The 45951-nt window shown below is 72.6% G+C and carries 44 protein-coding genes and 3 pseudogenes; 19 read left to right on the top strand and 28 right to left on the bottom strand.

Annotation, left to right across the window (positions count from 1 at the left end):
- Window positions 1–90: 90 nt before the first annotated feature.
- The 4 genes from ABD401_RS24085 (at window position 91) to ABD401_RS24070 (ending at window position 2267) form a co-directional block, all read left to right on the top strand.
- Complete coding sequence (locus ABD401_RS24085) at window positions 91–960, top strand: aldo/keto reductase (RefSeq protein WP_344609600.1); 870 nt, start codon at window positions 91–93, stop codon at window positions 958–960.
- Window positions 961–1038: 78 nt separating this feature from the next.
- Entirely contained in the window at window positions 1039–1194 is a 156-nt protein-coding gene (locus tag ABD401_RS24080) for a hypothetical protein (protein ID WP_344609598.1), read from the top strand.
- Window positions 1195–1217: 23 nt separating this feature from the next.
- Entirely contained in the window at window positions 1218–1706 is a 489-nt protein-coding gene (locus ABD401_RS24075; RefSeq protein WP_344609596.1) for a DUF456 domain-containing protein, read from the top strand.
- A gap of 153 nt (window positions 1707–1859) precedes the next feature.
- The gene (locus ABD401_RS24070; RefSeq protein WP_344609594.1) at window positions 1860–2267 is read left to right on the top strand and encodes a VOC family protein; all 408 of its coding nucleotides are present in this window, start codon (window positions 1860–1862) and stop codon (window positions 2265–2267) included.
- 117 nt (window positions 2268–2384) lie between these two features.
- Here the strand turns inward: ABD401_RS24070 and ABD401_RS24065 are convergent.
- From ABD401_RS24065 to ABD401_RS24050, 4 genes and pseudogenes are all read right to left on the bottom strand, one after another.
- Window positions 2385–3707, bottom strand: a pseudogene (locus ABD401_RS24065) (RNA polymerase sigma factor); the annotation flags it as partial.
- 230 nt (window positions 3708–3937) lie between these two features.
- A complete protein-coding gene (locus ABD401_RS24060) occupies window positions 3938–4588 on the bottom strand; it encodes an HhH-GPD-type base excision DNA repair protein (RefSeq protein WP_344609590.1) in 651 nt (216 codons plus the stop codon).
- Window positions 4589–4734: 146 nt separating this feature from the next.
- On the bottom strand, window positions 4735–5544 hold the full coding sequence (locus ABD401_RS24055) for a hypothetical protein (protein ID WP_344609588.1): 810 nt from the start codon (window positions 5542–5544) through the stop codon (window positions 4735–4737).
- Between the two features lie 3 nt (window positions 5545–5547).
- A complete protein-coding gene (locus ABD401_RS24050; RefSeq protein ID WP_344609586.1) occupies window positions 5548–6639 on the bottom strand; it encodes an ABC transporter ATP-binding protein in 1092 nt (363 codons plus the stop codon).
- A gap of 94 nt (window positions 6640–6733) precedes the next feature.
- Between ABD401_RS24050 and ABD401_RS25140 the strand changes: the two are divergent.
- The 3 genes and pseudogenes from ABD401_RS25140 to ABD401_RS24040 form a co-directional block, all read left to right on the top strand.
- Window positions 6734–8716: pseudogene (locus ABD401_RS25140) on the top strand (hydantoinase/oxoprolinase family protein); the annotation flags it as partial.
- Between the two features lie 201 nt (window positions 8717–8917).
- A pseudogene (locus ABD401_RS25135) lies at window positions 8918–10443 on the top strand (hydantoinase B/oxoprolinase family protein).
- Between the two features lie 74 nt (window positions 10444–10517).
- Window positions 10518–10949 carry a hypothetical protein gene (locus ABD401_RS24040; RefSeq protein ID WP_344609584.1) on the top strand — a complete coding sequence of 144 codons (432 nt, stop codon included), beginning with the start codon at window positions 10518–10520 and terminating at the stop codon, window positions 10947–10949.
- Between the two features lie 139 nt (window positions 10950–11088).
- Here ABD401_RS24040 and ABD401_RS24035 read toward each other — a convergent pair whose 3' ends face one another.
- The 3 genes from ABD401_RS24035 to ABD401_RS24025 form a co-directional block, all read right to left on the bottom strand.
- Window positions 11089–12288, bottom strand: coding sequence for an IS110 family RNA-guided transposase (locus ABD401_RS24035; protein WP_344609582.1), 1200 nt, complete (start codon window positions 12286–12288; stop codon window positions 11089–11091).
- Between the two features lie 259 nt (window positions 12289–12547).
- Complete coding sequence (locus ABD401_RS24030; protein ID WP_344609580.1) at window positions 12548–13711, bottom strand: hemerythrin domain-containing protein; 1164 nt, start codon at window positions 13709–13711, stop codon at window positions 12548–12550.
- 1 nt (window position 13712) lies between these two features.
- Entirely contained in the window at window positions 13713–14369 is a 657-nt protein-coding gene (locus ABD401_RS24025) for a TetR/AcrR family transcriptional regulator (protein ID WP_344609578.1), read from the bottom strand.
- Window positions 14370–14447: 78 nt separating this feature from the next.
- On the opposite strand from ABD401_RS24025, the gene ABD401_RS24020 reads away from it, so the two are divergent.
- The 5 genes from ABD401_RS24020 to ABD401_RS24000 all read left to right on the top strand — a co-directional run bounded on the left by ABD401_RS24020 (window position 14448) and on the right by ABD401_RS24000 (window position 21602).
- Window positions 14448–15779 (top strand): DNA polymerase IV, encoded by a 1332-nt coding sequence (locus tag ABD401_RS24020; RefSeq protein ID WP_425566245.1) that lies wholly within the window; start codon window positions 14448–14450, stop codon window positions 15777–15779.
- Window positions 15780–15784: 5 nt separating this feature from the next.
- Window positions 15785–16477: a response regulator transcription factor gene (locus tag ABD401_RS24015; RefSeq protein ID WP_344609574.1), complete on the top strand. Its 693-nt coding sequence runs from the start codon at window positions 15785–15787 to the stop codon at window positions 16475–16477.
- Window positions 16478–16491: 14 nt separating this feature from the next.
- Window positions 16492–17967, top strand: a complete 1476-nt coding sequence (locus ABD401_RS24010) for a sensor histidine kinase (protein WP_344609573.1) — start codon at window positions 16492–16494, stop codon at window positions 17965–17967.
- 82 nt (window positions 17968–18049) lie between these two features.
- The gene (locus tag ABD401_RS24005) at window positions 18050–19462 is read left to right on the top strand and encodes a S1C family serine protease (protein WP_344609571.1); all 1413 of its coding nucleotides are present in this window, start codon (window positions 18050–18052) and stop codon (window positions 19460–19462) included.
- A gap of 106 nt (window positions 19463–19568) precedes the next feature.
- Window positions 19569–21602, top strand: a complete 2034-nt coding sequence (locus ABD401_RS24000) for a penicillin-binding transpeptidase domain-containing protein (RefSeq protein ID WP_344609569.1) — start codon at window positions 19569–19571, stop codon at window positions 21600–21602.
- 27 nt (window positions 21603–21629) lie between these two features.
- Here ABD401_RS24000 and ABD401_RS23995 read toward each other — a convergent pair whose 3' ends face one another.
- From ABD401_RS23995 to ABD401_RS23985, 3 genes are all read right to left on the bottom strand, one after another.
- Window positions 21630–22412 carry an ROK family protein gene (locus tag ABD401_RS23995; protein WP_344609567.1) on the bottom strand — a complete coding sequence of 261 codons (783 nt, stop codon included), beginning with the start codon at window positions 22410–22412 and terminating at the stop codon, window positions 21630–21632.
- Between the two features lie 42 nt (window positions 22413–22454).
- A complete protein-coding gene (locus tag ABD401_RS23990) occupies window positions 22455–22760 on the bottom strand; it encodes a hypothetical protein (RefSeq protein WP_344609565.1) in 306 nt (101 codons plus the stop codon).
- 99 nt (window positions 22761–22859) lie between these two features.
- Window positions 22860–24344, bottom strand: a complete 1485-nt coding sequence (locus tag ABD401_RS23985) for a CoA-acylating methylmalonate-semialdehyde dehydrogenase (protein ID WP_344609563.1) — start codon at window positions 24342–24344, stop codon at window positions 22860–22862.
- 212 nt (window positions 24345–24556) lie between these two features.
- Between ABD401_RS23985 and ABD401_RS23980 the strand changes: the two genes are divergently transcribed.
- The 4 genes from ABD401_RS23980 (at window position 24557) to ABD401_RS23965 (ending at window position 27865) form a co-directional block, all read left to right on the top strand.
- Window positions 24557–25021, top strand: coding sequence for a hypothetical protein (locus ABD401_RS23980; RefSeq protein ID WP_344609561.1), 465 nt, complete (start codon window positions 24557–24559; stop codon window positions 25019–25021).
- 107 nt (window positions 25022–25128) lie between these two features.
- The gene (locus ABD401_RS23975) at window positions 25129–25935 is read left to right on the top strand and encodes a hypothetical protein (protein WP_344609559.1); all 807 of its coding nucleotides are present in this window, start codon (window positions 25129–25131) and stop codon (window positions 25933–25935) included.
- Entirely contained in the window at window positions 25932–26426 is a 495-nt protein-coding gene (locus tag ABD401_RS23970; RefSeq protein WP_344609557.1) for a hypothetical protein, read from the top strand. Before ABD401_RS23975 ends, ABD401_RS23970 begins: the two co-directional genes overlap by 4 nt.
- A gap of 2 nt (window positions 26427–26428) precedes the next feature.
- Window positions 26429–27865 (top strand): hypothetical protein, encoded by a 1437-nt coding sequence (locus ABD401_RS23965; RefSeq protein WP_344609555.1) that lies wholly within the window; start codon window positions 26429–26431, stop codon window positions 27863–27865.
- Between the two features lie 87 nt (window positions 27866–27952).
- Here the strand turns inward: ABD401_RS23965 and iolD are convergent, their stop codons facing one another.
- From iolD to ABD401_RS23925, 8 genes are all read right to left on the bottom strand, one after another.
- Window positions 27953–29833, bottom strand: a complete 1881-nt coding sequence (iolD, locus tag ABD401_RS23960; protein WP_344609553.1) for a 3D-(3,5/4)-trihydroxycyclohexane-1,2-dione acylhydrolase (decyclizing) — start codon at window positions 29831–29833, stop codon at window positions 27953–27955.
- 74 nt (window positions 29834–29907) lie between these two features.
- Window positions 29908–30777, bottom strand: coding sequence for a 5-deoxy-glucuronate isomerase (gene iolB / locus ABD401_RS23955; protein ID WP_344609551.1), 870 nt, complete (start codon window positions 30775–30777; stop codon window positions 29908–29910).
- Window positions 30774–31718: a 5-dehydro-2-deoxygluconokinase gene (gene iolC / locus ABD401_RS23950; protein WP_344609549.1), complete on the bottom strand. Its 945-nt coding sequence runs from the start codon at window positions 31716–31718 to the stop codon at window positions 30774–30776. Before iolC ends, iolB begins: the two co-directional genes overlap by 4 nt.
- A gap of 5 nt (window positions 31719–31723) precedes the next feature.
- Window positions 31724–32638, bottom strand: a complete 915-nt coding sequence (locus ABD401_RS23945) for a TIM barrel protein (RefSeq protein ID WP_344609547.1) — start codon at window positions 32636–32638, stop codon at window positions 31724–31726.
- Entirely contained in the window at window positions 32635–33696 is a 1062-nt protein-coding gene (locus ABD401_RS23940; protein WP_344609620.1) for a Gfo/Idh/MocA family protein, read from the bottom strand. Before ABD401_RS23940 ends, ABD401_RS23945 begins: the two co-directional genes overlap by 4 nt.
- Before the next feature lie 221 nt (window positions 33697–33917).
- Complete coding sequence (locus ABD401_RS23935; RefSeq protein WP_344609545.1) at window positions 33918–34472, bottom strand: rhodanese-like domain-containing protein; 555 nt, start codon at window positions 34470–34472, stop codon at window positions 33918–33920.
- A 100-nt stretch (window positions 34473–34572) separates the two neighbouring features.
- Window positions 34573–35163, bottom strand: a complete 591-nt coding sequence (locus ABD401_RS23930) for a nucleotidyltransferase family protein (RefSeq protein ID WP_344609543.1) — start codon at window positions 35161–35163, stop codon at window positions 34573–34575.
- Entirely contained in the window at window positions 35164–35877 is a 714-nt protein-coding gene (locus ABD401_RS23925) for a histidine phosphatase family protein (RefSeq protein ID WP_344609541.1), read from the bottom strand. It abuts the gene before it with no gap.
- A gap of 112 nt (window positions 35878–35989) precedes the next feature.
- Between ABD401_RS23925 and ABD401_RS23920 the strand changes: the two genes are divergently transcribed.
- Entirely contained in the window at window positions 35990–37192 is a 1203-nt protein-coding gene (locus ABD401_RS23920; RefSeq protein WP_344609539.1) for an acyl-CoA dehydrogenase family protein, read from the top strand.
- 99 nt (window positions 37193–37291) lie between these two features.
- Here the strand turns inward: ABD401_RS23920 and ABD401_RS23915 are convergent, their stop codons facing one another.
- Window positions 37292–37813, bottom strand: coding sequence for a hypothetical protein (locus ABD401_RS23915; protein ID WP_344609537.1), 522 nt, complete (start codon window positions 37811–37813; stop codon window positions 37292–37294).
- A gap of 68 nt (window positions 37814–37881) precedes the next feature.
- Between ABD401_RS23915 and ABD401_RS23910 the strand changes: the two genes are divergently transcribed.
- Window positions 37882–38673 (top strand): GNAT family N-acetyltransferase, encoded by a 792-nt coding sequence (locus tag ABD401_RS23910; RefSeq protein ID WP_344609535.1) that lies wholly within the window; start codon window positions 37882–37884, stop codon window positions 38671–38673.
- A 16-nt stretch (window positions 38674–38689) separates the two neighbouring features.
- On the opposite strand, the gene ABD401_RS23905 is transcribed toward ABD401_RS23910, so the two are convergent.
- The 9 genes from ABD401_RS23905 to paaA form a co-directional block, all read right to left on the bottom strand.
- Window positions 38690–39283, bottom strand: coding sequence for a TetR/AcrR family transcriptional regulator (locus ABD401_RS23905; protein ID WP_344609533.1), 594 nt, complete (start codon window positions 39281–39283; stop codon window positions 38690–38692).
- A 75-nt stretch (window positions 39284–39358) separates the two neighbouring features.
- Window positions 39359–39973, bottom strand: coding sequence for a TetR/AcrR family transcriptional regulator (locus ABD401_RS23900; protein ID WP_344609531.1), 615 nt, complete (start codon window positions 39971–39973; stop codon window positions 39359–39361).
- Window positions 39970–41262, bottom strand: a complete 1293-nt coding sequence (locus tag ABD401_RS23895; protein ID WP_344609529.1) for an AMP-binding protein — start codon at window positions 41260–41262, stop codon at window positions 39970–39972. The genes ABD401_RS23900 and ABD401_RS23895 overlap by 4 nt, the downstream gene beginning before the upstream one ends.
- The gene (gene paaI / locus ABD401_RS23890; protein WP_344609527.1) at window positions 41259–41723 is read right to left on the bottom strand and encodes a hydroxyphenylacetyl-CoA thioesterase PaaI; all 465 of its coding nucleotides are present in this window, start codon (window positions 41721–41723) and stop codon (window positions 41259–41261) included. The genes ABD401_RS23895 and paaI overlap by 4 nt, the downstream gene beginning before the upstream one ends.
- Entirely contained in the window at window positions 41720–42811 is a 1092-nt protein-coding gene (gene paaE, locus ABD401_RS23885; protein ID WP_344609525.1) for a 1,2-phenylacetyl-CoA epoxidase subunit PaaE, read from the bottom strand. Before paaE ends, paaI begins: the two co-directional genes overlap by 4 nt.
- Window positions 42811–43314, bottom strand: coding sequence for a 1,2-phenylacetyl-CoA epoxidase subunit PaaD (paaD, locus tag ABD401_RS23880; RefSeq protein ID WP_344609523.1), 504 nt, complete (start codon window positions 43312–43314; stop codon window positions 42811–42813). Before paaD ends, paaE begins: the two co-directional genes overlap by 1 nt.
- Window positions 43308–44060 carry a 1,2-phenylacetyl-CoA epoxidase subunit PaaC gene (gene paaC, locus ABD401_RS23875; protein ID WP_344609521.1) on the bottom strand — a complete coding sequence of 251 codons (753 nt, stop codon included), beginning with the start codon at window positions 44058–44060 and terminating at the stop codon, window positions 43308–43310. The genes paaD and paaC overlap by 7 nt, the downstream gene beginning before the upstream one ends.
- On the bottom strand, window positions 44057–44341 hold the full coding sequence (gene paaB / locus ABD401_RS23870; RefSeq protein ID WP_344609518.1) for a 1,2-phenylacetyl-CoA epoxidase subunit PaaB: 285 nt from the start codon (window positions 44339–44341) through the stop codon (window positions 44057–44059). The genes paaC and paaB overlap by 4 nt, the downstream gene beginning before the upstream one ends.
- A complete protein-coding gene (gene paaA, locus ABD401_RS23865; protein ID WP_344609516.1) occupies window positions 44338–45270 on the bottom strand; it encodes a 1,2-phenylacetyl-CoA epoxidase subunit PaaA in 933 nt (310 codons plus the stop codon). The genes paaB and paaA overlap by 4 nt, the downstream gene beginning before the upstream one ends.
- Window positions 45271–45426: 156 nt before the next feature.
- On the opposite strand from paaA, the gene ABD401_RS23860 reads away from it, so the two are divergent.
- Window positions 45427–45894, top strand: coding sequence for a MaoC/PaaZ C-terminal domain-containing protein (locus ABD401_RS23860; RefSeq protein ID WP_344609514.1), 468 nt, complete (start codon window positions 45427–45429; stop codon window positions 45892–45894).
- Window positions 45895–45951: the final 57 nt, after the last annotated feature.

Here is a 45951-nt window from a genome sequence, read left to right as displayed (position 1 = left end):
CCGGGCCGTGTTGCGGGCAGATGTCCGGCGTGCGACCGGCCCCGCCCAGCCGGGGAATGGTCTGCTCCGTTCGGGTAGTTGCCACCTGACATGAGCGCACACGGAGTCGCCGGCCGCGCCGGCACAGTTCGCCTGGGATCCGGTCCCGGGTCCCCCACCGTCAACCGCCTGGGCTACGGCGCCATGCAGATCACCGGCGACGGGGTCTGGGGCCCGCCCGCGGACCGGGACGGGGCGATCGCCGTCCTGCGCCGGGCCGTCGAACTCGGCGTCGACTTCGTCGACACGGCGGACTCCTACGGCCCGTACGTCAGCGAGGAGCTGATCCGCGAGGCGCTGCACCCGTACGACGGCGTCACGATCGCGACCAAGGGCGGGCTGCTGCGCACCGGCCCCCGCGAGTGGCATCCGTGCGGGCGCCCTGAGTACCTCCGTCAGGAGGTCGAGATGTCGCTGCGCCGGCTCGGCCTGGAGCAGATTCCGCTCTACCAACTGCACCGCGTCGACCCGCTGGTCCCGCTCGAGGACTCCGTCGGCGAGCTCGCCGCGCTCCAGAAGGAGGGCAAGATCGCGGCCATCGGCCTCTCCGAGGTCGACGTCCCGCAGATTCAGGCCGCCCAGGCGATCGCGGAGATCGTCAGCGTGCAGAACCGCTTCAACCTCGCCGACCGCGTCCACGAGGCCGTGCTGAACCACTGCGAGGCCGCGGGGATCGCGTTCATCCCCTGGTACCCGGTCGCCACCGGCGCCCTGGCGCGTCCGGGCGGCGTCCTGGACGAGTTCGCCCGGAGCCACGGTGCGACGCCCGCTCAGCTCGCGCTGGCCTGGTTGCTGCGCCGCTCCCCGGTGATGCTCCCGATCCCGGGGACGAAGTCGGTCGCCCACCTCGAGGAGAACGTCGCCGCCGTCGACGTCACCCTCAGCGACGAGGAGTTCACCCGGCTCAGCGCCGCGGCCTGATGCCCGAGCCGACCGACGCGCCCTAACACGGACGAAGATCGTTCGGATCCAAACGGACACTTCGGACGTCCAAGGCCCATGTCGGTGGTCGAGTTCACGTACACCCTCGCGGTGCGCTTCGCGCTGCTGATGGTGCTGCTGGGCGTCGTCGGCGGCCTGAGCTACGGCGCGACCCACTGGGAGCCGCGCGTGGACGCCGGCAACTCGGAGACCCGGAACTTCCAGGACCCCTGACCGGTCTGGGCTAGGTTCGGCGCGTGGACACCCTCGCGCTGAACCTGCTGGTCGGCGCGGTCATCCTGGTCGGCCTGATCGGGGTCGTGCTCCCGGTGCTGCCGGGCGTGCTCCTGATCTGGGGCGCGGTGCTCGTCTGGGCGCTGGCCTCGGACGGCGACGGCCGGTGGGTCGTCCTCGCGCTGGTCAGCGCGGTCGCGGCCGCCTCCCAAGTGATCAAGTTCCTGATCCCGGGCCGGCAGATGCAGGCCGCCGGGATCCCCGGCCGGACGCTGCTGCTCGGCGCCGGGCTCGGCGTCGTCGGGTTCTTCGTCGTCCCCGTGGTGGGTGCGCTGGTCGGCTTCGTCCTCGGGGTCTACCTGGCTGAACGCTCCCGCCTGGGGGCGCACGACCCGGCGTGGGAGGCGACGCGGACGGCGCTGCGCGGCGCCCTGCTCTCCATCGTCATCGAGTTCGCCGCCGGCGTCGTGTGCGCCGGGATCTGGCTGGTCGGCGCGATCGCCACCGCCTGAGCCTGCGGACAAGAAAGGGTGACACCCCTTACTGCGCAGTAAGGGGTGTCACCCTTTCTTGACCGGGCGGCGGCGAATCCGCGGGCCTCGACCGATGAGTTCTGTCGGTGCGGGCCGTCAGGATCGGTGACAACCATCGATGCGGAGGAACCGATGAGCTTCGACCCGTACCTGTTCTTCACCGGCACCTGCCGGGAGGCGATGACCCGCTACCAGGAGATCTTCGGCGGCGAGCTGTCGATCATGGCGAACGGCGACGCCCCCGCGGGCGGCGAGATGCCCGGCGCGGGCCCCGACGCCGTCCTGCACGCCGGGCTGAAGATCGGCGACCGCTACCTCATGGCCTCCGACGACCCGACCGGCACCGGCGGGCCCAAGGTCGGCGTCGCGATCTGCCACACGGCTCCCGACGCCGGCGAGGCGAAGCGCATCTTCGACGCGCTCGCCGAGGGCGGCGAGGTCCAGATGCCGATGGGCGAGACGTTCTTCTCCCCCGCCTTCGGCGCCTGCCTCGACCGCTTCGGCGTCAGCTGGATGGTGATGGTGGAGCAGGCGCAGTGACACCGGCGCGTTAAACCCCGAAAGCGCAGTACGGCACCCGGATTTTGCGTCCGGAGGTGCTGTACTGCGCTTTCGGGAGTCTGCGGCGCTGGTGGGCGCGCGGACGGATCAGTCGAGTCAGTCGAGGTAGTCGCGCAGGACCTGGGAGCGCGACGGGTGACGCAGCTTCGACATCGTCTTCGACTCGATCTGGCGGATCCGCTCACGGGTGACGCCGTAGACCTTGCCGATCTCGTCGAGGGTCTTCGGCTGCCCGTCGGTGAGGCCGAAGCGCATCGAGACGACGCCGGCCTCGCGCTCGGAGAGGGTGTCGAGGACGGAATGCAGCTGCTCCTGCAGGAGCGTGAAGGAGACCGCGTCCGCGGGGACGATCGCCTCGGAGTCCTCGATCAGGTCGCCGAACTCGGAGTCGCCGTCCTCACCGAGCGGGGTGTGCAGCGAGATCGGCTCGCGGCCGTACTTCTGGACCTCGATGACCTTCTCGGGGGTCATGTCGAGTTCCTTGGCCAGCTCCTCCGGGGTGGGTTCGCGACCCAGGTCCTGGAGCATCTGGCGCTGCACGCGGGCGAGCTTGTTGATGACCTCGACCATGTGCACCGGGATACGGATGGTGCGGGCCTGGTCGGCCATCGCGCGGGTGATCGCCTGGCGGATCCACCACGTGGCGTAGGTCGAGAACTTGTAGCCCTTGGTGTAGTCGAACTTCTCGACGGCGCGGATCAGACCGAGGTTGCCCTCCTGGATCAGGTCCAGGAAGAGCATGCCGCGGCCGGTGTAGCGCTTGGCGAGTGAGACGACGAGGCGGAGGTTCGCCTCGAGCAGGTGGTTCTTCGCCCGGCGGCCGTCCTCGGCGATGATCTGCAGCTCGCGCTGCAACTTCGCGTTGAGCTTCTCCTCGCCGTTGAGCTTCTCCTCGGCGAACAGGCCGGCCTCGATGCGCTTGGCGAGCTCGACCTCCTGCTCCGCGTTGAGGAGCGGGACCTTGCCGATCTGCTTGAGGTAGTCCTTGACCGGGTCGGCCGTGGCACCGGCCTGCGCGACCTGGGCCGCGGGCTCGTCGGCGTCGTCCTCGTCGGAGATGACGAACTCTTCGGCCTCGAGCTCCTCGCCCGCGGGCTCCTCGGCCAACGGCTCGGCCGCCAGCTCGCCCTCGGCCAGCGCCTCGCCGGGCGCCCCGGCCTCGGCCTCGGTACCCGGGCCGGCCTTCTTGGTCGCCGCCTTCTTGGCGGCGGCCTTGTCGGCGGGGGCCTTGGCCGCCGCCTTCTTCGCCGGGGCCTTCTCGGCGGCCTTCTTGGCGGCCGGGGCCTTGGCTGCGGTCTTCTTCGCCGGGGCAGCCTTCGCAGGCGCCTTCTTCGCCACGCTCGCCGAAGCGGCGGTGCGCGCGGTCGCCGCGCGGGCGGCAACGGTGCGCGCAGTTCCGTCTGCGGCGGACAAAGCGGACTCAGGTGGCATGGGGGTGGCCGACACGAACTACCTTCCGACGATCGAGGCGCGTCCGGAGGGAGCGCCGGTCGAGCTTGGCGCGGTCACGTTCCGGCGCACGGCATTTTGACACGTGATCCGTGTTCGTGTCGGAGCGGGTCCTGCCGGACGGCCCCGGACACTCGCCGAACCCGGGCCGCATCCCTGTATAGCGCGCGGACGGGCGACACGCCGGGAGGCCGCTCCGGCTATTTCGTCCCGGTCTTGGCGGCTTTGCGGGCGGGAGCCTTGGGCGCCGCCTTCGTCGCCGCCGGGGCGGGGGCCGTGGATGTGACCTTCGCTGCCTTCGCGGCGGCCTTGGCCGCCTGCTTGAAGTCCCGGACCTTCACGGCGGACTCGGCGTCGACGATGTCCGCGGCGGAGCGGTAGCCGTCCAGCGCGTAGTCCCCCGCCGCCTTCTCCCAGCCCTTCGGCCGGACGCCCATCTGCTTGGCGATCAGCGCGACGAGGATCCTCGCCGTCTGCGCTCCGACGCCGGGGAGCTCCTGGAAGCGCTTGAGCAGGTCCGCGCCGTCCTTCGCCTCGGTCCAGAGGCGGGTGACGTCACCGTCGTACTTCTCGACGACGAGCGCGGCGAGCTCCTGGATGACCTTCGCCTTCGCCCCGGGGAACCGGTGGATCGCCGGCGGGGTGCTGCACAGGTTCTTGAACGCCTCCGGGTCGGCGGCGGCGATGTCGGCCGGGTCGAGCGAGCCGAACCGGGTCAGCAACTTCCAGCCACCCTTGAACGCGTCCTCGACCCGGTACTGCTGGTCGAGCTGCATCCCGATGACCACCGCCAGCGGGTACTGGTCGAGAACCGCGTCAGCCTCCGGCACACCGGCGATCTGAAATCCCATGAGCGCGATCCTGCCACGCGCAACGGCCCCGCTTCACCCGTCGGATCCGCGCTCCACCGGACGGGTGGGACCGGTGAAGCGCGGATCCGACGGGTGAAGCGGGGCCGTGCTCGTGCAGCGGGTGTTGCAGCGGGTGGAATCCGAGGTCAGGCGTCCCGGCGGGCGAAGACCGCGGTCGAGACGAGGGTGGTCGCGGCCACGAAGGCCAGGAACGTCAGGCCTCCGGCGAGCGCGCCCAGGGCGACGAGGTCGAAACCGGGCCCGTCGCCGCCGGGCAGGTTCACCATCTGCGCGCCGGCCGTGAACGGCAGGTGCGCGGCGATGTCCTCGCCGAGGCCCGACTTCGGACCGGTGAGGGCCCAGATCGCCAGCGGCTCGACCAGCGCCGGCAGCGCCACGAGGACGACGCCCGCCGCGGTCGCGCTGCGCAGCAGGGCACCGAGGCCCACACCGAGGAGCGCGGTCAGGACGACGAGGGCGACGAAGCCGGCCAGCGCCCGCTCCGTGTCCCCCGCGGTGAGCAGGCTGGTCCCGAAGCCCGAGCCGATCTCCGCGCGGCCGACCGCGAACGCGGCGCCGATCGACAGGACCGCCGTCAGGGCCGCGAACGCCCCGACCACGATCAGCTTCGCGAACAGCAGCACCCCGCGCCGCGGGACCGCGGTGAGCGTGGAGTGCATCAGGCCGTGGCGGTACTCGGTCCCGAGGGCCGCGACGCCGATCAGACCGGCGAACAGCGCCGGGAACGACAGCGGGCCGACACCGGAGGAGCCGGTCAGCAGGCTCACGATCGTCTCCGGCTCGGACAGGAACTCCTCGCCGCGCAGGATCTCGCGGGCGACGATCTCAGCCACGAGGGCGGCCGAGGCGATCGCCGCGAGCACGAGCACCCACGTCGACCGGATCGACCGGAGGCGGATCGACTCGTAGCGCAGAGCGCCGAAGAACGTACGCATGGCTCAGCCCTTCCCGGCGACGGAACCGGCGGCGGCGCCGTCGGCCTCGATGGAGTCGGAAGCGGAGTCGGCGTCGGAGCCGGCCTGCTCGAACTCGCTCACGACGTCGAAGGTCTGCGTGTCCCAGTCGGCCGCACCGCTCGAGGTCGCCTGGGCCGGGATCCGGGGCCCGCCGCTCGGGACCGCGACGACCGGCCGCGCGGTGAACTCCGACCGCGGGGCGGTGAGCTCGAGGAACGCGTCCTCCAGCGGAGCGGACCGCAGCGTCAGCTCGTGCAGGACGATGCCGTTGCGGAACGCGAGCTCGCCGATGATCGCGCGGTCGACGCCGCCGACGGCCAGCTCGGAGTTCTCGCCGCGCTCGACGTCGGCACCGACCTCGGCGAGCAGGCGGCGCAGCCGCTCGACGTGTGGGGTGCGGACCAGCACCCGGCCGGCGGTGGAGCTGCGGCCGGCGAAGACGTCCGCGGGTTCGTCGGCGATGAGGCGGCCCTGGCCGATGACCACGAGGTGGTCGGCCATCTGCGACATCTCGGCGAGCTGGTGGCTGGAGACGAAGACCGTGCGGCCCTCGGCGGCGTAGGCGCGGAGGAAGCCGCGCAACCACTGGATGCCCGCCGGGTCGAGGCCGTTGGCCGGCTCGTCGAGGATCAGGACGCGAGGGTCGCCGAGCAGCGCGGCGGCGAGGCCGAGGCGCTGCACCATGCCGAGCGAGTAGGCCCGGGGACGCTTCTTGGCGACCGTGGTCAGGCCGACCCAGTCGAGCACCTCGTCGACGCGCTTGCGACTGATGCCCTGCGAGGCGGCGAGCATGCGCAGGTGCGTGCGGGCCTTGCGCCCCGGGTGCAGGGCGCGGACGTCGGAGACGTACCCGACCTCGCGCAGTGGCTGGCGCAGCTTGCGGTAGGGCACGCCGTCGAAGAGGGTCTCGCCCTCGCCGCGGTCGAGGCCCAGCATCAGGCGGATCGTCGTGGACTTGCCGGCGCCGTTCGGGCCGAGGAAGCCGGTGACCACACCGGGACGGACATCGAAGGACAGGTCGTCGACGGCGGCCACGCCGCCGTACTTCTTGCGCAGGTTCCGCGCCTGGATCATTGCGGGGCCCTCTCTGGTCCGGTCACGCGTGGTACTGAAGTTACCTAGGGAGACAGGAGAAACCTCGGAGGCTCGCGGTACCGCGATTTGCCTGATGCGAGAACCTGTTTCCGTGAGCGTGCGCGACGAGGGCTGGCGGTTCTGGATCGACCGCGGCGGGACCTTCACCGACGTCGTCGCGCGCCGGCCCGGCGGACGGGTCGTCACGCACAAGCTGCTCTCGTCGAACCCGGAGCGGTACGCCGACGCCGCGGTGGCGGGGATCCGGTTCCTGCTCGGCCTGGGCCCCGACGAGGCGATCCCGCCCGGTGCCGTGGCCGAGGTCCGCCTCGGGACGACGGTGGCGACCAACGCGCTGCTCGAGCGCCGCGGGGCGCGCACGGCCCTGGTCGTCACCGAGGGATTCACCGACGCCCTGACGATCGGCTACCAGAACCGGCCGCACATCTTCGCGCGGAAGATCGAACGCCCGACCCCGCCCGCGGAACGCGTGATCGCCTTCGCCGAGCGGATCGCGGCGGACGGCACCGTGGTGCGCGAGCCCGACCTGGCCGCACTGCGGTCCGAGCTCGAGGCGGCCCGCGCCGACGGCGTCGAGGCCGTCGCCGTCGTGACGCTGCACGCCCCGTTGTTCCCGCAGCACGAGGCCGCGGCCGCGGAACTCGCGCGGGAGCTCGGCTTCGCCGAGGTCGCGGCCTCCGCGGAGGTCAGCCCGCTGCGCAAGCTCGTCCCGCGCGGGGACACGACCCTGCTGGATGCGTACCTGTCCCCCGGGCTGCGCCGCTACGTCGACGCCCTCGCGGCCGAGCTGCCCGGCGTCCGGTTGCTGTTCATGCGCTCGACCGGCGGGCTGACCGACTCCGCGACCGTCCGGGGCAAGGACGCCGTGCTCTCCGGCCCGGCCGGCGGCATCGTCGGCATGGCGCGGTCCTCGGCGGCGGCGGGGTTCTCGTCGGTGATCGGCTTCGACATGGGCGGGACGTCGACCGACGTCTCGCACTACGCCGGCGCGTACGAGCGGGTGGTCGAGTCCGAGGTCGCGGGGATCCGCCTGCAGGTGCCGATGCTCGACATCTCGACCGTCGCCGCCGGCGGTGGGTCGGTCCTGCGCGTCGTCGACGGGCGGTTCCGCGTCGGTCCCGAGTCGGCGGGCGCGCACCCGGGCCCGGCCTGCTACCGCCGCGGCGGCCCCGCGACCGTCACCGACGCGAACGTCGTGCTCGGCCGGATCGACCCCGCGCACTTCCCCGCCGTCTTCGGCCCCGCCGGCGACCAACCCCTCGACCCCGACGCCGCCCGCGCCGCGATCGCCGCCCTCGCCCCCGCACTGGAGATGACATCTCCAACGAAATCGGCGATGTCCGTGGAGATGTCATCTCCAGTGGAGGGCGGGGTCGAGGAACTCGCGGCCGGGTTCCTCGCGGTCGCGGTCGACAACATGGCGAACGCGATCCGCCGGATCACTGTCGCGAAGGGACGGGACCTGTCGCGATACGCGCTGGTCTCGTTCGGCGGCGCGGGCGGACAGCACGCGTGCGCGGTCGCCGACGCGCTCGGGGTGACGACGGTCCTCGTGCCCCCGCTCGCGGGCCTGCTTTCCGCCGTCGGCATCGGGCTCGCGGACCTGACGGCCCGTCGGACGCAGGCCGTCGAGCGCGCGCTGGACCCCGCCGTGGAGACGAACCTGGAGTCCCTGGCCGCCTCTCTCGCCACCGAGGCGGCCGGTGAGCTCACCGAGCACGGAGTGTCGTCCGACGGCATCCGCGTCGACCGGATCGCGCACCTGCGTTACGACGGGACCGACACCCTGATCGAGGTCCCGTTGACCGACGCCGCCACGATGACGAAGGCGTTCGTCGCGGCCCACGAGAAGACCTACGCCTTCCGCCTCGACCGCCCGCTGGTCGTCGGATCGCTGACGGTGGAGGCGATCGCCGCCGGCCCGGTGGAGATGTCATCTCCACCGCCCGCGGCCGAACCGGTGGAGATGACATCTCCAGCGACGGTGCCGCTCTACGCCGGAGGCGCCTGGCACGAGGCCCCGCTGCTGGAACGGGCCGCGGTCGTCGAGCCCGTCACCGGGCCGGCGCTGATCGTCGAGGACGGGGCGACGACCGTCGTCGAGCCGGGCTGGGCGGCGGAGTCGGTGCCGAGCGGGCACCTCGTGCTGCGCCGCACCGAACGCCGGGCGGAGCGGGTCGAGTCGCGCGACGCCACCGTCGTGCACCCGGTGCGACTGGAGATCTTCGCGAACCTGTTCGCCTCGATCGCCGAGCAGATGGGTGCGCGACTGCGCGCGACGGCGCAGTCGGTGAACATCGCCGAGCGGCTCGACTTCTCCTGCGCGGTCTTCGACGCGGCGGGTCACCTGATCGCCAACGCCCGCACATGCCGGTGCACCTCGGGTCGATGGGCGCGAGCGTCGGCGCGGTGCTCGCCAAGCACGGGTCGGCGATACGCGCGGGGGACGTGTACGTCGTCAACGACCCGTACCGGGGCGGCACGCACCTGCCGGACGTCACGGTCGTGACCCCGGTCTTCCCCGCCGACCTGGGCCCGGCGCCGGCGCCGCACGTGCCCGAGGTGCCGCTGTTCTTCGTCGCCTCCCGCGGCCACCACGCGGAGATCGGCGGGATCTCCCCCGGCTCGATGCCGGCCGACAGCCGCACCCTCGACGAGGAGGGCATCCGCTTCGACGCCGACCTGCTCGTCCGCGACGGGGAGTTCCGGGAACTGAGCATCCGTCAGCTGCTGACGTCCGGGCCGTACCCGTCCCGGAACCCGGACCTCAACCTCGCCGACCTCCGCGCCCAGGTCGCCGCCAACGCCAAGGGCGTCAGCGAGCTCGCGCGCGCAGTGCACGAGCACGGGCTCGACGTCGTCACCGCGTACATGGGGCACGTCCAGGACAACGCGGCCGACGCCGTACGCCGCGTCATCGACGCCCTCGACGACGGCGAGTACCGCTACGAGATGGACAGCGGAGCCGTCATCGCGGTGCGGGTCACCGTCGACCGCGCGGAACGGACCGCGACGCTGGACTTCACCGGCAGTTCCCCCCAGCGCGAGGACAACTTCAACGCACCGTCCTCGGTGGTGACGGCCGCCGCGCTCTACGTGTTCCGGACCCTGGTCGGCGAGGACATCCCGATCAACGACGGCTGTCTGCGCCCGCTGCGCCTGGTCATCCCGGCGGGGAGCATGCTCGCGCCGACGTACCCGGCGGCGGTCGTCGCCGGCAACGTCGAGACCTCCCAGGCGATCACCGGCGCCCTGTACGCCGCGCTCGGCGTCGCGGCCGAGGGCAGCGGGACGATGAACAACGTCAGCTTCGGCAACGCCCGGGCCCAGTACTACGAGACGGTCGCCTCGGGCTCCGGCGCGGGCCCGGACTTCGACGGCACCGACGTCGTCCAGACCCACATGACGAACTCCCGCCTCACCGACCCGGAGGTCCTCGAGGCCCGGTTCCCCGTCCTGGTCGAGGAGTTCTCGATCCGGCGCGGCAGCGGCGGCGACGGCGCCCACCGCGGCGGGAACGGTGCCGTACGCCGACTCCGGTTCACCGAGCCCGTCAGCGTCAGTCTGCTGAGCAACCACCGCCGCATCCCGCCCTACGGCCTGGCCGGGGGCGAACCGGGTGAACTCGGACGAAACACCCTCGTCCGCGCGGACGGAACCGAGGTGCCGCTGGCGGGCTGCGACCGCGTCGACGCGGGCCCGGGCGACGTGCTGATCGTCACAACTCCCGGTGGCGGTGGTTACGGCCCACGCTCCGGCGTGGCGGCCGAACGTAACGGGTAAGCAGCACCACGTTTCCGTCGTGCTTTCTGCTGCTTATCCTCGGCCAGTCCCCTCGGAAGTTGCAGGAGTTCCCCATGTCCCTCCAGCCGCGTCACGCCGTCGCCGCCCTCGCATGCGCGTTCATCGTCGGCACGGTCGGAGGCGGCATCCTCCTCGGCGGTGGCGGCGACTCCGCGAACGGGACGACGATCCCGTTCAACCCCGCCTCGGACGAGGAGACCACCACCCCGAGCCCCACCCCGAAGGCGAAGGGCAAGGGCGGCTTCACGGCCGAGGCGATCAAGGAAGGCAAGCGGATCGTCATCACCGGCACCGGCGCCGAACCCGGCGCCAAGCTCGTCGTCCAGCGCAAGGAGTCCGGCGGCTGGCAGGACTTCCCCGCCAACGCCACGGTCGCGAGCGACGGCAGCTATTCGACGTACATCATCACGTCCCGCGCCGGCACCTACCGGCTCAAGGACACCGGCTCCGACGCCACCTCCGCCCCGGTCCAGATCGACCCCTGACACCCGGCCCCTGACGCCCGGCCCCGGACACCCGACCCCGGCCGCCGCCGGCCTCGACGTGAAAAAAGGGTGACACCCCTTACTGCGCAGTAAGGGGTGTCACCCCTTTTTGACACGGGGGGTGTCCCTATGACCGACGTCAAGCGGCGGCGGGCTTGGGAGGGTTGTAGTGGGCGCCGGTCCTGAGCATGGCGTGCAGGACGTCGCAGCGGCGGCGGGCCAGGCAGATCAGGGCCGCGTTGTGCTTCTTGCCTTCGGCTCGTTTGCGGTCGTAGTAGGCCCGGGAAACGGGGTCGCGCAGGGCGGCGAAGGCGGCGAGGAACATCGCGCGCTTGAGTTGCTTGTTCCCGGCGCGAGACGGGTGCTCACCGCGGATGGAGCTGCCGGAGCGGGTGGTGACCGGGGCGAGGCCGGCGTAGGCGGCGAGGTGACCGCTGGTCGGGAAGCCCGAGGCGTCGCCGACTTCGAGCTGGATGCGGGCCGCGGTCCTGACCCCAACGCCGGGCATCGAGATCAGGACCCCGGCAAGAGGGTGGGCATCAAGGACCTTCTCGACCTGGGCCGCGATCGCCTTGCGTTGGTCCAGGACCTCGGCCAACGACTTGGCCAGTCGCGGGAGGACCTGCTGGGCGGCATCGGTGCCGGGGACGACGACGGTCTGCTCGTCGAGTGCGGCGAGCAATTCGTCGATGACCGCTGTGTTGAACCGCGGCGAGCCTTTCGTGGCGACGGAGAGCAGCTTGCGGCGCCCCGCGGTCCTCAGCCCGACCGGGCCGCCGAAGGTCATCAGCAGCGCCAGGGCGCCGGCCTGCTGGACGCGTGGGCCCAGAACCCGTTCCAGAGCAGGGTGAATCCCGCCGAGCAGACCACGGATGCGGTTGACCAGACGCGTCGCCTCGGACGCGAGATCGTCATCGAACCCGACCAGCACGTCGAGCTCCGCGAGGGCTGCTTCACCGATATCGACGCGGCGCAGGGTGTGCGGCATCGAGCGGGCAGCCTCGGCGATGACGTAGGCGTCGCGTGCGTCGGTCTTGGCCTGGCCGGGGTGCAGGTCGGCGATCCGGCGCATTGCCAATCCAGGCAGGTAGGCGACCTGGCAACCGCTGTCGCGGGCAACCGCGATCGCCAGCGCTCCGATGTTGTTCGGCTGGTCCACGACCACCAGCACTGGGCCGTGGACGAGCCGCCGCTGGAACATCGCGCGCAGCGCGGCCTCGTCCTGCGGCAGCTCCTTGTCGTGCAGCCGCTTCCCGGCGACGTCGAGCGCCACCGCGTGATGCGCACCCTTGCCGACGTCAATCCCGCAGAAGACCGCGTACTCCGGCCTCTCACTCACTGCGACCGTTCCTCTCGTCAACCGTGGCGGTCGCCGATCAGGCGTCAGCTGCCGGCACCCACGTTACGAAGAGACCACTACAAGCAGCGGCCAGGTCCCTATCAGCGGTCCACCGACGCCACCGAACCCGGTGACAACACCCCCCGGATCATCAACGACAGGGGCAGAGAGTCATGCCGGGCTCGGCGACCGCAGTCCCGCTGGTGCAGGACCGGCGAGGAAGGTAACGGGCGCGCGAGGCCGAGCGCACCGCCGCCGATCAGACGCGGGCGGCGAGGGCGCCGAGGCGCTCGAGGTCGCCGGCGAGGGCGGCGGTGCGGTCGCGATGCGGGGGCAGGGTCAACCAGATCAGCCGCTCGACGGGGACAGGCAGGCGCAGGACCCGGAACGTCTGCGTGATGCGGGTTCCGCCGCCGGGCACCGGCTCGAGGGCGAACGTCCACTCCGAGCAGTCGTTCACCAGCCGCGGACCCCGGGTCCGGAAGGCGAAGAGCCGGCCGGGTTCCCAGGCGGTGACGGTGCACGGCCGGCTCCAGCGCGACCAGCCCGCGCGATTCGCGCCGACGAAGCGCGCGCCCACCCCACCGGGTTCGGAGAGCCAGCGGGCACGGTGGCACTCGTGACTCCACTCGCCGACGCGGGTGACGTCGGTGAGCACGGCCCAGACCTGCTCCGGTGTCGCCGCGACGGTGACGGTGTTGGTGCCACCGCACGGAACCTTCCACGGCGAGTACTCCGGGGTCCACCAGCGGGCGAAGGCGCGCTTGCGGTGGGCACGGCCGAAGACGTTCAGCAGGATCCAGCGCACCGGTCCGGGGACGAGGACGAGCATCAGGTCGAACTCGTCCGGCGTCGCGCCGTCGAGGATCCAGTGCCCCTCCGTAGCCAGCTCGCCCAGCGAGCGGCCCTTCGCGATGCCCTTCTCCCAGGCGTCCCACTCCGCCTTGCTGACGGTGCGTTCGACGACCGGCATGAGCAGCTGCTCCTCCCGGTCCAGATGGGGCATCAGCACGGGGTTCAGCAGGTCGAGCGCCGCGATGACGTCCTCCCGCGCGCCCGCGTCGAGCCGGTAGGCCCGGGCGGCGGTCTCGACCGCGGCGATGCCGGGATCGAGAGCGTCGTGGTCGGACTCCATCTCGTCGAGCAACGCGGCGGCCGCCGGGTCGCGCCGGACCAGCGGGTAGAGGCCGGTCTCCTCGGCGTCGTGGTGCTTGTGCAGGAACGCCATCATCATCAGGACGTGGTCGGCGAGCGCCACGCGCTGACGGTCGTGCGGGTACGGGACGGAATCGAGCACGGCCCGGGCGCGCGGCAGGTCGCGCCGCAGCGCGTTGTGGACGATGCCCATCGTCCGCGTCTCGGCCGGGACGAAGCCGGCCGGCGGGCGGTACGGGGTCTCGGCGAGGGTGGGGGCGCCGGTCATGTCAGGAGTCTCCAGAGTGCGACGAATCGTCGAGGTCGTACAGACGGAGCACGCTCTCGGCGATCCAGGTCCGGTAGGTGTCGAGGCTCCAGCCCGCTCGTTCGGTGAGCTGGAGGAAGGCGCTGTTGCTGAACAGGGCGTGCGCGCCGTCGGCCTCGGCGTCGGTCGGAGCGCGTCCGAGCACGAGGGCCAGGGCCTGCGCCGCCGTCTCGCGCTGGTTCCGGTACGCCCAGTCGCACAGGTCGACCAGGGCGGGATCGGCCGCGGCGCCGTGCTCGAGCGCGCGCTCCAGCGGGGCGGTGCGCGGGTAGATCCCGGCGAGCAGGTCGGCGACCGCCCGGGCGCGCTCGGCGGGGCTCCCGGCGGCGAGGGCCCGGAACTCCGGACGGTCCGCCAGCGGCACCGGCTCGTCGTCGCCGACGACGCTGACGTCCAGCGCCGCCCGCAGGATCTCGGCCTTGGACCCGACCGCGGAGTACACGGTCTCGACCGAGACCCGGGCCTCCTTGGCGATGTCCCGGACCGAGGTGCGCGCCCAGCCCCGCGCGGTGAACAGCCGGGTGGCCGCGGCGATCACGTCGCGCCGGGTCTCGGCCGCCGACTCCCGCCGACGACGGGAGTCGTAGGTCCGGGTCGCGGAGTGCACGGGTGGGGTCACGGCGGGAACACTAGAACAGACCCGTATTGGATACAAGCCTGTTCCAGTCAATTTCCTCGGTCGGCCCCGGCGGCCACAATGGCGGCCGTGCGCAGCGAACCGTCCGTCCTCCACCTGGACCTGGACGCGTTCTTCGCGGCGGTCGAGCAGCGCGACAAGCCCTCCTTGCGCGGCAAGCCGGTCGTCGTCGGCGGGATCGGGCCGCGCGGGGTGGTGGCGACCGCGTCCTACGAGGCCCGCGCGTTCGGCATCGGCTCGGCGATGCCGGCGACCCAGGCCCGCGCGCTGTGCCCGAACGCGGCCTTCCTCGGCGGGCGCTTCGAGGCCTACCGCGCCGTCAGCGAGATCGTCATGGGCCTGCTGCGCGAGCTCTCCCCCGCCGTCGAGCCGCTCTCGCTCGACGAGGCGTTCGCCGACCTGGCGGTGACCGACTCCGGCTGGGACGTCGAGCGCGTCCGCACCGTCGCCGCCGACCTGAAGGCCGCGGTCCACGACGCCACCGGCCTCACCGCGTCCGTGGGGGCGGGGACGTCGAAGCTGATCGCCAAGATCGCCTCCGACCTCGACAAGCCCGACGGCCTCGTCGTCGTCGAGCCCGGCACCGAGCTCGACCTGCTGCATCCGATGCCGGTCCGCAAGCTCTGGACGGTCGGCCCCGCGACCGCCGAGCGCCTGCGCCGGGCGGGGGTGCACACGGTCGCGGACCTCGCCGCCGTCGACGAGACCGAACTCGTCGGCCTGCTCGGTCAGGCCCACGGCAAGCTGCTCGCCCGCCTGAGCCGGGGCGAGGACGACCGGCCGGTCTCACCGCACCGCGAGTCGAAGTCGGTCAGCGTCGAGGACACCTTCGAGCGCGACGTCGTCGAACGTGCCCTGCTGACCGAGAACTGCGACCGCATGGCGGCGACGGTCTCGCGCCGCCTGCGCGCGGCGTCCCTGTCCGGACGGACCGTCACGGTGAAGATCCGCCGCCACGACTTCCAGTCGCACACGCGCTCGACGACCCTGCCCGGCCCGACCGACGACGCCCGCACGATCGCCGCCACCGCACGCCGGCTGCTCGCCGAGATCGACACCTCCGACGGCATCCGGCTGCTCGGGGTCGGCGTCTCCGGCCTGGTCGACTGGGCCCAGGAGGACCTGTTCGCCGAGGACGCCGACGACGAGGTTCCCGAGCCGGCGCCGGAGCCCGCCGAGCCGGCCGTCCGGCGCTGGACGCCGGGTCAGGACGTGCGCCACGCCGTCCACGGCGACGGGTGGGTCCAGGGCAGCGGGGTCGGCCGGGTGACGGTCCGGTTCGAGACCCGCTGGACCCCGCCGGGCCGGATCCGGACGTTCGCGATCGACGACCCGGACCTCACGGAACGGCCCGCGGTGGTGCCGGAGAGCGGCGCTGCTGGGGCAGGATGAGCGCCATGCGCATCCTTGTGGTCGACGACGACCGGTCCGTGCGGGAGTCGCTGCGCCGGTCGCTGACCTTCAACGGGTACGAGGTCGACGTCGCGGCGGACGGCGAGGAGGCCCTCAGTCAGGTCGCCACGGTCCGCCCGGACGCCCTCGTGCTCGACGTGATGATGCCCCGTATGGGCGGGCTGGACGCGTGCCGCCAACTGCGGGCGGGCGGCGACGACGTCCCGATCCTCGTGCTCACCGCGCGGGACTCGGTCGAGGACCGCGTCGCCGGGCTCGACGCCGGCGCCGACGACTACCTGCCCAAGCCGTTCGCCCTCGAGGAACTGCTCGCCCGGTTGCGCGCCCTGCTCCGGCGCAGCTCCACCGCGACCGACGGTGCCGCAACCAACGCGCCGCTGGTGTTCTCCGACCTGTCGCTGAACGCGGTCACCCGCGAGGTCCGCCGGGGCGAGCACCACGTCCGACTGACTCGCACCGAGTTCGCCCTGCTCGAGCTGTTCATGCGTCACCCCCGCGAGGTTCTCAGCCGCGAGCGGATTCTCGAGGAGGTCTGGGGCTTCGACTTCCCCACGACCGCCAACTCCCTCGAGGTCTACGTCGGCTATTTGCGCCGCAAGACCGAGGCCGACGGCGGGGCCCGGCTGGTCCACACCGTGCGCGGCGTCGGGTACGTGCTGCGCGAGTCGCCCCCCTGAGGCCGGGCCTGACGATGCGTCAGAACGGCTTCTCGCCGGAGAAATCGCCGGCACCGGAGCCGGGTCACCGCCGCCACCGCCGCGCCGCGGGGCAGGCCGTCCAACGGACGTGGGGGCGGCTGACCCTCCGGGTCCGGGTCGCCGCGTTCATCTCGCTCGTCGTCGGCCTCACGGTTGCCTCGACCTCGCTCGCGGTCTGGCTCACCGCGCGCGTGCAGTACTACGACAACTTCGACGACACGCTCGTCGGCCGCGCCCGGGCGCTGCTGCAGACACCCGCCGCCGACCCGACGCAGGTCGTCCGCTTCCCCGAGGGCACGTTCGCCGCGGCCGGCACCCGGCTCGCGATCGTCTACGCCGACGGGACGCCGTTCTCCTCCAAGGGCCCCGACGACCAGCCCCCGGTCGGCCAACCCGAGATCGCGGTGGCCCTGGGAGCGTCGGACTTCTCCCTGCGCACGGCGCGGACGATCGACGGCGAGCAGTTCCGCGTCGTCGCGATCCCGTCGGAGCGGGGGTCGGAGCCCCGCACGGCGTTCGTCCTCGCCCAGACCACCCGGGACATCGACCGGACGCTGCGCTCGCTCGCCACCGCCCTGCTCGTCATCGGCGGCGTCGGGATCGGGCTCGCGGCCTACGCCGGGGTCTACGTCGCCCGGCAGGGCCTGCGCCCGGTCAGCCAGCTCACCGAGGCCGCCGAACACGTCGCCCGGACCGGCGACCTGCGGCGCATCGAGATCCACGGCAACGACGAGCTCGCCCGCCTCGGGTCGAGCTTCAACGAGATGCTGACCGCCGTCGAACGCTCGCGCGAGCTCCAGCGCCGCCTGGTCGGCGACGCCGGCCACGAGCTGCGGACCCCGCTGACCAGCCTGCGCACCAACCTCGACCTGCTGGCCCAGGCCGAGGGCCGCGCCGGCCTGTCCGACCAGGACCGCTCCGAGCTGCTCGACGACGTCCGCGCCCAGGTCGAGGAGCTCACCGGCCTGGTCGGCGACCTCGTCGAGCTCTCCCGGGACGACGTCGACCGGTTCGAGGGCCGCGAGCTCGACATGGCCGAGATCCTCGGCACGGCCGTCGAGCGGGCGCGGCGCCGCGCCCCGACGGTGGAGTTCGACGTCACGCTGCGGCCCTGGACCGTCTTCGGCGACGCCCGCGCGCTCGAGCGCGCCGTGCTGAACCTGCTGGACAACGCGGGCAAATGGAGCCCGCCGGGCGGCACGGTCACCGTCCGCCTGACCGACGGCGTCATCACCGTCGCCGACCAGGGCCCCGGCATCGCCGACGAGGACCTGCCGTTCATCTTCGACCGCTTCTACCGGGCCGAGGAGTCCCGCAACATGCCCGGCTCCGGGCTCGGCCTGGCGATCGTGCGCCAGGCGGCCGAGCGCCACGGAGGTTCCGTGACCGCGGATCGGGCCCCCGGGGGCGGGGCGCTGCTGACCTTGCGGCTGCCACACTCTTCCTCGGTGACGCACACGGAGCTTTAAGCCGACGCATAGTGAAGGTCGGCACCGTGATCACATGACACGAACAGGACCCGGGTGGGGCCGTGAGGGAGACAGGGCGACGGTGAGCGACGAACGCGGGGGGACCTTTCCGCCGAACGACCCGTACAACGACCCGCCGAGCTCGGACCCCTGGGCCTCGGGCGCGGTGTACGGGCAGTCCTCCCACGGGCAGTCCTCCCACGGGCAGTCCTACGGCCAGCCGGCCGGGACCGACGAGACCGCGGCGGGGCCCTACGGCACCCAGCCCGTCTACGGCGCGTACACGCCGCCGGCCTCGACTCCCCCGCCCCCGTCGTCGTGGGACTACGGCTACTCCCAGCCCGCGGCCCAGCCCGGCGTCCAGCCCGGCACCGACGCGAGCGGCGGCTGGCCGTCGCAGCCGGCGCCCTACGCCCCGGCCCCGGAGGCGCGCCGTCCCTACGCGGCGATGGCCGCGATCGCGGTCGTCGCGGCCCTGATCGGGGGTGCCGTCGGCGGCACGATCGCCTCCAACAACGACGGCCCGCGCCCGGCGATGAGCTCGTTGAGCACGAACGCCAACGGCGAGGTCAAGCCGGTCGCCGCCGCGCCGCAGGGCACGATCGAGCAGGTCGCGGCGAAGGTCCTGCCCAGCGTCGTCTCGATCGACGTCTTCCAGGGCGCGGGCCTCGGCTCCGGCAGTGGTGTGGTCATCAGCTCCGACGGCCTGATCCTGACCAACAACCACGTCGCCGGCCGCGGCCAGCTCTCGGTGGTGTTCTCCGACGGCCGCTCCGTGCGGGCGCGCCTGGTCAAGGCCGACCCGAGCACCGACCTCGCCGTCATCAAGGCCGAGGGCGTCACCGACGCGGTGCCGATCACCTTCGGCCGCTCCAGCGACCTGCGGGTGGGTCAGGAGGTCGTCGCGATCGGCGCGCCCCTCGGCCTGGCCGGCACCGTCACGACCGGCATCGTCAGCGCCCTGAACCGGCCGGTCATCCCCCAGGAGGGCCAGGGCGGCGACGACAGCGTCATCGACGGGATCCAGACCGACGCCCCGATCAACCCGGGCAACTCCGGCGGCGCGCTGGTCGACCTCAACGGGAACCTGATCGGCATCACGTCCGCGATCGCCTCGCTCGGCAGCGCGTTCGGCGGCCAGTCCGGCTCGATCGGCCTCGGCTTCGCGATCCCGATCGACCAGGCGAAGGTCATCGCCGAGCAACTGGCCAAGGGTCAGACCGTGAAGCACGCGCTGCTCGGCGTCCAGGTCACCAGCTCGACCGACGCGAACCAGCGCGGCGCGCTGATCCGCGCGGTCACCCCCGGCGGGGCGGCCGAGAAGGCCGGGCTGCGCAGCGGCGACGTCGTCACCCGCATGGACAGCCGGGTCATCTCCGACGAGGCCGCGCTCGTCGCGGGCGTCCGGTCCCAGCAGCCGGGCACCAAGGTCAAACTGACCTACGTCCGGGACGGGGAGACGCGCACGGCCGACGTCACGCTCGGAAGTGACTGACCGTCGCGCTCCTGGTGCCGACCTTGACCCGATGCGCCTGCTTTTTGGTCACACCCCGGGGATTCGGATGATCATTTCTGCGCCCCGGCGGGTTGAATAGAGAGCGATGCCTGCCTCCACGACACGGTCGATCCGCAGCGCCGCCGCCACCCTGGCGGCGGCGTTGCTGATCAGTGGCTGCGGCGTGTTCGGGGGCGACGACTCCGGCGGCGGACCGGGCGGCAGCGGCCCCAAGGGGGCCGCCGAGAGCTTCCTCGCCGACTGGGCCGCCGGGAAGTACCCCGAGGCGGGCCGGCGGACGACCGAGCCGACCGCCGCGTCCGGCGCGCTGACCGACATGCAGGACACCCTGCGCCTCGGCAAGCGTGAGTTCGACGCCGGCAGCCTCTCCGGCGACTGCGACAGCGCCAACGGCTGCCGGCTGCAGTTCGACGCGGCACTCGAGCTCGCCGGGCTCGGCGAGTGGCGCTACGAGTCCTCGCTGCAGGTCGTCCGCGTACAGACGGCCGCGGGCGAGAGCGAGTGGAAGGTCCGCTGGGCGCCGAGCATCCTGCACCCGCGGATGACGGAGCAGACGGCCTTCAGCCGGCTGCGCTCCCTGCCGCCGCGGGCGGCGATCCTCGACCGGAACAACACGCCTCTGGTCCGCCAGGAGCCCGTCGTGCGCGTCGGCGTGCGGGCGGGCTCGGTACCCGACGGCGCGATCGAGGACATCGCCGAGATCACCAACGTCAACGTCGACGGGTTGCGGATCCGCACGGCGCAGGCCGAGGAGGGCGACCTCGTCGAGGCGGTCGTGCTGCGCGAGGCCCAGTTCAACGCGATCCGCTCCAAGATCGAGGCGGTCAACGGCGCCGTCATCGTCCGGGACACCCTGACCCTGGCCCCGACGCGGCAGTTCGCCCGCGAGGTCCTCGGCACCGTCGGCAACGCGACCCCGAACGCGCTCGCGAACGCGGGGCCGGCGGCGAGCGACGAGGACTCGGTGGGTCTGTTCGGCCTGCAGGCGCTGTACCAGAAGCAGCTCGCCGGCCGGGCCAGCGGACGGATCGACCTCATCGACGTCGACAGCGGCGAGCCCGTCGAGACGCTCATCGAGTTCGTCGGCGTGCCCGGGACGCCGGTGCACACCACTCTCGACATGCGGATCCAGACCGCGGCCGAGCAGGCCGTCGCCCTGACCGACGAGAACTCCTCGCTGGTCGCGATCGACACGACGACCGGCAACGTCCTCGCGGTCGCGAGCGGCCCGGCCGACAAGGCCGGCGAGGACCGCGCGCTCAACGGCCAGTACGCACCGGGGACGGCGTTCAAGATGGTCGGCGCGCTCGCCCTGCTGCAGAGCGGGCTGACGCTGCGAGACCAGATCGGCTGCCCCGCGTCGGTGACGATCGAGGGCAAGAAGTTCGAGAACTACGACGGTCTCGGCAACCGTGGGCAGCTCTCGCTGGAGCAGAACTTCGCGCAGTCGTGCAACACCTCCTTCGCCCGCCGCATCGCCGACCTCGACACCGACGCGCTCGCGGACGCGGCCGAGGCGTTCGGCATCGGCGGCAACTGGGACCTGCTCGTCAACACCTTCTCCGGCGACGTCCCGCCGGCCCGCGACCGTCTCGAGCTCGCCAACGCGGCGATCGGTCAGGGCCGCGTGCTGATGAGCCCGCTCGCGATGGCCGTGGTCGCCGCCGCGATCGCCGACGGCACCCCGCGCTACCCGCGCCTCGTGCTCGACGGCAAGCCGCCGCGGACGTCGCCGCCGGCGAACCCGGCGATCGTGCCGCAGCCCGGCACGGTGCCGAGCACCTCGCCGCCGGCGCCGCCCTCCCCCTCACCGACGCCCGAGTGGTTCCCGGCCGAGGACGAGCGCCCGTCGCTCCCGCCGCTCCCCTACGCCTCGGAGCTGCGCGAGCTGCTCCAGGTCGGGGCGAGCCACGGCACCGCCAAGCCGGCCCACGTGCGCCCGACCGTCGGCGCCACCACCGGCACCGCCCTCTACGGCAGCGACACCGAGCCGGGACGCCACGCGTGGCTGGTTGGCTACAACGGGAACATCGCCTTCGCCGTCATCGTCGAGCGCGGCACCAGCGGCCCCGCGACGGCCGGCCCGCTCGCGCGGGCGTTCCTGAACGCCATCCTCTGACGGATCCTCAGAACGCCGTACGGCCGGTCAGTCCCAGTTCTGCTGCCAGAGCTTGAAGCCGCCCCGGAGCCCGGCCTCGTTGCCGACGCGGGTGTGCTCGAACGACAGGTCGCCGACGAGGTGCTTGGCGTTGCCTCCGCCGACGTAGAGCCGGTCCCACCACAGGACGGCGTGCCAGCGAGCCAGCGCGCGGTCGAAGCGGCGGGTCCAGGAGCGGTTGCCGATGGCACGGCGGGCGTGGTCGCCGAGTTGCTGGTCGTAGGTCTCGCCCCGGCGGAACGGGGCCTGCGAGAGCTCGAGCTTGGGCAGGATCCGGCCGTTGTCGAACAGGGCGGCGCCGAGACCCGTCCCGAGCGCGAGGAGAACCTCGAAGCCCTGCCCGGTCACGACCCCGAACCCGGCGAGCTCGGCGTCGTTGACGACACGGACGGGGCACCCGAACGCCTTCTGGATCGCGGTGGCCGCGTCGTAGTGGCGCCAGGCCGCGAGCAGATCGGGCCGGACGGGGGTGAACGGGCCGGCCTCGGTGACGAAGTGCGGGGTGGCGAGCACGCACCCACCGCGGATCATCCCGGGCAGGCCGACCGAGATCCGGTCGAACGTGGGCAGCTGCTCGGCGACCTCCTGCAGCGTGCTGATCAGCCGCTCCGGAGGGCACGGGTAGGGCGTGCGCACGCGCACCCGCTCGACGAGCGGGACACCCGCGCCGTCGAGCACGGTGCTCTTGAGGCCGGTCCCGCCGACGTCGAAGGTCAGGGTCCGCTCGCCGGGCGCACCCGGTCCCCCGGCGGGCTGCTCCGGATCGTCCACGTCGGAAGACGATACGCGGCCCGGCCGGGCGGAGTTCGCAGGTCAGGCCCCGGAACCCCCGAGTGGCGTCAGGCCGGCCGACAGCTCCACGAAGAGTGCGGCGTAGGTCTCCCGGACCTCGTCCAGCGTCGCGGCGTCGGCCTTGGCCAGCGTCCGGCACAGGGCGACCGCCGTGCTCCGGGCGCTCTGCAGCTCCGCGATCGCCGCGCGGTTCGGACGGGGACGGGCCAGCTCCCGGGCGATCCGGGTGCCCTGCAGGGCGATCACCTGGCCGACCAGGGTGATGGTGGAGGTGAAGTCGCCGGTGCGTTCGAGCGGGTGTTCCAGGGTCTGTGCGGGGGCGTTCATTCTCGAAAGGTAAGCCGGTACGGGCCCGTACAGGTTTCGCGCATGTTTAACCTGTGCCCACCCTCGCCGCCGACGCAGTAGCCGGCTCCCCCGATCGGCCTAACGCGCGGTCGGGAAGTGCAACGCAGCGTCCGACGCGGCACTCTCCGGCCACCGGCTCGTCACCGCCTTGGCCCGCGTGTAGAACCGGACCCCCTCGGCCCCGTGCACGTGGGTGTCGCCGAACAGCGAGTCCTTCCAGCCGCCGAAGCTGTAGAACGCCATCGGCACCGGGATCGGGACGTTGACGCCCACCATCCCGACCGAGACCTCGCGGGTGAACCGCCGGGCGGCCGCCCCGCTGCCGGTGAAGATCGCGACGCCGTTGCCGTACGGGTTCGCGTTGACCAGCGCGACGGCCTCCTCGAAGGTCGCCACCCGGACGACGGAGAGGACCGGGCCGAAGATCTCGTCGGCGTAGGCCTCGCTGCTCGGGCTGACGCCGTCGAGCAGGGTCGGACCGACCCAGAAGCCGTTCTCGTGCCCCGGAACGGTCACGGCGCGGCCGTCGACCACGACCCGGGCGTCGGTGCGCTCCACGTAGCCACGGACCCGGTCGGCGGCCTCGGCGGTCACCAGCGGGCCCATCTCGGACGTCGCGGCCCGGCCGGGGCCGACCTCGATCGCGGACGCCCGAGCCGCGAGGCGCTCGACGAGCCCGTCGGCCGCGTCGCCGACAGCGACGACGACCGAGATCGCCATGCAGCGCTGGCCGGCCGACCCGTAACCGGCGGCGGTCAGTTCGGCGGCGGCGTTGTCGAGGTCGGCGTCGGGCAGGACGACAGCGTGGTTCTTCGCCCCGCCGAGGGCCTGGACGCGCTTGCCCGCCGCGCTCGCCCGGCCGTGCACGTAGCGCGCGATCGGCGTCGAACCGACGAAGGAGACCGCCGCGACGTCCGGGTGGTCGAGCAGCGCGTCCACGGCGGTCTTGTCGCCGTGCACCACGTTGAAGACGCCCGCCGGCAGACCCGCCTCGGCGTAGAGCTTCGCGACGAGCATCGACGCCGACGGGTCCCGCTCGCTGGGTTTGAGGACGAAGGTGTTGCCGGCCGCGATCGCGATCGGGTGCATCCACAGGGGGACCATCGCCGGGAAGTTGAACGGCGTGATGCCCGCGCAGACCCCGAGCGGCTGGCGGAACGAGTACGCGTCGACGTTGGTCGAGACCTGGTCGGAGTACTCGCCCTTGAGCAGGTGCGGAATCCCGCAGGCGAACTCGACCACCTCGAGGCCGCGGGTCACCTCACCGCGCGCGTCCGCCAGGGTCTTGCCGTGCTCGTCGGTGATCGCCTCGGCGACGGCGTCGACATTGCGGTGCAGCAGCTCCCGGAACGCGAACAGGATGCGGGCCCGCGCGACCAGCGAGGTCTCACGCCAGCCGTCGGCGGCCTTGACCGCCGCCGAGACGGCCGCGTCGACCTCGCCCGGGTCCGCGAGGGCGACCTCGGCCTGGACCTCCCCCGTCGCCGGCTGGAACACCGGGCCGCGGCGGCCCGACGTGCCGGGCGTCTGGGCGCCACCGATCCAATGGCCGATCTCGCGCACCGGGCCTCCACGGGTGTTCGAAGTGGATCACCAGTATTGCCGGGCGCGTTCGTACTTAGGTCCCGCTCGGCTTGGTGTCTTTGGATGTCCGCTTTCGGGACTTTGGTCTCGTCACCCGATGGGTCCCTTTCGTCGAAGTTGTTGTCGGCCCGCACGGAGCGGGCGCCCGCAGGGAGCACCTGCGAAACATCAACTCAAAGGGGACTCCCGAGATGCGCATCGTCACCAAGAAGAAGGCCGCTGTTCTCGTCGCCGTCGCTGCTGTCGCGATCGCCGGTGCGGGTGGCGCGTACGCCTACTGGACCACCTCCGGTGAGGGCTCCGCGACCGGCGCCGCCGGCACCGACACCGCCTTCACGATCACGCAGGTCGGCACCGTCACCGGCCTCGTCCCCGGTGTCGCGCAGACCGTCGACTTCAAGGTGAACAACGGCGCGAACTTCGCCCAGTACCTCACCGGCGTCACCGCGAACGTGGCGAGCACGACCTCCGGCAACGGCGGCGGCCCGGCCTGCACCGTCGCGGACTACGTCGTCGACAACGTCCTCATCGCGGCCGGCCAGATCCCCGCGGGCCAGAGCCAGTCCGGCACCGCCCGCGTGCTGCTCAAGAACACCGACGCGAACCAGGACAACTGCAAGGGCGCGACGGTGACCCTGGCCTTCGCCTCCAACTGATACCGAACCGGGCCGGCGGAGCGAGTTCCGCCGGCCCACGCACGCCCGGACGTCAGGTCCGGACCGACACCGCCGAAGTGATCACCACGGGGACCGAGGAGAACGCCATGACCGAGCAGACGGAAGAGCGGCGCAGGCGCCGCGTGGCCGTTCTCCTCGGCCTGCTCGCGTTGCTCCTCACGGGCGTGTTCGCGTTCCTCGCCTCCCTGGCGACCGGTGCCGCGACCCCGCCGCTGCGGATCGCCGTCGAGCCCGGCGCCGTCGTCCTCGGGGACGAGCGGTCGGCCGAGTACGCCATCACGCTGGTCCGCGGCTCGGAGACGGGCCCGGTGACCTTCACCGCGGCGGCGCTCCCGCCGTTCGCATCGGCGGCCTTCACGCCGGCCACCACGAGCGGCGACACCTCCACGCTGGTGGTCACCGTCGACGAGAAGTTCACCCCGGCCGGCGACTACGACATCGTCGTCCGCGCCACCGGGGAGGACGCCGTCGCCGGTACCACCGTCCGCCTGACGCTGCGCCCCGCCGCCTCGGCGGCGAGCGGCCTTCCGCTCGCGTTGACCGGCCTCCCGGCGGCAACGCTCCGCCCCGGCATCTCCGCCCCGATCGACGTCGAGCTGACGAACAACAACGCGGCCGACCTCGACATCGAGGCGCTCCGCGTCGACCTCGCGATCGCGGCCGCCCCGAACGCGACCGGGCGCCTGGTGTGCACCGTCGCCGACTTCGCGCTCACCCCGTACACCGGCCCGACGTTGACGCTGCCCGCCGGCGCCACGCGCACCCTGTCCGACCTCGGAGTCCCGACCGGGCAGTGGCCGCGGGTCCGCATGCTCGACACCCCGGTGAACCAGGACGGCTGCAAGAACGCCGCGCTGCGCTTCACCTACGGCGCCACCGGGCGGGCCTCGTGAGCCGCCACGCCGCGCCGACGGCGCGCCTCCGCCGCGTCGCCGTGACCGCCGCGCTCGTCGCCGGCGCCGTGACGCTCCCGACCGGGGTCGCGCAGGCCTACTGGCGGACCACCGGAACCGGGTCCGCCGCCGCCTCCGCGGGCAACCTGTCGCCGCTGACCGGCGTGGCCGCGACGGCCGACGTCGCGGGGCCGCTCGCCCCGGGGTCCACCGGCACGCTCGTGGTCGCCGTGCGCAACCCGAACTCGATGCCGATCACCGTCACAGCGGTGACCGCCGGCGCCGGCCCGATCGGCGTCAGCGGCGCGCTCGGCACCTGCACCAACCCTGCCGTCACCGTCGTGCCCCGGACCGGGCTGTCGACCGTGGTCGCTCCCGGCGCGAGCGTTTCGATTCCGCTCCCCGGCGCAGTGACCATGGGACAGGCCGACAACGGGTGCCAGGGTGCGAACTTCTCGGTGCCCGTCACCGTGACCGGACGGATCTCATGAGCATGCCTCGCTCTCGCTACCTCGTGCCGCTGGCGCTCGCGTCCGCGGTCCTCGGGCCGACGGCGGCGTACGGGTTCTGGACCGTCAGTTCCTCCGACGTGAAGGGTTCCGCGCGTGCCGACATGATCGGCTCACCGTCGGTCCAGGCCGGCCTCAACGGCGGCGACGTCCGCATCGCGGTGACCGCGCCCGGGTCCGGGCCGGTCCCCACCTCGTACCGCGTCGACCGCACGTCCCCGACCGCGAAGACCGGCGTCTGCACGATCACGGCGGACTCCGCCGGCGTCGGCACCTGCCTCGACAGCGACCCGTCGGTCCTCGCCACCAACACCTACCGCGTCTTCGCCGTCGCGGGTTCGTGGACCGCCACGAACGCGAACGCGCCGACGACGAGCATCTTCGTCCCGGTGATCGACCGGGCCCTCACCGTCGCGGTCTCCCCCTCGCCGGCCGGGTCCAGCACGACGCTGACGCTGACCGCCACGACCGCCGGCCTCCCGGACGTGCTCTACAACGGCACCAAGAACCTGCTGATCACCGGCGCGGCGGACAGCCCCAACGGCACCGCTCCGACCTACCCGGTCACCGCCACCTTCACCGGCGGCAAGGCGACGGTCTCGGTCGTGCTGACCAACGCCGCACCGACCACGCTGACCGTCGTCAGCGAGGGTCGCTCGGGCTCGAGCTCGTCCTTCACCGTCAACCCCGCGAGCGCCGCGTCCTACGCACTCACCGGGCCGGCGACGGCGCAGGCCGGGATCGCCTACACGCTCGCCAAGGTCACCGCGACCGACGCGTACGGCAACCTCGCGACGGGGTACACCGGCAGCCGTGTGCTGACCTGGTCCGGCGCGGGCACCGCGGCCAACGGGGCCACGCCGACCGCGTCGACGACCGCGACGTTCACGAACGGCGTCGCGACCAGTGTCGCGCTGACGCTGGTGAAGGCGGAGACCGCCATGCTCAAGGCAACGACGGGCGGCATCACCACGCCGACCGCGCTGCCGGTCACCGTCGGGGGCGGCCTGCCGACCTCTGCGGCCTGGCTGGGGATCTCCTCGGTCGTCCCGGGCATCGGGCTGGTCAACTGTGCCGGGCAGAGCTGCTCGGCCTACGCGCTCGGCAACGAGGGCGGTATCGAGGGCACGATCGCGCTCACCGACGCCTACGGCAACCCCGCCGCGAACCCCGGCGCCGGCTGGTCGCTCACCTTCGTCGCGGTCAAGACCAAGGGCCAGGGGACGGGCGACTTCACCGTCGAGGGCCGCACCGGCAACCCGCTCACGCACACGGTCCCCGCGACCGGCGCCAGCTCCGTCACCTTCCGGTACATGCACCCCGGCAACGCGGACTGGAAGGACGACGTGACGATCACCCTCACCCGTCCGAACGGCACCCTCGCCGCCACCCTCACCGCGGCCCTGTACAAGACCCAGTAGCCCGCCCCGCCCGGCCGCGAACACCACAAGGGGTGACACCCTTTTTGGAGGCCGAGATGAATCCAAAAAGGGTGTCACCCCCACTGGTCAGAGCAGCGGGCGCTGGGCCTTCTTCGCGCCCTCGTAGGCGGAGCGGGCGGCCTGGGTGCTCTCCAGCGCGGAGACCTCGGCGACCGGGACGTCCCACCAGCACCCCGACGAGGGGGCCGGGGCGAGCGGGTCGACCTGGACGTGGACGACGCTGACCGCGGGCGAGGCGAGGGCCTTGTCGAGGTCGGCGCGGAACTCGTCGAGAGTCTTCGGGCGGAACACCTCGGCGCCGAGGCTCGCGGCGTTGGTCGCGAGGTCGACGGGCAGCACGTCGCCGTCGAGTCGACCGGACGCCGGGTTCCGGTACCGGTACGAGGTGCCGAACCGCTGGCTGCCGAGCGACTCCGAGAGCGCGCCGATCGAACCGAAGCCGGCGTTGTCGACGAGGACGACCGTCAGCGGGATGCGCTCCGAGACGGCGGTGACGATCTCCTGACTCATCATCAGGTACGAGCCGTCACCGACGAGGGCGACAACGTCCCGCTCCGGGGCCGCCATCTTCACCCCGAGGGCACCGGCGATCTCGTAGCCCATGCAGGAGTACCCGTACTCGACGTGGTAGCCCTTCGGGGTCCGCGCCCGCCACAGCATCTGCAGCTGTCCGGGCATGCTGCCGGCGGCCGCGACCATCGTCCCCGCGCGCGCGTTGAGGGCCTCGTTCACAGCCCCGAGCACCGCCGTCTGGACCGGAGCGGCTCCCCCGGCGCCGGTGAGCGCGGCGTCGGCGACGGGCGTCCAGGTGGCGCGGGCGCGGTCGAGGCGGGCCGTCCACTCCGCGGGCGCGCGGTGGCCGGCGAGCGCGGTGGTGAGCGCCTCCAGCCCGGCACGGGCGTCGGCGGTCAGCATCAGCGCGCCGTGCTTGGCGGAGTCGAACGCCGCGACGTTGAGGTTCACGAAACGTGTCGCCGGACCGAAGACCGTGCGCGAGCCCGTGGTGAAGTCGCTCCACCGGGTGCCGACGCCGAGCACCACGTCCGCCTCGGCCGCGAGCGAGTTCGCGACCGGCGTCCCGGTGGCCCCGAGCGGGCCGGCGCTCAGCGCGTGGTCGAACGGCAGCGTCCCCTTGCCGGCGTGGGTGTCCGCGACCGGGATCCCCGTCGCCTCCGCGAACGAGCGCAACGCGGACTCCGCGGCCGAGTAGGTCACGCCACCGCCGGCGACGACCAGCGGGCGCCGGGCGCCGCGCAGGAGTTCGGCGGCGCGGGCGAGGGCGGTGGTGTCCGGCGCCGGGCGCGCGACGAGCCAGGTGCGCTCGGCGAACAGTTCGTCGGGCCAGTCGTAGGCCTCGGCCTGGACGTCCTGCGGCAGCGCGAGCGTCACGGCCCCGGTCTCGGCCGGGTCGGTCAGCGTCCGCATCGCACCGAGCAGCGCCGGTGGCAGCTGCTCCGGACGTTCGATGCGCGCGAAGAACCGGCTCACCGGGCGGAAGGCGTCGTTGACGGTCGTCCCGGGCTCGCCGGGCAGCTCGAGCTCCTGCAGCACCGCGCCGGCCGCGCGGGTGGCGAAGACGTCGCCGGGCAGCAGCAGGACCGGCAGCCGGTTGATCGTCGCGAGCGCGGCGCCGGTGACCATGTTCGTCGCGCCCGGCCCGATGCTCGTCGTGCACGCGAGCGTCTGCAACCGATCGCGCATGCGGGCGTACCCGCACGCCGCGTGGACCATCGCCTGCTCGTTGCGCGCGAGGTAGTACGGCAGCACCGGGTCCCCGACCTTCGGTGCCTCGGTCGCGTTCTCCAGCAGCGCCTGGCCGACGCCCGCGACGTTCCCGTGGCCGAAGATCCCGAAGCAGCCGGGGATGAGCCGCTGCCGCGTCCCGTCCCGCTCGGAGTACTGGACCGCGAGGAACCGCACCAGCGCCTGGGCCACCGTCAGCCGCATGCCGTCTTACCTTTCCTTGCGTCCGAACCCTGCGTCCGAGGATGTGGTCGCAACAGCAGCCACATCGTCGGACGTTAGTGGGTGATCCGCCCGGCGGCGGAGGTCATCGGGACCCGCGGGTCGCACTCCTGGGACAGCCAGGTGCCGCGGACCCAGGCGTGGGCCGGGTCGTCACAGATCAGCCAGGCGCGTTCGGGGCCCGGGCCGGCCATGACGTTCAGGTAGTACAGGTCGACGCCGGGCGCGGCGATCGACGGGCCGTGCCACCCGTGCGGGACGAGGACGACGTCCCCGTCGCGGACCTCGGCAAGGACGTCGATCGGACGCTCCGCGGTGCCGTAGACGCGGTGGTACGCCAGACCCGGGCGGGAGAGCTCGAAGTAGTAGATCTCCTCGAGCTCGGACTCCAGGCCCGGCCGCTTGCAGTCGTGCTTGTGGGGCGGGAACGAGGACCAGTTCCCGCCGGGCGTGAGCACCTCGCACGCGATGAGCCGGTCGGCCTCCAGCACCCCGGGAACGCCGAAGTTGTTGACCTGCCGCGTCGCGCTGCCGGCCCCGCGGACCTCGACGGGGACGCTCTCGGCGGGCAGGTAGGCCGGAGCCAGCCGCCGCTCGCAGCGCGCCCCGGCGACCGCGAACCGGCCACCGCGGATCGAGTACACCGACACCGCGGAGTCGCGCGGGACGTAGGCCAGGTCGCTGACGCGGTCGAAGACGCTCTGACGCCCGGTCAGCTCGAAGCTCTCCCCGTCGCAGCCGACGGTCCCGGACCCGGCGAGCGGGAGGACGATTGCCTCCTCCTCACCGCTGTCCCAGCGGTGCGATCCGCCCGGGGGCAGATCGAGGATCCGCAGCGAGGTGTGGGTCCACTCCGGACGGCCGGCGGGGATCTCCAGTGCCCACGCATCGTGGGCCGTCGAGCCGGCCGGCAGGTGCAGGTTCACGAGCAGGCCGCCAGGTGAGCCTCGACCTCCGCGGTGGTCGGCATCGCGTCGGAGCAGGCGATCTGCGCCGCCACCAGCGCCCCGGCCACGTTCGCGAACCGCAGGATCCGCTCCAGCGACCAGCCGGCGAGCAGGCCGTGGCAGAACGCCCCACCGAAAGCGTCGCCGGCGCCGAGGCCGTTGAGCACGTCGACCCGGTACGGCGGGACCTCCACGAAACCGTCGTCGTCGAGCCCGAGCACCCCGGCCGGCCCCATCTTCACGACCGCGATGCGGACGCCCGCCTCGCGCAGCTCCTCGGCCGCCGCGCGGGGATTGCGCTCGCCCGTCGCGACCTCGCACTCGTCGAGGTTGCCGATCGCGACCGTCGAGCGCGCGAGCACGGCCCGGATCCACGGGTACGCTTCGTCGGGCGAGGGCCAGAACATCGGGCGCCAGTCGAGGTCGAGCACGGTGTGCTCGCGGCGTTCCCGCGCGCCGAGGGCCGTCAGCGTGGTCGCCCGGCTCGGTTCGCGGGACAGGCCCGTCACCGTCGTCCAGCACAGCGCGGCGCTGCGGACGGCGGCGAGCATCGCCTCGTCGGCCGCGATCTGCAGGTCCGGGGCGTCGTCCCGGTAGAAGTACAGCGGGAAGTCGTCGGGCGGGAACATCTCGCAGAACGTCACCGGCGTCCGGCCGCCGGGCACGGTGGCGACGTGGTCGTCGGACACACCGAACCCCGCGAGCGCACGGCGCAGAAAGCGACCGAAGGGGTCATCGCCCACCCCGCTGACCAGCGCCGCGCGCCGGCCGTGCCGGGCGGCGGCGACGGCGACGTTGGCCGCGCTCCCGCCGAGGTACTTGCCGAAGCTGGAGACGTCCTCCAGCCCGACGCCGACCTGCTGCGGATACACGTCGACGCCGAGCCGACCGATCGTCAGAACCTCTGCGGGCATGCTCATCGGGATCACACCGGCAGCGCAGCCCGCAGGTGGGCCAGGCTCGCGTCGACGTCGGCGCGGATCGCGGCCGCGGCGCGCTGGTTGGCGTCCGTCGGGTCGTCCTCGCCACCGCGGGGCGCGGGCAGGATGCGGTCCTGCTCGAGGACGTACCAGCCGTCGTAGCCGGCCGCCTCGAGCGTCGCGACGATGTCGGCCACCCGGGCGTCCCCGGCGCCGAGCGGGCGGTACATCCCCGCGGCCACGGCCTCGGTGTAGGTGAGTTCCCCGGTGCGGACGCGCGCGGCGAGCGCGGCGTCGACGTCCTTGAGGTGGACGTGCCGGATCCGGCGGGTCGCGACCTTCGCCAGGGCGAGCGGGTCACCGCCACCGGCCAGGCAGTGGCCGGTGTCCAGGCACAGGCCGATCGTCGCGCCGAGCAGGACGCGGTCGATCTCCTGCGGCCGCTCGACCAGGGTGCCGACGTGCGGGTGGAGCGTGCCGACGAGTCCGAACGCCGCGGCCCGCTCCGCGAGACGGTCGAGGTTCATGCAGAGCAGCGTCCACTCGTCGTCACCGAGCTCGGGCCGGGAGTCGTAGCCGTCCTGACCGCTGACGGCGGCGAAGACCACGACGCCGGCGCCGGCCTCCTTGAAGGCCCCGAACAGCGGGTCGAAGTCCGTCGCCTCGACCTCACCGGCGTGCACGACGACGGGGACGAAGCCGCCGACCGCGCTCATGCCGAACCGGTGCAGTACCGCGGCGCGTTCTGAGCCACCGTCAGGCAGGAAGCCGTCGGGGCCGAACTCCGCCGCGCGCAGACCGGCCGCGGCCATCTCCGAGAGCACGAGGTCGGCGGGGAGCTGGTAGCCCCAGCCCGGCACCTCGCACACGCCCCAGGAGATCGGGGCGCCGGCCAGCCGGTGGATCCACGGAGCGGTCATGCCACACCTTCCAGACTGACGCGACCCTGCTGGCCGGGCAGCACCCCGGCCGCCTCGATGTCGGCGACGGCCACCGGCCGCCGCTCACGACGGGAGATCTCGCACGCCTCGGCGAGGACGAACGCCGCCAGCGCGTCCGCGACGGTGCAGCGGCTCGAACCGCCGCTGCGGACGAGCGAGACGAACGCCGCCATCTCCGCGGCGTAGGCGGCGCCGAAGCGCTCCAGGAAGCCGGGGAACGCGGGCTCCGACGGGTAGGTCATCGGCTCCATCGACCGGATCGGCGTCCGCGGCTCCAGGCCGACGGCGATCGAGTCGCGGTGGCCGCGGACCTCCATGCGGACGTCGTACCCGGCGCGGTTGTAGCGGCTGGCCGAGAGCATCGCGAGCGAACAGTCGGCCATCGTCAGCGTGACCGCGACGGCGTCGACGTCACCGGCGGCGCGGATGTAGTCGTCGCCGAGGTTGGCGCCGGTGGCGTAGACCTCGACCGCTTCCTGACCGGTGACCCAGCGCAGGATGTCGAGGTCGTGCACCAGGCAGTCGCGGAAGATGCCGCCGGAGACCGCGACGTACGCCGCGGGCGGGGGCGTCGGGTCGAGCGTCTGCCCGACGATCGTGTGGATCGGCCCGAGCACACCGGACGCGACGGCCTCGTGCGCCGCCACGTAGCCGGGGTCGAACCGGCGCTGGAACCCGACCTGCACGAGGCCGCCCGCGGCCTGCACCTGCGCGAGCACCGCCCGCGTCGAGGCGATGTCCGGGGCGACGGGCTTCTCGCAGAAGACGGGGATCCCGGCCGCGACCGCGCGCAGCACCAGCGCGGCGTGGGTGTCGGTCGGGGTCGCGACGACCAAACCGTCGACCCCGCCGTCGATCCCGCCCGCGAGCAGGGCCTCGACGTCCGGCGCGCTCGCGACGCCCAGGGCGGCCGCGGTCGCGCGGGCGCGCTCGGGGTCGGCGTCGGTGATCACGACGTTCGCGGCGCCGACGGCGGCCACCAGATTCTGGGCGTGCAGCGCACCGATGCGCCCGACGCCCGCTACCCCGATCCGCACGAATCCCCCCACCAGATGAGTCCAGGAGGCAAAGGGTCCCGCTTCCGCCCCGGTCGGCGCAGCACGAACCGCCCAACCGTGGCCGTACGGATGATCCCGAGCCCGGCAATTCGGACGATTCGGGCATCCGGTTACGCCGTCCGAGGGTCCAACCACGACGGCGCGGCGCGCCTTTCCCGGGTCGGGGAAGGGCGCGCCGCGCCGGAGAAGGTGCGGGGAACCTAGTTGTTGAGCGCCACGATCGCGGACTCGATGTCGGCCGAGGCCGCCCGGTTGAAGGGCAGCTTGGCGAGCAGCGAGCCCATCAGGCAGGTGTTCGACAGGGCCGCGAACGTGAGACCGCCGCCGACCGCGCCCGAGAGGAACTTGGCCTTCGGGAACTTCAGGCTGGCGAGGATGCCGGTCAACACCAGCGAACCGGCGACCAGGCGGACCTGCCGCTCGATCGTCCACGCGGACGCGCCGCCCTCGGTGTCGCCGCCCACGGACTCCCAGGCGCCGAGCCCACCGTCGAGGACCGAGACGTTCGGGCGGCCCTTCGCGCGGAGCGCGTCGGCGGCGAGCTGCGCCCGGCCGCCGGACTGGCAGACGACGACGAGGTCGGTGTCGGCCTTGGCGAGGGCGTCGGCGTAGGTCTCGAGGTCACCGAGCGGGATGTTGTGCGAGCCGGGGATCCGCGACGCGGCGAACTCGCCGGGCGTGCGGACGTCCAGCAGACGGACGGAGCCGTTCTTCTGGCGCAGCGTGGTGGGGCTCAGGGTGTCGGGCAGGCTCATTCCGCGCTCCTCGGTCCGGGGTGCCAGGTGAGAAAGTCTACGCCTGACGTGCTCAATGTAAACCATATCGGTCGACATTGCCGACCGTCACATTCGGGACCTAACGCCCCGGAGCCCCGTCTGCTTCCCCACGGGCCCAGGCCAGGTCGGCCGGGGTGTCGATGTCCGCCGGGGAACCCAGGTCGTCGCAGGCCACGGGCGTGATCAGCTCCGGGTGGGCGGCCAGGAACGGCCGGGCCCCGGCGTCGCCCTCGGCCAGGCGCGCGACCTCGTCCCACGTCGGCCGGGCGAGCAGGACGGGGTTGCGCCGCTTCCCGCCGTAGGTGGCGGTGGCGACGCTCGCGCCGGCGGCGAAGGCGTCGACCACCCGGCGGACCACGTCGGCCCCGATGTCGGGCTGGTCCACCAGCGAGACGACGACGGCCGCGGCGTCCGTGCCCGCCAGCGCCGCGAGCCCGACGCGCAGGGACGAGCCCATGCCGGTGGCCCAGTCGGGGTTCGGGACGACCGTCGCCCCGTCGACGGTGAACGGCGCCGCGCCGGAGACCACGATCAGCGGGTCGCACCCGCCGTCGCGCAGGACGCGAACGGCCCGGTCGACCAGCCGCTCTCCCCCGAGCTCGACGAGCGCCTTCGGGGTGCCGAGGCGGCTGCCGGATCCCGCCGCGAGGACGAGGCCCGCAACCGCCATCTACATCACCGGTTCGTCGGTGACCGGGGCGAACGCCGGGCCCAGGTGGGCGGTGTCGTTGACGCGGCGGACGATCCAGAGGTCGTCGACCATGAGCATCTGGGTGATCGAGGCGTTGTCGACGTGCATGAAGGCCATCGGCGAGCAGCCGGTGGCGAGGGCGATCGCGATTCCGATGACGCCGCCGTGGCAGACGACCGCGACGCGCTGCGCCGGGTGGGCGGCCTGGATCTTCTCCAGCGCCCCGCGGACCCGGGCGCCGAACGCCTCGTTGTCCTCACCGCCCGGGATGACGCCCCAGTCGCCCTTGCGCATCATCTCGAGGAAGGAGGCGTCCTTCTGCTGGGACCGCTTGCGGAACTCCCCGCCCTCCCACTCGCCGAGCTCGACCTCGCGGAGCTCGGGGACGACGATCGGGTCCAGCCCGGAGAAGTTCGCGAGCGGCGCGGCGGTCTGCTGCGTGCGGACCAGCGTCGAGCAGTAGATGGCCTGGATCCCGACGGAGGCGAGCCGCTCCCCCATCAGCGCGGCCTGCTGGTGGCCGAGCGGCGAGAGCGCCGGGTCCGCCTGCCCGCTCGGCAGCCGCGGGTAGGAGGACGAGCTCATGCCCTCGGACTGCCCGTGGCGGATCAACAGGATGTCGGTCGCGCCCTCGGGGGCCTCGAAGGCCTTCTGGGCGTAGGCGACTTTCGGGTCGACGTCGTCGTTCGACATGGCCGTCTCCTGCCGTCTCGGTACCCGGTCGTAGGCCCCCTCGACCGTAGCGGGAAGCTGTACTCCGATAATCCGCCAGGACTGTGACACCGCTGACAGGGAGTACCGCACGATGGGCCGGCTCGCGCAGACCGAGAACCTGACCGATGTCCAGCAGGAGATCCTGCGCACGGTGGCCGACTTCGTCGAGAAGGAGATCATCCCGAACGCGCAGGAGCTGGAGCACAGCGACACCTACCCGCAGGAGATCGTCGACGGGATGAAGGAGATGGGCCTGTTCGGGCTCACCATCCCCGAGGAGTACGGCGGTCTCGGCGAATCGCTGCTGACCTACGCCCTGGTCGTCGAGCAGATCGCCCGCGGCTGGATGAGCGTCTCCGGGATCATCAACACCCACTTCATCGTCGCCTACATGCTCATGCAGCACGGCACCGACGAGCAGAAGCAGAAGTACCTGCCCCGCATGGCCGAGGGCGAGGTCCGCGGCTCGTTCTCGATGTCCGAGCCCGGGTGCGGCTCCGACGTCTCGGCGATCAAGACCAAGGCCAAGGAGGACGGCGAGGACTTCGTCGTCAACGGCGCCAAGATGTGGCTGACCAACGGTGGCTCCTCGAACCTCACGGCGGTGCTCGTCCGCACCGACGAGGGCGCGGAGTCGGTCTACAAGAACATGACCGTCCTGCTCGTCGAGAAGCCCTCGGGCTTCGGCGAGGTCCTGCCGGGCCTGACCGTCCCGGGCAAGATCGAGAAGATGGGCTACAAGGGCGTCGACACGACCGAGATGGTCTTCGACGACTTCCGCATCGCGCAGGGCCAGGTCCTCGGCGGCGCCGCCGGCCGCGGCCGCGGTTTCTACCAGATGATGGACGGCGTCGAGGTCGGCCGCGTCAACGTCGCCGCCCGCGGTTGCGGCGTTGCGATCCGCGCCTTCGAGCTCGGTGTCCAGTACGCCCAGCAGCGCGAGACCTTCGGCAAGAAGATCGCCGACCACCAGGCCGTGATGTTCCGCCTCGCCGACATGGCCTGCAAGGTCGAGTCCGCGCACCAGATGATGGTCATGGCCGCCCGCAAGAAGGACTCCGGCGAGCGCAACGACCTCGAGGCCGGCATGGCCAAGTACCTCGCCTCCGAGTACTGCCGCGACGTCGTCGAGGACTCGTTCCGCATCCACGGTGGCTACGGCTTCTCGAAGGAGTACGAGATCGAGCGCCTCTACCGCGAGGCCCCGATGCTCCTGATCGGTGAGGGCACCGCCGACATCCAGCGCATGATCATCGGCCGCCGGCTGCTGGAGGACTACAAGCTGCGCAGCTGAGCGGAGCGCCGAGCGAGGAACGAGCTCGAGCGTTCCCGAGGCAAGCAGCTTGTTGGAGCGAAGCGGAACATAAGATCCGGGTGTGACGCTGACGCGGCGTCAGGTCTCGTTGTTCATGACGTAGCAGGCCTCCTGGAGCAGTACCGCGTAGATCGCGGAGGCAAGGTTCTTGTCGACGGTGATCCGCGCGGTGCTGAACCGCTTCACGATGATCGGGATCACCTTGGTCTCGAACATCCCGCTCGCCATCTGGTCGCAGGTGGCCCGCACCTTGCGGATCGTCGCGGCGCGGTCGGGAACCAGCCGCTTGTCGAGTTGCCGGAGGCGGGCGACGACCGCGGCCTGCCAGCCGCTCAGCGCGGCCTGGGACCGGACGTCGGTCTTCGACGGGACGACGACCTCCGGGGCGACGGTGGCCTTGGCGGGCTGCGCCTTCGCCCCGGCCGCCGGCGCGGCGGCCCCGGATGCGGCGGGCGCCGGGATCGCGGCGGCAGAGGCCGCGGGCGGGGTGGTGCCGGCGGCCGCGGTGGGAGTCTCCTCGGTGCTGCCGCCACAGCCGGTCAGGGCCAGCGCCGTGGCCAGGGCGAGCGCGGGCAGCGCGGTTCGAACGTGCAGGGGCATGGTCGGACGGTAGATCCGTAATGTCACCGCTATATGAACGCGCGTTGCGTTTGTGGTTGGTTCAGGCCATGGGTGACGAGCACCTCACGCACGGCTGGGAGGCCGGGGCGTCCGACGAGCATTCCGTGCTCCGCGCGTTCGTCCTCAGCACGGCGGACTCGACGGCCTGGATGGCCGAGCGCGTCGGCGGCCGAGTCGGCCGGTGGGACGACCTGGCAGCCGCGGACCCGGCGTCGCCCGTCTTCTTCGACAACTTCGCCGTGCTGTTGACGCCGCCGGCCTACGGGAACCTCGACGACGCCGTCGCACGCCTGGCCGCGTTCTACCCGCCCGACCGCCACTTCGTGCTGCTCTCGGTCTGGCCGACGCCCGACCTGAGCGGGCAGGGCTTCGCGCTGATGGGGCACCCGCCGTTCATGGTCCGCGCGGCGGGCGGGGATCGGCCGCCCGCACCGGACGGGCTGACGATCGTCGAGGCGACCGACGCGGCGACGCTGGCCGACGCGCTTCACGTCCTCGGCGAGGGCTTCGGCTTCCCGGCCGAGGGCAGCCCGGCCGGCGACCCGCGCGTCCTCGACGGTCCGATCCGGGTCTGGGTGGGCTACGCCGACGGGCGCGTAGTGAGCACCGCGGCGGCCCGACTCGGGCACGGGATCGTCGACGTCGAGGCGGTGGCGACGCTCCCCGGGTGTCAGGGCCGCGGCTACGGCGAGGCGTTGACGTGGGAGGCCACGCTGGCCGACCCGGCGCTCCCGGCGGTGCTGTACGCCAGCGACGCCGGCCGTCCGATCTACGAGCGCATGGGTTACCTGCCGTTGTTCCGCCTCACGCTCTGGCACCGGCCGCCCGCCGCGGCGTAACGATCCTGAGGGGACGTCAGGGCGCGAGACCCCGGACGATGGTGTCGAGGAGCCGCTCGTAGGTGGCGCCCGGGTCCGCCGTCAGGACCAGCGAGTTGAGCTCGAGGGCGACCGCGCCGTGCACCGCGTCCCAGATCTGCTGGGCGACGTCGACGACGTCCCCGCGGGCCAGGACACCGCCGTCCATGGCGTACTCGACGCGGGCGAGGAGTTCGCCGAACGCGCGCATCGAGGCCTCGGCGACCTCGTCGGACCCGAGTCCGATGCGGGCGAGGAAGATCGCCTCGTAGTGCTGGCGGTTGGCCAGCGCCCACTCCCGGTACCGGCGCCCGCCGGCCATCAGCCGCTCGCGCGGGTCGGGCTCGTTGTCGCGGCCGACGGCGGCCTGGAAGTCCTCGATCGCGCGGATCAGCAGGGCGTCGACGAGCCCGTCCTTGCTTCCGAACCGGCTGTAGACGCCCATCGGGGCGACACCGGCCTCCGCCGCGACGGCGCGGACCGTGACGCCGGCGAGCCCGTCGCGGCGCAGCACGTCGTCGGCGGCCCGCAGCAGCGAGGTGCCGACGTCCTGGCTGGGCGTCCGCTGCGGCGCGACCCGGGAGGTGCTCACCCCGTCATCCTGCCCGCTCCCGCGAGGATGGAACAACGTTCCACAGCCCGTTCGGCGGACACTCTGGGCGGACGCTCAGGTGGGGCGCACCCGGAGCCCGCTCAGGGCGAGGTCGACGACGGCGTCGGCGAGTTCGCGCTCCCCGAGCCCCCCGCCGGGGCGGTACCACTCGGTGAGGGAGTTGATCAGGCCGAAGAGGAGCCGGGCGGTCAGCCCGGGGTCGGCCGCGGACCGCAGGTCGCCCTCGGCCTCGGCGGCGGCGACCAGCGCGGTGACGCGGTGGTCGAACTCGCGGCGGCGGGCCAGCGCCGCGCGCTCGGTCTCGGTGTTGCCGCGGACCCGCAGCAGCAACCGCACGTGCGGGAACTCGCGGACCAGGACCTGCACCGATCCGCGGAGCAGACCCTCCAGCCGCTTCACGGCCGGGCCGTCGTCGGACTCCGCGGTCTCCAGGGCGGCGAACAGACCGCCCAGGGCGCGGTCCAGGGAGCGCCCGAGCAGCTCCTCCTTGCCCTTGACGTGGTGGTAGAACGACGACTTCGTGATCCCCGCGGCGCGGGCGAGGTCGTCCATGCTCGTCCCGTCGTAGCCGCGCTCGCCGAAGACCTCGACCGCGACCGCGAGCAGCGACTCGACGTCGTACCGGCTGCGTTTCTCGGCAGGCTTCGCGGATCGTTCGGCGGTACTCATCGCAGGTCCAGCACCCGCTTGGCCTTGCCGACGGAACGTTCGATGGCGCCCGGTTCCCCCACCTCGACCTGCGCGCCGAGGCCGAGTTCGGCGAGCAGCAGGCGCTCGAGCTGCCCGGCGAGCTCGCCGTAGCGCGCCCGCTCCACGTCGGGCCGGGCCTCGGTGCGAACGGTGAGGACGTCGAGCCGCTCGGGCCGGGTCAGGACGCAGAGGAAGTGCGGCGACAGACCCGGGACGCGGAGGACCATCTGCTCGACCTGCGAGGGGTAGGCGTTCGCGCCGCGGACGATCATCATGTCGTCGGCGCGGCCGGTGATGCGCTCGATGCGCGGGAAGCCGGGGCGCGCGGTGCCCGGCAGCAGACGCGTCAGGTCACCGGTGCGGTAGCGGATGACCGGGAAGGCCTGCTTGGTCAGCGAGGTCAGGACGAGCTCACCGCGTTCGCCCTCGGGCAGCGGGTCACCGGTCTGCGGGTCGACGATCTCGGGCCAGAAGTGGTCGGCCCAGATGTGCAGGCCGTCCTTGGTCTCGCCGCACTCCTGCGCGACGCCGGGACCCATCACCTCGGACAGCCCGTAGATGTCGACGGCCGCCATGCCGAAGCGGGCCTCGATCTCGGCGCGCATCGCCTCGGTCCACGGCTCGGCGCCGAGGATGCCGACCTGCAGCGAGGTCGAGGCCGGGTCGATGCCCATGCGCTCCATCTCGTCACCGATCGCGAGCAGGTAGGAGGGCGTCACCATGATGACCTGCGGCTGGAGGTCGCCGATCAGCTTGATCTGACGCTCGGTCAGGCCGCTGGAGACGGGGACGGCGGTGCAGCCCAGCTTCTCCGCGCCGTAGTGCGCCCCGAGGCCGCCGGTGAACAGGCCGTAGCCGTACGCGATGTGGATCGTCTGGCCCGGCCGGCCGCCGGCCGCCCGGATCGAACGGGCCATCAGACCGGCCCAGGTGTCGATGTCGTCGAGCGTGTAGCCGACGACGGTCGCCAGGCCGGTGGTCCCGCTGGAGGCGTGGATGCGCGCGAGCTTCTCCCGCGGGACCGCGAACCGGCCCCAGTTGTCGGCGCGCAGGTCGGCCTTCGTGGTGAACGGCAGCTTGGCCAGGTCGGCCAGGCCCGAGATGTCGTCCGGGTGTGCGCCGGCCGCGTCGAACGCGGCCCGCGTTGCCGGGGCGCTGGAGTACGCGTGCCGCACCGACCAGCGCAGTCGCTCCTCCGCGAGGGCGGCCACCTCGTCGGCGGAGGCGGTCTCGATGGGGTCAAGGACTGCGCTGGCGGTGTCAGTCATGTCAGTCGCTCCGTGATTCGAACGCCGTCCGAGCCGGGCTGGTTCTCACCGATCGTGCGCGACCGGCCGCGGAACTCGGCGACGATCTCGCCGTCGTCCCGCATCACGGTCACGTCGTACACGCCGCTGCGACCGAAGCGGGTCCGTTCCACCGCGCGGGCGGTCAGGACGTCGCCGACGGACGCGGGTCGGCAGAAGGTGATCTCGCCGCCGGAGGCGACGGTCTGGGGACCGTGGCTGTTGCAGCACACGGCGAACGCGGTGTCGGCGAGCAGGAACAGCACGCCGCCGTGGCAGATGTCGAAACCGTTGACCTGATCCTTCGTCACCGTCATGCGCAGGGTGACGTCCCCCGGCGCGACGGACACGAGCTCGATGCCCGCCGCGTCGGACGCCCGGTCGTTGAGCATCATCGCGTGAGCGACGGCGTCCGCGACCTTCAGCGGATCGGGCGCGGTCATCGGTCGTAGTCCACGGTCAGCTCGGGGCCTTTCGGCCGGGCCTGGCACGTGAGCACGAAGCCGCGTTCGAGTTCGTCGTCCTCGAGGGCGAAGTTGGCGTCCATGGCAGCCGTGCCGGAGGTGACGGTGGCGCGGCAGGTCCCGCAGACACCGCCGCGGCAGGCGTACGGGGCGTCCGGGCGCAGGCGGAGCACCCCGTCGAGCACGGTCTCCTCGGGGCTGATCTCGACCTCGCCACTGCGTCCGTCGAGCGTGAAGTACACGGTGCTGTGCGGGCCGTCGACGTGCGTGGAGTCGACCTTGGCCGGCGACACCGGGGCGCCCCGGTGGAAGATCTCACGGTGCACCCGCGCCGGGTCCACACCCCGAGCTTCGAGGACGCCGGCCCACGTGCCGACCGCGTCGTTCGGGCCGCACAGGTACCAGGCGTCGGCGTCGAGCGGGACCAGCGGGCCGAGGACCCCGTCGAGCTTGTCGGCGTCCAGGCGGCCGGCCCGCAGCGGCGAGGCCTGCGGTTCCCGGGAGAGGAAGTGCAGCAGCTGGAACCGCGACGGGTAGGAGTCCTTGAGGTCCGCGAGCTCCTCGCCGAACATGATCTGCGCCGACCCGCGGCTGCCGTAGAGCAGCGTCACGGTGCTGCGCGGCTCCCCCGCCAGCACGCTCGCCACGATCGAGAGCAGCGGCGTGATGCCGGATCCCGCCCCGAGCGCGACGTGGTGCCGAGCGGTGTCGGGCGAGATGTCGGTCCCGAAGTTCCCCTTCGGTGTCATCACCTCCAGCTGCATGCCGGGCCGCAGGTCGGCACACGCCCAGGTGGAGAACGCTCCGCCGGGCAGCCGCTTGACGCCGATGCGCAGCGGGCCGCCGACGGGCGTGGCGATCGAATAGCTGCGACGCGCGTTGGCCCGCCCGTGGTCGCTGCGGATCGTCAGGTGCTGGCCGGGCCGGAACCGGTACGCCTCCGCGAGCTCCGGCGGGACGTCGAAGGTCACCGCGACCGAGTCGGAGGTGAGGGGTTCGACCGCCGCCACCGTCAACGTGTGAAACGCCGCGCGAACCGGCGACGCCGTCTCCTCGACCACCGTCATCAGTGCGCCTTCATTCGCTCGAAGGGCTCCTTGCACTCGTTGCAGGCGTGCAGGGCCTTGCAGGCCGTCCCGGAGAACCGGGAGAGCTCGCGGGTGTCGAGCGACCCGCACTGCGGGCAGCGGACGGACAACTGCAGGGCGACCGGACCGTCGCCGCGGCGCGGGGCCGGCGGCGCGATGCCGTGCGCGGCGAGCGTCGTGCGTCCGGTCTCGGTGATCCAGTCGGTGGTCCAGGCCGGGGCGAGCACCGTGCGGACCTCGACCTCGGTCGCGCCCGCGGCGGTCGCGGCCGCGCGGACCTCGTTCGCGATCGCCTCCATCGCGGGGCAGCCGGAGTAGGTCGGGGTGATGGTGACGACGGTGGTCGTGCCGTCCACCTCGACGTCGCGCAGGATGCCGAGGTCCGCGATCGTGATCAGCGGCAGCTCGGGGTCGAGGACCCCGGCGACGGCCGTGCGGATCGCGCTCTCGGTGGAGCGGACGTCTCCACGTGCGGTCACCATGTCGCCCCCGGGTGGGCGCGGTGGAGCGAGGTCATCTCCTCGATCAGGGCGGTGAACTCCGGGGTCCGGACGCCGCCACGGCCACCGCCGGCCGCCGGCTCGACCTGAGGCACCGTCAGCGTGGCCTCGGCCAGGACGGCCTCGACGTACTTCGACCACGCGGGCCGCAGGGACGACGGATCGACCGCCGCCCCGAGCCCGACCAGACCGGCCGTGGCCGGGTCCGGCGCGAACAGCTCGTCCGCGAACGGCCACATGGCCTCCAGCCCGGCCTGCATGCGCCGGTGCGACTCCCCCGTGCCGTCCCCGAGGCGCAGCGTCCACATCGTCGCGTGGTCGCGGTGGTACGCGACCTCCTTGACGGCCTTGCCCGCGACGCCGGCGAGCGTCGGGTCCGAGCTGCGGGACAACGCGTCGTAGAGCTCGTACTGGTAGGACGAGAACAGCAGCTGACGCGCGACGGTCGCGCCGAAGTCACCGTTGGGCCGCTCGACGAGGTGGACGCAGCGGAACTGCTCCGGGGCGCGCCGGTAGGCCAGGGCGTCCTCGTCCCGGCCGTCGAACGAGCCGGCGTAGGTGAGCAGCGCGCGGGCCTGGCCGAGGAGGTCGAGGGAGATGTTCGCGAGCGCGACCTCCTCCTCGAGCTCCGGGGCGTTGGTGATCCACTCGAGCAGACGCTGCCCGAGGATCAGCGCGTCGTCCCCGAGGGCGAGGGCGTAGGCCGCGACGGCGTTCGGCGTCGTCACAGGTGATCCACCTCGGGCGGCAGGGTGTAGAAGGTCGGGTGCCGGTAGACCTTGTCGCCGGCGGGGTCGAAGAACGCGTCCTTCTCCTCCGGGCTCGACGCGGTGATCGCGTCGGCCGGGACGACCCAGATCGAGACGCCCTCCTGCCGGCGGGTGTAAAGGTCGCGCGCGTTCCGCAGCGCCAGTTTTGCGTCGGGCGCGTGCAGGCTGCCGACGTGCGCGTGCCCGAGCCCGCGCCGGGGCCGCACGAAGACCTCCCAGAGGGGCCAGTCCGAGCTCACGCGGCGTCCACCTTCGCGGCCTGCTTCTTCGCGTAGGCGAGCGCGGCCTCGCGGACCCACGCCCCCTCGGTGTGCGCGGCGACGCGGCGCTCGATGCGCTCGGCGTTGCACGGCCCGTCGCCCTTCACGACACGGGCGAACTCGTCCCAGTCGATCTCGCCGAAGTCGTAGCTGTTCCGCTCGGCGTTCCAGCGCAGCTTCTCGTCGGGCAGCTTGACGCCGAGCACGTCCGCCTGAGGGGCCGTCATGTCGACGAAGCGCTGCCGGAGCTCGTCGTTGGAGTGACGCTTGATCCGCCACGCCATCGACTGCGCGGAGTTGGTCGACGCCGCGTCCGGCGGGCCGAACATCATCAGCGACGGCCACCACCAGCGGTTGACGGCGTCCTGGAGCATCTCGCGCTGGGCGTCGGTGCCGTCCCGCAGCGCGAGCAGCATCTCGAAGCCCTGGCGCTGGTGGAAGGACTCCTCCTTGCAGATGCGGATCATCGCCCGGGCGTACGGCCCGTACGAGCAGCGGCACAGCGGGACCTGGTTCACGATCGCCGCGCCGTCGACCAGCCAGCCGATGACGCCGACGTCGGCCCAGGTGAGCGTCGGGTAGTTGAAGATCGTCGAGTACTTCTGCGTCCCGGTGTGGAGCCGGTCGAGCAGGTCCGCGCGGTCGACGCCGAGCGTCTCCGCGGCGGAGTACAGGTACATCCCGTGGCCGGCCTCGTCCTGCACCTTCGCGAGCAGGATCGCCTTGCGCCGCAGCGACGGGGCCCGGGTCAGCCACGCTCCCTCGGGCTGCATACCGATGATCTCCGAGTGCGCATGCTGCGCGATCTGGCGGATCAGCGTCGCTCGGTACTTCTCGGGCATCCAGTCCCGGGGCTCGATCCGCTCGTCCGCCGCCAGGACCGCCTCGAAGTGCGCCTGCTGCTCCATGCTGGGGCCTCCGCAACCCGACCGAATGTTCGGTTGGGGATACCGTAGGTCGGCCCGCGAGGCGCTGTCAACAGCCCCCGGCGGTACGTCGGCTGACGCACCCGCGTTACCCGGCAGGTAATCGCGGACGGGCGCCGGAGGAGTCAGAGTGGGGGTATGACCACCGAGATCTCCGACCGCATCCACGCCGACGACCTGACGCCGGGGCAGGAAATCCCGTTCGGGTCGTACACGCTGACCGAGGAGGCGATCCTCGACTACGCGCGACAGTGGGACCCGCTGCCGATGCACACCGACCCCGAGTGGGCGGCGAACGGCCCGTACGGCGGGGTCATCGCGAGCGGGCTGCAGACGATCGCGGTCTACCAGCGGCTGATCGTCGACGCCCTGTGGTCGAACGCGATGGGCAAGGCCGGGCGCGGGTTCGACCTGAAGTTCCTCGGGCCCGTCCGGCCCGGGACGACGCTGACCGGCGCCGCGAAGGTGGTCGCGATCGCGCCCCGGCCCGACCGCGGGGACGCGCTCGTCGAGCTGCTCTCCCACCTCGTCGACGACGCCGGCACCACCGTGCTGGAGCTGCGCGCCGACGTCATCATGAACCTGCGCGGCGCCCCGGTTCCCTAGGGCGTGTTGATCAAGTGATCTGAGGGGAAGTTCGGCCAGGCTCGGGGTCATGGTCAG

Source organism: Sporichthya brevicatena (assembly GCF_039525035.1).
In the GTDB taxonomy this organism is placed as follows: domain Bacteria; phylum Actinomycetota; class Actinomycetes; order Sporichthyales; family Sporichthyaceae; genus Sporichthya; species Sporichthya brevicatena.
This window is presented reverse-complemented; position numbering and strand designations above follow the sequence as displayed.

Coding starts and splice junctions, on each gene's coding strand:
- ABD401_RS24010 (WP_344609573.1), top strand. CDS start 16,492: ATGCGTCAGAACGGCTTCTCGCCGGAGAAATCGCCGGCACCGGAGCCG.
- paaA (WP_344609516.1), bottom strand. CDS start 45,270: ATGGAGCAGCAGGCGCACTTCGAGGCGGTCCTGGCGGCGGACGAGCGG.
- ABD401_RS24070 (WP_344609594.1), top strand. CDS start 1,860: ATGAGCTTCGACCCGTACCTGTTCTTCACCGGCACCTGCCGGGAGGCG.
- ABD401_RS23935 (WP_344609545.1), bottom strand. CDS start 34,472: ATGAGCCTGCCCGACACCCTGAGCCCCACCACGCTGCGCCAGAAGAAC.
- ABD401_RS23920 (WP_344609539.1), top strand. CDS start 35,990: ATGGGCCGGCTCGCGCAGACCGAGAACCTGACCGATGTCCAGCAGGAG.
- ABD401_RS24040 (WP_344609584.1), top strand. CDS start 10,518: ATGTCCCTCCAGCCGCGTCACGCCGTCGCCGCCCTCGCATGCGCGTTC.
- ABD401_RS23900 (WP_344609531.1), bottom strand. CDS start 39,973: ATGAGTACCGCCGAACGATCCGCGAAGCCTGCCGAGAAACGCAGCCGG.
- ABD401_RS23925 (WP_344609541.1), bottom strand. CDS start 35,877: ATGTCGAACGACGACGTCGACCCGAAAGTCGCCTACGCCCAGAAGGCC.
- ABD401_RS24055 (WP_344609588.1), bottom strand. CDS start 5,544: ATGCGTACGTTCTTCGGCGCTCTGCGCTACGAGTCGATCCGCCTCCGG.
- ABD401_RS24000 (WP_344609569.1), top strand. CDS start 19,569: ATGCCTGCCTCCACGACACGGTCGATCCGCAGCGCCGCCGCCACCCTG.
- ABD401_RS23945 (WP_344609547.1), bottom strand. CDS start 32,638: ATGACCGCTCCGTGGATCCACCGGCTGGCCGGCGCCCCGATCTCCTGG.
- ABD401_RS24020 (WP_425566245.1), top strand. CDS start 14,448: ATGGCGGCCGTGCGCAGCGAACCGTCCGTCCTCCACCTGGACCTGGAC.
- ABD401_RS23930 (WP_344609543.1), bottom strand. CDS start 35,163: ATGGCGGTTGCGGGCCTCGTCCTCGCGGCGGGATCCGGCAGCCGCCTC.
- ABD401_RS23860 (WP_344609514.1), top strand. CDS start 45,427: ATGACCACCGAGATCTCCGACCGCATCCACGCCGACGACCTGACGCCG.
- ABD401_RS24060 (WP_344609590.1), bottom strand. CDS start 4,588: ATGGGATTTCAGATCGCCGGTGTGCCGGAGGCTGACGCGGTTCTCGAC.
- iolC (WP_344609549.1), bottom strand. CDS start 31,718: ATGAGCATGCCCGCAGAGGTTCTGACGATCGGTCGGCTCGGCGTCGAC.
- ABD401_RS23990 (WP_344609565.1), bottom strand. CDS start 22,760: ATGAACGCCCCCGCACAGACCCTGGAACACCCGCTCGAACGCACCGGC.
- paaD (WP_344609523.1), bottom strand. CDS start 43,314: ATGGTGACCGCACGTGGAGACGTCCGCTCCACCGAGAGCGCGATCCGC.
- ABD401_RS24050 (WP_344609586.1), bottom strand. CDS start 6,639: ATGATCCAGGCGCGGAACCTGCGCAAGAAGTACGGCGGCGTGGCCGCC.
- ABD401_RS23895 (WP_344609529.1), bottom strand. CDS start 41,262: ATGACTGACACCGCCAGCGCAGTCCTTGACCCCATCGAGACCGCCTCC.
- ABD401_RS23915 (WP_344609537.1), bottom strand. CDS start 37,813: ATGCCCCTGCACGTTCGAACCGCGCTGCCCGCGCTCGCCCTGGCCACG.
- ABD401_RS23910 (WP_344609535.1), top strand. CDS start 37,882: ATGGGTGACGAGCACCTCACGCACGGCTGGGAGGCCGGGGCGTCCGAC.
- iolD (WP_344609553.1), bottom strand. CDS start 29,833: ATGCGGCTGACGGTGGCCCAGGCGCTGGTGCGGTTCCTCGCGGTCCAG.
- paaE (WP_344609525.1), bottom strand. CDS start 42,811: ATGACGGTGGTCGAGGAGACGGCGTCGCCGGTTCGCGCGGCGTTTCAC.
- ABD401_RS23980 (WP_344609561.1), top strand. CDS start 24,557: ATGCGCATCGTCACCAAGAAGAAGGCCGCTGTTCTCGTCGCCGTCGCT.
- ABD401_RS23975 (WP_344609559.1), top strand. CDS start 25,129: ATGACCGAGCAGACGGAAGAGCGGCGCAGGCGCCGCGTGGCCGTTCTC.
- ABD401_RS24030 (WP_344609580.1), bottom strand. CDS start 13,711: ATGACCGGCGCCCCCACCCTCGCCGAGACCCCGTACCGCCCGCCGGCC.
- ABD401_RS23965 (WP_344609555.1), top strand. CDS start 26,429: ATGCCTCGCTCTCGCTACCTCGTGCCGCTGGCGCTCGCGTCCGCGGTC.
- paaI (WP_344609527.1), bottom strand. CDS start 41,723: ATGACCGCGCCCGATCCGCTGAAGGTCGCGGACGCCGTCGCTCACGCG.
- ABD401_RS24080 (WP_344609598.1), top strand. CDS start 1,039: ATGTCGGTGGTCGAGTTCACGTACACCCTCGCGGTGCGCTTCGCGCTG.
- ABD401_RS24085 (WP_344609600.1), top strand. CDS start 91: ATGAGCGCACACGGAGTCGCCGGCCGCGCCGGCACAGTTCGCCTGGGA.
- ABD401_RS24015 (WP_344609574.1), top strand. CDS start 15,785: ATGCGCATCCTTGTGGTCGACGACGACCGGTCCGTGCGGGAGTCGCTG.